Genomic DNA, 57,671 nt, shown 5'->3' with positions numbered 1-57,671 from the left:
ATGTAACAAAACATCAGTAGGTGTTAGCCTACTGATGTTTTGATTTACTTTATATAAGTTTATGCACAGCTTGTATAAAAATGTCTCCTCTTTCTTCAAATGTTTTAAATTGATCCCAGCTTGCACACGCTGGAGAAAGAAGAACAACATCGCCATCTTTAGAATGAGCATAAGCTTTCACCACTGCTTCATCTAAAGTATCGACACTTTCAATTATATCTAATCCCGCTTTTTCTGCCGCTCTTACTAGTTTAGGAGCTGTTTGTCCAAATGTTACAATCGCTTTTACATTTTTGAAATACGGAATTAAATCATCGAATTCATTTCCGCGATCAAGCCCACCTGCTAGTAACACAATCGGTTGTGTAAACGCAGATAGTGCTTTCTCAGTCGCTAACATATTCGTTGCTTTTGAATCATTATAAAACTTACGGTTGTTAATCGTTGTTACATATTCTAAACGATGTTTTACACCCGTAAAACGTTTTAACACGACCGTAATTGCTTCATTAGAAGTACCTAATAATTTCGCAATACTCATCGCAGCTAAAATATTTTCTAAATTATGTTGACCAGGTAAAACGATATCGCTTACTTCAACAACTTTTTCACCTTTGAAATAAAGAGCGTTATCTTTTATACACGCGCCATCTTCAATTTCTTTCGTTGTCGAAAACAGGATTTTTTGACCTTTAGAATACGCAGACAAAGCCATCACATCTGCATCATCCGCATTTATTACACTATAATCATTTTCTGTTTGGTTTTTAAAAATATTTGCTTTCGCTAAACCATATTCTTTCTTCGTCCCATGATAATCTAAGTGGGCCTCAAATAAATTTAAAAACGCAGCAATTTTAGGTTGGAACAATTCTACTCCCATCAATTGAAATGATGAAAGTTCTGTAACTACAACTTCATTTTCTTTTGCATCCTGTGCTACTTCACACGCTACAGTGCCAATGTTCCCTGCAATTACAGGATGCTTTTGTCCTTCTTTTAGCATTTCAAATGTCAGCATTGTCGTCGTCGTTTTACCGTTAGACCCCGTAATCCCAACAAATGGTGCTTCTGAAATACGATATGCTAATTCAACTTCCGTAACAATCGGAATTTGCTTTTCTTTCGCAGCAACTAATATTGGATTAGAATACGGGATTCCTGGATTTTTTACTACAAGAGAAATATTTCTCTCTAATAATTCTAAAGGATGACCACCGCATACAACGTCCATTCCTTTTGCTTGTAATTCTGCAGCAAGTACATTCTCTGCTAAAGGCTTTCCGTCATTTACAATAACATTTGCCCCTAACTTTTGTAACAATGTAGCTGCTGCATAACCACTTTTTGCAATGCCTAATACAAGAATATTCTTATTTTGAAATTCAGTTACAGTTTTCAATTACATCCACACCCCGATATAAATTCCTAACACAGCTAATAAAAATCCTGCAGACCAAAACGTCACAACAACACGCCACTCTGACCAACCACATAATTCATAATGATGGTGTAATGGACTCATTTTAAAGACACGTTTTCCTGTTGTTTTAAATGAAATGACCTGAATGATAACCGATAAAGTTTCCATTACGAATACTCCGCCGATAATTACAAGTAGCAATTCTTGTTTTAATAAAATCGCTACAGCTGCAATGGCTCCACCTAAAGCTAATGAACCTGTATCTCCCATAAACACTTTTGCTGGATTCGCATTGAATACTAAAAATCCAAGTACAGCTCCTACAACTGCCATACAGAATATCGCCACTCCAAATTGCTCTTGTGCCACAGCAATAATACTAAATGCTCCAAATGCAATAGCAGCTGTTCCTGATAATAAACCATCTAAACCGTCAGTTAAGTTAACTGCATTTGATCCACCAATAAGCATAAATAGTACAAGTACGAAATACGCCCAACCTAATTCAAACTTAACATCCGTTCCCGGAATCATGATGTATGTGTGGAACGCTTGCCCTTTTCCAATTAAAAAGAATGCAATAGCAATAACAAGCTGACCTACTAATTTTTGTTTTGATGTTAAACCAAGATTTCTCTTCTTAACTACCTTTATGTAGTCATCTAAAAATCCAATCAATCCGTAACCAAACGTCACTAATAGTAATAACGAAACCTCTGCACCTAAATAATTAAACTTAATCGCCATAATAAGTGAAGTTACCATCATAGATACGTATATGACGATACCACCCATTGTTGGTGTCCCTGATTTTTTTTGATGTGACTTTGGTCCTTCATCACGAATACTCTGTCCGAACTTTAATTTTCTTAAAAATGGAATAAACAATGGCGAAAGGGCAACAGAAATTAAGAATGCTACCCCAGCCGTTACTAATAAACCTTGCTCAAGCACATGTAGTCCTCCTCTCACGTTGTTACTCTTCGTTGCTTAAACGCCCTTTAATTGCTTCTTTAGCAACTTCACGATCATCAAAATGATGAACTTCTTTACCAATAATTTGATACGTTTCATGACCCTTACCAGCAATAATAATGATATCATCTGCTTTCGCTTTAGTGATTGCATGGTGTATCGCTTCTTTTCTATCAATAATCACTTCATAATTTTTCCCACTTGCACCATGTACCATATCATCTAAAATAGCCGCTGGATCTTCACTTCTTGGATTATCTGATGTGTAAATTGCATGAGTTGCATATTTTGTTGCAACACTTGCCATTATCGGTCTCTTCGTTCGGTCCCTATCGCCGCCACAACCAACGATACAATACACATCACCTTTTGCAAATTGTTTTGCAGTTTTTAATACATTTTCTAAACTATCCGGCGTATGTGCGTAATCAACAATAACTGTATAATTTTGTCCTCCATCAACAACTTCAAAACGCCCTGGAACCCCAGCTAGTTCTTTTATAACAGCAATGATTGTTTCTAATTTCACACCCGAAACAAGTCCTGCTGCTGTTGCTGCAAGTACGTTATATACATTAAATTTACCTATTAATTTCATCGTAACATTTACACTTTCATATGGTGTGACAAGCGTAAATGTAGTCCCGCCACTCGTCATAACGATATTTTTTGCCATAATGTCACTTGTTGTATCAATACCATATGTTACAACTGTTGCTGCAGTACTTCTCATATACTCTTCTGTTACATTATCATCGCTATTCAGCACAGCGTACTTTTCGCCATTATGATTATAACTATTGCCAAGCTGTGCAAATAGTAACCCTTTTGCATGTTTATATTCTTCCATCGTTTGATGATAGTCTAAATGATCTTGTGTTAAATTCGTAAACACCGCTACATCGTAATCACATCCGTGTACACGACCAAGATCTAACGCATGTGACGAAACTTCCATTACCGTGCTGTCCACACCTTGTTCAACCATTTTTGAAAACGTCTGTTGAAGTGTTAGTGCATCTGGTGTTGTATTTTTCACCTCAAATGTTTCATCACCGATTTTCATATTAATCGTTCCAATTAGCCCTGTTTTATGACCATGTGCTCGCATAATCTCATCCATAATATGCGATGTTGTTGTCTTTCCATTTGTACCTGTAATTCCGATTAAATGTAACTTGTGTGTCGGTTGACCATAAAAATAATCAGCTAAAACCGCTAACGAACGAAAAGTATTTTTCACAAGTACAACTGGAACGTCAACATCAATTGGTCTTTCCGCAACAATAGCAGCCGCTCCTTGTGCCGCTGCTTGCTTAGCAAAATCATGGCTATCAACCGTATATCCTTTCATACATACAAATAAGCTTCCCTCTTTCACTTTACGTGAATCAGCTTCTATAGATGTGATTTCTGGATTTTCTTTTGGAACAACTGGAAAATCATGCAAACATGATACAAGTGTATGCAACTTCATTTCACTAAACCCTCTCTACATTGTTTATTTATCTTTTTTTAGTAAGCAACACATTACCTCCTATATAAGGAGGTAAGTGCTACTGACCTATTTATGAATGAGACACTTACTGTCTCAAATTAAGCAACTGTTCTATAAAGAACTCACTTCCACCAATTGTACCATAAAACGTACTATGTTACCTTTAATTCCCGAAGTAAATTCTAATTTTTGAGCCTTCTTTTACTTTAGCTCCCGCTTCTGGTGATTGTTTAATTACTTTCTCTCCATCTCCACTTATATCAAGTTTCAAATCGACGAGTTGTGTTTGTAAGTCTTTCTTTTTCATTCCAATTAAATTCGGAACTTCCACAGTTGGTGTATCGCCCCATTTATATTCTTTCTCAACTTGTTCTTTTCTCGGTTTCACTCCCATAACAGGAAGCGCATCTCGAAGGATATTCCCGACAATTGGAGCTGCTACCACTCCACCAAACTGTGTAACCCCTTTTGGATTATCAACAGCTACATACACAACAATCTCTGGATCATCCGCTGGAGCAAATCCGATAAAAGATACTATATAATTATTCTCTAAATATTTACCATCCTTCACCTTTTGAGCAGTACCCGTTTTTCCACCTACGCGATATCCATCAATATAAGCACCTTTACCAGAACCTTTCGCTACAACATTCTCTAATGCATAACGAACTTTTTCTGAAGTTTCCTTGGAAATAACTTTTCTTTTCTCAACAGGTGTCTTTTTACTAACAACTTGATTATTTTTCGGATCAATAAACTCCTTAGCTATATACGGCTGATACAATGTTCCACCATTTACAGCCGCCGCTACAGCTGCTACTTGTTGAATCGGCGTAACAGAAACTCCTTGGCCGAATGAAGTTGTTGCTTGCTCTACTGGACCAACTTTATCTAAATTAAATAAAATCCCACTGCCTTCACCTTGCAAGTCAATTCCAGTCTTCTGCCCAAAACCAAAATTACGAATGTATTTAAATAATCGGTCTTTACCAAGGCGATCACCAAGTTCAATAAATCCCGGGTTACATGAGTTTTGAACGACTTCTAAAAACGTTTGACTGCCATGACCTCCTGCTTTCCAGCATTTCAATCTAGCTCCACCTACTTCAGCTGCTCCATCATCATAAAACGTATCCTTCTCTAAGTCTACTAAATTTTCATTCAATGCTGCAGCTAATGTAATGATCTTAAATGTTGAACCAGGCTCATACGTACTCCATACAGGTAGATTTCTGTTATACACTTCTGGAGAGACACTTTGAAAATCCGCTGGGTCAAAACTCGGTCGACTAGACATCCCTAAAACTTCACCATTTTTAGGGTTCATTGCAATCGCAATCATACCGTCAGGATTATAAGTTGACTCCGCAATATTCATTTCTCTTTCCATAATCCTTGTAATACGCGCATCGATTGTTAATCCTAAATTTAAACCGGCTTCTGGCTTTTTGAAATCATCACCAACATTAGGCATCCTTTGTCCTTTCGCATCTGCAAAAAAACGCACATGACCTTTGTCCCCATTTAGCTCTTTATCATAATATTTTTCTAGTCCCATAAGACCTTGGTTATCGCTACCTGCAAAACCTAATACATGTGATAAAAAGTTTCCAAATGGATAGTACCGGATAGAATCCTCTGCGATATACACGCCCTTCAGACTTAATCCTCGTACTTCTTTCGCTTTGTCATGTGATATTTTCCTTCCGCCTTTATCTAACCTTACAATCGATTCTTTTTTTGTAATCCTTTTATAAATCTCATCTTTTTCCACACCTAATACTGCAGCTAACTTCTCTGCAGTCTCCGCTGGTTTTTCAATTTGCCTCGGTACAACAAAGACAGTTGGAGCACTTTTATTCGTGGCAAGTTCCACACCATTTCGGTCTAAAATTTTCCCACGTTCGGGTTCAAAAGTAATATTACGACTCCATGAATCTTTCGCACGATCCGTTAACATATTCCCAAGAAAAAATTGCACATATCCAAGACGAATATCGATAATCGTGAAAATAAGTATACCTGATATAAGTATAAAAATAAGTCGTTTTCTAACTGTTACATTTGATACACGCATATTGGAACAAGCCTCCCTTACGCCTAGCTTGTTCCAATATATGCTTGTACTTATTTAATTAGAACTTATTCTCTTTTACCATTACGGCTTTTCTGCTTCTTGCTGTGGTTCGAGTGGCGGTACGAGTGTGACACCTAATTCTGTACCAGGTTGTAATAATGTTCCTTCCGCCACACTTTGTTCTGTTACGTATCCTGTACCAGAAGGTTTCAAGTTAAGCTGTAATGTCTTCGCTAAATTCATAACATCACGCAGTGCCCATCCTTGTATATTTGGCATTGTAGGCTTATCTCCTACCAAGAAGACTCGGTCGCCTTTTAATGTTTGTTCAGTCGCTTTTGGTACTTGTTGCTGTACTTTCCCTTCACCTAGTACGATTGGACGAAGTTTTGCTTTATCAATCGCTTTCCCCGCTTCAGCCATCGTTTTACCATTTACATCCGGAACAGTAGTTTGTTGTTCTTTCAGATGTTTTTTCGGATCTTTCACTTCATTTGGCTTAATCTTTAAATACTCTAAACTATTTTTTGTTACATATTTAAAAATATCAGCTAACGGTTGTGCACCGTTCTCATCATCTTTTAATTTAGGCTGTTTAACAGCTACATACACAACAAGTTGTGGATCGTCCATTGGTGCCATACCTAAGAATGAGAATATATAATTCTGTCTCCCTGTCATATAGCCGCCTTTTCCATCCGGAATTTGCGCTGTACCTGTTTTACCACCAACTGAATATCCATCAATTTTATAAGCTGTCCCTGTACCTTTCGGAGATGTCACAACACGTTCTAATAATTGTCTTACTTGCGCTGCTGTTTCCTTTGTAACAGGTTTTCCTACTTCTTCTGGCTTATGTTCTAATTTTACTTTGTCTGTTATCGGATCTACAATTTTATCAATTGCATAAGGTTTCATCATTTTCCCATCATTTGCAATGGCCGTTGCAGCTTGTACAAGCTGAATTGGTGTTACAGTGGAACCTTGTCCAAAAGCTGTTGTCACTTGTTGTATTTGCTGATCAAATAAAATTGTATTCGATCCTTCACCTGATAAATCAATGTTCGTTTTTTCATCTAATCCAAAACTATGAATATATTTTCGGAAACGTTCTGGACCAAGTTTTTGATCTCCTAAAATTGCAAACGCTACGTTTGAAGAACGCTCTACCCCTTCATCAAACGTGATAGAGCCCCAACCAGCACCACCGTTATGATCTTTTATTTTCCTATTTCCAACTTGATATGTCCCGGACTGATAATAATCTTGGCCTTTGTACACACCTTCATTAATAGCTGCCGCTAACGTGAAAATTTTCATTGTTGATCCAGGTTCAAATGCATTGGCAATCGCGTCATTGAAGAAATATTTAATTTGACGATCATTAGGGTCATAACTAGGTTTAGTAGACATCGCTAATATTTTCCCAGTTTTCGGATCTGCAACAATCCCTATTAAACTTTCTGGCTCATATTGCTTACTTGCTGCTTTCATCGCGTCTTCTAAATAACTTTGGACACGTTGATCGATTGTTAAATAAGCGTTATCTCCATTTTTAGGTGCCTTTACATTAACTTTTCCCCCATCAAGGGACACACCTTTACGATCACCTGTATATGCTACTTCTCCGTTCGAGGCACTTAAGTATTTATCCAAGCTTTTCTCTATGCCAAATTGACCTACCGAGGTTCCATTCTCATTTGGTTTTGCATGACCTATAACGTAAGATGCAAAATCACCGTTTGGATACACCCTTGCATTTTCTGTAATAAAAGATATCCCCGGCAACTTCAACGCTTCTATTTGTTCTTTCTTTTCTTTCGTCAAATCCTTGCCTAACGTTCCAAATTCGACTTGACTTCTACCTTCCTTATTTAAAGAAGCTAAAATATCCTCTTCGCCTTTTCCAAGTACTCCTGCAATTTTCTTTGCAGTATCTTCTTTATTCTCAACTGAGTTAGCACCTTTTAGTGCAGCTACCATTTTGTAAGAGTTTGCGTCTTGCGCTAACACATGACCGTTTTGATCATAAATGGTTCCTCGGTTCGCTTCAAGAACTCCTTTTTTACTATGCTTTTGTTTAGCAAGTGCATCTAAATCCTGATTATGAACTGTTCCTGTTGATTGTATGTAAAAAAATCGGGCTAATAACAGCAAAAAGAGCAGGAGGAAAAATATCATAAAATAACCTGCTCCCTTATTGGTATGAAATTTAGTCATATTCTTCTTCATCGTTCCTTCACACCTATTGCCTTATTTGAGGCCTTTCACATTATTCGCATTAATTTCTAGCCCGTGTTTTTTTGCAACTTCAGCGATTCGTTCATAGCGACTTAACTTCTCTACTTCAGCTTGTAATTCTTGATTTTCTTTTTGCTGCTGTACAATTTTTTCTTCTATCGTCGCTGCTTCTACATTAACTTGATAAAGGCCTGCTTTATTTCCAATAAACGCGACACAGGCATACAATAAAAAGCCAATAAACGCTACATACAACAGTTTTTCGATTCTTGTAATTTTCGCTTTAACCTTCGGCTTAGCCATCTGCTGTGGGGGCGTTTGAATTTGCACCTCTTCTTGCGCTTGTTGTTTGTACTTTACAGCTAAATTAGTCATACCTCTCTCTCCCTTTTATCGTTTTTCAGCGATTCTCAACTTCGCAGAACGCGCACGATTATTTTCTTCTAGCTCTATATCAGAAGGTAAAATCGGTTTTCTTGTAATAAGCTTTAATTTCGGCTTAAATTCATCAGGAATAATCGGTAATCCTGGCGGCAATTGTGGCGTTGTACTATTTCGCTTAAACGTTGTTTTACAAATACGATCTTCTAATGAATGGAATGTTATAACACTAACTCTTCCACCTGGCTTAACCATCTCAATAGCAGATTCCAATGCTTCTTCAAATACTTTTAATTCATCATTTACAGCTATACGAATTGCCTGAAACACTCGCTTAGCAGGATGCCCACCCGTTCTACGAGCTGGAGCCGGAATACCTTCTTTAATTAGCTCTACTAATTCTCCTGTCGTTTCAATAGCTTTATTCTCACGATAAGCTTCAATTTTTCTTGCAATTTGTTTTGAAAATTTCTCTTCACCGTATTGGAAGAAAATCCTTACAAGTTGTTCATATGACCAGCTATTTACAACATCATACGCTGTTAATGGGGCATCTTGATCCATCCGCATATCTAGCGGTGCATCATGATGATAACTAAAGCCTCGTTCTGGTGTATCTAATTGTGGGGATGAAACACCTAAATCAAATAAAATACCATCTACTTCTGTTATACCTATTTCCTGCAGTTTTTCAGCTAAATAACGGAAGTTACTCTTTACTGTTATAAACTGTTCACCGTATGAAGAGAACTTTTCTTTCGCGTTTTGAATCGCTATCTCATCTTGATCAAACGCTATTAATTTTCCACCTTCGGTTAATTGGGATAATAAATAAGAACTATGTCCTCCTCCCCCCAGTGTACAATCTACATATGTACCATCTGGCTTTATATCTAAGCCGTCTACTGTTTCCTTTAAAAGCACTGTTACGTGTTTAAACATTGTTGCACCTACTCTTTTTCCAATTAATTATGTTGAATGTATCCCTTCCTCTAAACACATATTTCACGCTTAGAGAATGAAATAATACGAAAGAACGACTCATTTAACTTACCAACAAAGGCAACATACTATACAAATCGCTATTTTCTTTTATTATATACTAAATTTTATCATCTTTTGCGGGAATTTAAATAAAAAACTGTCGAAAAAGCGAATAATACGTTTACATTTTGTGCTATTTTGTCATATATTTAAGTATCCAACACAATTGCCATATCTAACATTTTTTGATTGATAATTCAGAAAAAAATCACTTCACAGTAAATTCAACGGAATAAAAATAAAATCCTGCTCCAAAGAGCAAGATTTTATAGTTTTATAACATGATGTTTTCCATCCCAAGAAAAAGGGTTTTCCATTACACGATCAACGAAATCCAAACCAAACTGATTTAAATAATAACATACATTCCACACACGTTCTTGCGGTGCACCTAATGGACGAAGTGCGAATTGTATACGGCGGAATTTATTTAGCTGAACCTCATACTTTTTCTCAACATTTCTTTTCAACATTCTTTCCAACAGTTCAATTTGTTCATTAATTTTCAATTCGTTTTTCCCTGCAAACGCACCTAACCCTGGCTCTATTTTCTTTACAAATTGCTGTAAAGATGTATGAATATCGGCAATTTCTTTTTTCGCCTTTTCAAAATGATCATCAATCGGTTCCTCTATTTGATTAGACAACCAGTTTTCACGCAGTTTATCGACATCATTTAAAAACGGATCAATTTCTCTCAATTGCAGATCGAATAAATCTGTCGCTATATCTCTCTCCACATAAGTAATTGTAAGACGAGGAACGACAGGTGGCATTTGAAAACCGGCAGTATGGAATACTTGTTGTAATTCACTCCAATAAGCTAATTCCCCTGGACCTCCAATAAATGCGAGCGTAGGAAATACATACTCTTGCATAAGAGGACGTGTTACAACATTATTACTAAAACGTGCCGGATTTCTCTCCATCTCTTCAATCAACTCTTCGTATGAAAAGGAATGCGCCCCATCCTTTCCAACAAACTTACCTTGATGCTCTTCAAGCAATACTCGTTCATTATCTATTTCCATGAATATATGCACTGCATGAGACTTCGTTTCAATAATCGGTTTGTATCCTAGTTCTTTAATTACTTCCTGCTGATTACGAAGGCCCTCTTGTACCTCTTTATACTTACTTATAATTCGCTTGAAAAATGGAATTTCTAACTTTCTTAATTCAGGATGATGTGAATCAACAAGGATTAAACCAGAATTAGCAAAGATTTTCGTAATAAGATGAGCAAAGAAATCTACATACGTATTCGATTTTTTCAAAGCATCATCAACAAATTTTAATACATCTTTTGTAAAATTTGTTTCTGGGTATGTTTTAAAAATCTCTTCAATCCAATTTCTACAATCTTCAACAGAAAGTTCAGACTCAGAAGCACTTGCCTTTTTCGGATTACGGTCATAAAAAATAGTTTTTTTCATCTTTTTATTTTTCGCTACAAAAGTATGATTAATCTCATCCATATCATGGTCTTCACCCGCAATCCAGAAGACAGGGACAACTTTAACTCCTAAACTTTCTTCCTTTTCCTTTGCAAGCTGTAAAATTGAAATAACTTTATGAATTGTATAAAGCGGTCCAGTTAATAACCCCGCTTGTTGTCCAGCTATAACAACATATGTATTTTCATCTCCAAGCGCTTTTACATTTTGAAGTGTAGATTCTCCCGCTTGTAATTTTGTATTATATTCTAATAAATGCGCTACTAAATCTTGGCGGAAAAACTCCCTTTCACGCAAATCATGTAAACGTTGTTTAAAAGCATCTTCTGTTAACATATAATCAAAACATGACTGTATCTCTTTTTTACCGTTCATATAGTCCGCTACAATACCTTGTTGCGGAACAGAGATTTCTTTTATCTCCATATAATTCTTCCTTTCGTATCCAGTTCTCTCACCAATCCACATTGTAGTCAATGTTTCACGTAAAAGCAAAGAATAACACTTATACTCTTGTTTCTAAACCTTTTATTGCATCGAACAAAAATTGAAGTGTCGGAACTGGTCGTTGCTGTTTCTTAGCTTCTTCTAATACATATCCAACAATCGCATTAATTTCCGTCTGTCTACTCGCTCTTACATCCGCTAGCATAGAAGATGTATTACGAGACGTTCCTTCACACACATTTCGTACCATTTGCCATACCATTTCTTTTTCTCCTCTAATAAGAAATGCTGCCTCCTGAAACACTTGCTCCATCATTTGATAAAAAAAACGATTCGTGATTAATTCACCATTCTTAACTCCCAATAGTGCTGTCAACGGATTGATACATACATTTACTACTAATTTTTTATGCATAATCTCTTCCCAATCCGTTTCTATTTGAACTGGAAAATAAGCAAAAGGAAAATAATTGAATATTTTTTTCAAATGTATAGATTGACCACAAACCACTCCAAATTTTGTTATCCCTATCCCAGTATGATGAACGATATGCCCTCCCTCTTTTTTCGCACCATGTTCTACAATACCAACAGCTATATTTTTACTCCCTATGTTCAGCATCTTTTGAAGATGCGACATTCCGTTTTGCAAAAAGATTAATGATGATGCCCCTTCCACAAACGGTAGTACGTCATCTATATGATATTGCTTCACAGCAATAAATATATAATCTAAATTTTGCGCTACCATACTTTCTATCGGTAAAACAGATGGATATACTGTTTCACATCTTCCATCTCTAATACAAGTTACACCTGTTTCATTTAATTCTTCAGCTTGCTTAGCTGTTCTTGTAAACAACGTAACATCTTGGTTATTTTTTTGTAAATAAAATGTATACAATAGACCAATAGCACCTGGTCCGACAATTCCAATTTTCATTTTCACACAAGGAATTCACACTAAGTGCCCTTGCCTTCCCCCCCTTTATATCTTTTTAAAGCACCTGAGTACGCCCTATAATTCCGCTGTCCTCTGCCCAACAAATATACTCTCATTTTTCACTATGTATGTACCACCTATTAATACGCTTCTACTCTTAGTTTAGCAAATCCTCAAAAAAATAAAAAAAGAAATATACTATCTTCTTCATAAAAATAAAAAAATGAGTTATACTATTATTATAAATATTTTTACTTTTCTGCATTCAACGAGACAAGAAAAGGATGTGATGTAATGGGATTCCCAAAAGTTGAGCGCTTGCTCATCAATTATAAAACGTTAGATGAATTCAAAAAATTTAAAGGGTGCGGAGCCCAGGAACTATCTATGCTGGAAGAATTACAAGCAAACATTATTGAAAACGACAGTGAATCTCCATTTTACGGTATTTATTATGGCGGATCACTAATCGCACGTATGAGTCTATATATGAAAAGAAACGGTGGAGAACCATTCGAAATTACAGGTCCCTACCTAGAACTTTATAAACTTGAAGTATTACCAACTTTTCAAAAACAAGGATTCGGGCAAATGCTTGTAAATCATGCGAAACAAATGCAATTTCCTATTAAAACGATAGCACGTATTCATTCAGCTGGTTTTTGGGATAAATTAAATTTCAACCCCGTATCAGTAACTGATGGAGATTTTTATATTTGGCAGCCAGAAGCAAATTTGAATGCGGTTACAAACGAAGAATCGGCTTAAGAAATAAAAAAACAGCTGTATAACAGCTGTTTTTTATTTCTTAAGCTTCTCTAACTTCTCATTCGAGCGAGCATTGTTTCTTTCCGCTACCATTACACTTCTTTTTTGATCGATATAATCAAGTAGTGTTCTATACTCTTCTTCATATACTGATAATCGCTCTAGAAGACGCTCTCTTTCTGTTTGTAATGATTCAACTTGTTGTTGCAACACCGTTAAAGAGTTTTCATCTTTATAATTTTGCAAGAAATCAATAACATCATTCAACGTAATTGACGTAGGTTCTAACACCTTTGTCTCTTTCACTTCATAATTTTCTACTTTACGAAGTTGCTTTGCTTCCTCAATACGTTCTTTATATTGCTTTCTTACGTAAGAATTCCATCTAAACCCACATGCTGCTGGTGTACGAGATAAATTTTTCCCCACTTCCTTAAAGGCAGAAAGTTGTGTTCCACCTTCTCGAATATGCCGGAGTACTACTTCTGCCAGAAGCAAATCTTCATCATCAGTCCAAGCATCTTGTCTTGTTGTCGCCATCTCTCTAGTCCTCCCTATGCATTTTTTATTAAGCATATGCAGTTACTAGAAAAGATAGAATACAACAACTAAAGATTAAGACAAAAAAAAATAAACGCAGAAGATATCTTCTGCGTTTATTTTCCCGCAATTACTTGCTGATTACTTCTTTACCTTTGTAAGTACCGCATGCTTTACATACACGGTGAGCTAATTTCGCTTCACCACAGCTTGGGCACTCTACCATACCAGGTACTGATAATTTGAAATGCGTACGACGCTTTCTTTTTACTGTTTTAGAAGTTCTTCTAAAAGGTACAGCCATTCTTCCCACCTCCTTAAAAGAAATAGTTATTTTCATATGAAGGCCTGAACCAGTCTTCCGATTATTTGTCAAAAAACTTTGCAAGTCCTGCCAATCTTGGATCAACAGTCTTTTCTTTGTCTTCTTCCGAAATCACTTGCCAGTCTTGACCTTGCGTCGGTGCTCCACCAGAAACATCATCACTGAAAATTTGCATTGGAATCTCCAAAAGTATATTTTCCTTGATTACGGGCAGTAAGTCAAGTACTTCTCCTTCTAAAGAATGAATTTCAGCTTCAGTTTCAAATTCTTCTTGTGAAGTTTGGAACACCTCAGTTGTTTTAATGTCAAATGGTAATGTCACATCTACTAAAGAGCGAGAACATGGTAAAACCATGCTTCCAGTTATATGTAGATGAAACGTAAACTTACCGGAGCCAAAATCAACTCTTCCCGTTACATGAACAGGATTAATTTCACGAATATCTTTCTCGACCTCTTTTAGCTCACTTACATCTACCATCTCATCCAATGTCAATCCTTTATTTCTCAATTTATTCAATTGATGGATGGACCATTTCATATCATATCACCTCAAGGCAACAAACAAAATTATAGCTAGCCATTTTATATTTGTCAATGTTTTTTCTTTACACTATAATGAAGTCATCATAGTAAATAATATATAGAGTATCACGTTTTTCAAAAAGATGCTACATCGAAAGGAGAGATTACCATAAAAGCTGGTGGTATTGTTGTTGAATATAACCCTTTTCATAACGGTCATCTTTATCATGTGCAACAGACAAAAAAGTTAACACAATCTGATATAATAATTGCCGTTATGAGTGGTCCTTTTTTACAGCGTGGTGAGCCCGCACTCATTTCCAAATGGTATCGCACTAAAATGGCCTTAGCAAACGGCGTAGACCTTGTTGTAGAGCTTCCATACGTCTTTGCAACACAAAAGGCTGAAACCTTCGCAAATGGTGCTATTTCCATTTTAAATGCCCTACGTGTTTCTGAAATTTGTTTCGGTAGTGAGGATGGACAAATCGAAAATTTTTATAATACCATCTCCGTACAAAAAAACGAAGAAGAGACTTTTAACTACCTTGTAAAACAATTCATGGACGCTGGTAATAGTTATGCAAAAGCAACATCGGATGCTTTCTCACACATTTTAACATCTGAAAAAAACATAGATATGTCACAACCAAATAATATTTTAGGCTTCCAATATATGAAAGCAATTCTGTCACAAAATAGCTCTATACAAGCTCAAACTATAAAAAGATTTGCCTCTCATTATCATGATGAAACATTTAATGACCAACATATTGCAAGCGCAACAAGCATCCGAAAACAACTCTTTAGCGAAGAAGGATCATTTACAACAATTAAACCTTTTCTCCCACAGGCAACCACTTCGCTTTTAGCAAATTACAAACAAAACTACGGGATATTACATAATTGGGAACAATACTTTTCATTTTTTAAATATAGACTCATGACGATGTCTCCAGGGGACTTACGACATATATATGAAATAGAAGAAGGTTTAGAGCATCGTATTTTATCAAAAATACAAAATAGTTCCTCCTTCTATTCATTCATGGAAGCATTAAAAACAAAACGTTATACATGGACTAGATTACAAAGAGCTTGTACACACATTTTAACAAACACAACAAAAGAAGAAATACGTAGCGCAAATATAGAACAACACGCACCATATATTCGCCTGCTAGGCATGTCACAAAAAGGACAAACTTACCTTTCAAAAAACAAGAAAAAAATCGAACTTCCATTCCTTACTCATACAAAAACATTCGACCATGCCGCTTTAGATATAGAGAAAAAAGCAAACTCTGTATATTTCTCCATCATGCACGAACCGTTACGCACACAACTATTAAAACAGGATATAACACACCATCCTATTCGCTATGATGAAACAACTACAAAATTCCTATAAAAACCTCTCTATTTCAGAGAGGTTTTTTCCTTATCCATCTTTTCTAAATATGTTAACGCATCATCCAGCGTATCTACTGGTACAATTTTCATTTTTGTTTTAATATCCTTTGCAGTCTCAAGTGCATCTTTATAGTTCGATTTCTCCGCACCTTTTTCATTTGGCGCAAAGAACACTTCAGCCCCCGCATCGCTAGCAGCCACCACTTTTTGATTTATACCACCAATTGGGCCCACTTCTCCTTTTTCATTAATTGTACCTGTTCCAGCTATTTCATGTCCTTTCGTTAAGTCTTCTTCCACAAGTTGATTATATATTTCTAATGTGAACATTAAACCTGCGGATGGTCCACCAATTTCATGAGAATTAATTTTCACTTTCGGATCGACCACTAATTCTCTTTCCGTAACGATAGAAACACCTATACCGACACGTCCATTCCCATTAGGAATCGCCTTTACATTTAAATTCTCTTTCAATTGTTTTCCATTTCTCATGTACTCAATACTTACAGCATCGTTTTCTTTTTTCCCTGTCATATATTCAATAAATTGCTCCGTCTTTTCAAATGTTTTTCCGTCAACAGCTATAATAACATCACCAAGCTTAAGCTTTCCTTCTGACGGCATTCCTTTTGCCACACCAGCAACTAATACACCTTTATTTTCAAAAGATACTGAGCGATTTGCACGTTTATATGCATTATAAATTGCTGCATTTTGCGAATCTTTCATCGCATAATTTTGGCGAAATTGATATTCTTCATCACTCTCACCTTTTTGCAATATTTCTTCCGCTTTCGAAATATGTGTATATTTATTAAACTGTGCCGCTATTAAATTCACCACATTTGCTGGTCCCATTGAAACCGTAACAAGCATAAAATCACCAGATTCTTTCGTTCCACCCTCAACTTGAACATAAGGCTCTAATTTGGCAGCCATTCCTGGTTTTGTTACATAATACGGTAAACGTACGTAAACAAGTAACATCGCCAATATAACCCCTATTAAGATTGCATATATAAACCGAAAACGCTTAAACATTATGTTTCTCCTTCCACTGCTCAATTAATAAATAAATATTTGAAACATGTTTTTCTGCTTCTACTTCTCCAACTCGAATAATGTCTTCAATGTTTGTAAAAGCACGTGAACTAAATTGCTCTACAGCTGGTCGCATCATTAAATCCGATGCAATTTGCCGATTCATTACAAGCTCATGCTGCATAATTTCAATACTTTGCATGATTACGTCATAAATGGACGTAACATCGCCATTCACCTTAATTGGAGATACATCAACAGCGATAACAATATCGGCCCCTAACTCTTTCACAACCGATACTGGGATGCGATCAATGACTCCACCATCCACTAATAATCTTCCATCTATTTTTTCTGGTACAAACACTCCAGGAACAGATATGCTAGCCCTCACCGCATCTGCAACTGGCCCACTTGTAAAAACCACTTTTTCCCCCTTCAATATGTCAGTAGCCACAACAGCCGTCGGGATATCTAACTCTTCTAAATTTTTATTATATGTAAACATTTTAATCATATCTTTGACACGTTTTCCAGCAATAAATCCCATTTTCGGTACCGTGAAATCTAAATAATACTTCCGCTTAAAAACAGATGCCAATTTATACAATCTTTCAACGTTACTACTTGCCGCATAAAACGTACCTATTAGCGCCCCCATACTACTTCCTGCAATCATGTGAATAGGGATACCGGCTTCCCTTAAAACCTTTATTACACCAATATGAGCAAACCCTTTCGCTCCTCCAGACCCAAGTGCTAAACCAATCTTTGGTTCTTTCATTTTTCTCACCCTTTAATTTTTTTCATTCCTTTTTCATACTTATGGTCTAAATTCACTACGTATCCACGTATACTGAAATGAACGTTTTTTGGGACAAAGGGGGATTTACTTACATGTATGAAAAATGGAAAACCGCTTTCCTTACCATATCAACGCTATTTTTAACCTTTTCTCTTGTACTCCACCCCCAAGCCGCTTTGCAAGCTTCTATTCGCGGGTTAAATATATGGTGGGAAGTTGTATTCCCTTCACTACTACCGTTTTTCATCATTGCGGAACTTCTAATTAGTATCGGTGTTGTAAAATTTATTGGCGTTATATTAGAACCACTCATGCGCCCACTTTTTCGCGTTCCAGGGATAGGCGGATTTGTTTGGGCGATGGGAATGGCTTCTGGTTTCCCTGCAGGCGCCAAATTAAGCGCTAGACTACGAAAAAGCAATCTTTTAACTCAGATTGAAGCGGAGCGCCTCGTTTCTTTCACAAATTCTTCCAATCCACTTTTTATTTTCGGCGCTGTGTCTATCGGTTTTTTTAATAATCCGAAATTAGGAATTATATTAGCCGCTGCCCATTATTTCAGTAACTTTGCTGTCGGATTAATTATGCGTTTTTACGGCGATAATACCGCTTACAAAAATAATACACACACTACAAAAAAACGTCGCTTTCAAAACCCTTTTTTAATTCTTCACGAGACACGCTTACAAGAAAAAAGACCAATTGGTAAATTACTTGGGGATGCCATTGTTTCTTCTATTCAAACATTACTTATGATTGGCGGATTTATTATTTTATTCTCTGTGTTAAATAAAATGATTACTGTATTCCACATTACAGCAGCTCTTTCTTTTATTATGCAACATATTTTATCATTCTTCCAACTAAGTACAGATTTTAGTATACCTATATTATCAGGTATTTTCGAAATGACACTCGGAAGCCAAATGATTAGTCAAATAAATGAAACACCGCTCTTACAACAAGCTATGGTAACAAGCTTCATTTTAGCATTTAGCGGTCTTTCTATTCAGGCACAAGTTGCTAGCATATTAGCTGAAACAGATATCCGATTTAAACCCTATTTTTTCGCACGAATTATTCAAAGTATTCTTGCCCCTATTTTTACATTTGTATTTTGGACACCATTTTATGAGAAAGTGAGTTCTTTCTCACCTATGCCAAAAGATATTCCTGTATTTTTATCCGAGCATCCTTCTATACTACATGAAATTTGGACATCTTTTATACATTATGGACCAATTTTTACATTATTTTGTCTATACTTATATGTTATTTTATTATTTTTGCGCACGTATAAAGAAAAACCCCGTTCACTTTAACGGGGTTTGAAACTTTTCTTTTAAAGCACGCTCTACAATAGGAGGTACAAGATCCACTACACTTCCTCCATACCTCGCAACTTCTTTTACAATACTCGAGCTTAAAAATGAATATTGGTTGTTTGTCATAATAAAAAATGTTTCAATATTTTCATCTAATTTTCGATTCATAGAAGTAATTTGCATCTCATATTCAAAATCAGAAACTGCTCGTAAACCACGTAATATTGCATTTGCATTACGCATTTTTGCATACTCTACTAATAGCCCACTATGCGAATCTACCTTTACATTCGGGATATCCTTTGTCGCTTCTCGAATTAGTTCTAATCGCTCTTCAACTGAAAAGAATGGTTTTTTTGATGAATTGTTTAAAACGACTACGTACACCTCATCAAATACTTTTGCTCCCCTTTTAATAATATCCAGATGCCCAAGGGTAATTGGATCAAAACTTCCTGAAGAAATAGCTATACTTGTCATTCTGTCCCCTCACCTTCATACTTATAAATCGATATTGCAGTAATCCCATAATTCTCAGCTCGTACTTTTACAAGCCTTCCTATAGAATTAGGTAAAACTACATCATTACCATGCTCTGCCATAATTAATCCATCACTATGTAGCAATCCATGTTGATCCATTACACTAATTAAAGATACAATTTTTTGCTCTTTATATGGAGGATCTATTAATATAAGATCGAATGACATTTCACGTTTTATTAACGCCTTTACTGCACGTTCAGCATCATTTCGATATACTTCAGCTTGTTCCTGTACTCTACAACTTTCTAAATTTTGATGAATTACTTTTATTGCTTTACTATCCCGATCAACAAAAATTACTTTATCGATCCCTCTGCTCAAAGCCTCAATTCCAAGACCACCACTACCACCAAATAAATCAAGGGCGATACCACCATCAAAATAAGGACCTATCATATTAAAAATAGATTCTTTTACTTTATCTGTCGTTGGACGTGTTGTATTACCAGGAACCGCTTTAAGTGGGTGTCCTTTACATTTTCCTGAAACTACTCTCATCTGTTGTCACTACCTTTATTTCAATCTATCGAGCGATTATAGAAAGCCATTCCCACTTCGGTAACAGTTAACAAACCACATTCACCTAACTATAGAAAAACTCGGCCTCAAATAACCTCTCGTTATTTTTATGTATTCATCTCATCATTCACTAATATGAACCCAATATGTATATTAGTTCCACTTTATCTTTTTTATCCTATCACAAAATAAAAAAAAGAAAAATAAAAAGCCCAACATAAAATTTAATTTCATTATGTATATCTTCATTTAGATTGGACATAAATAATTATAACAACATCACCTTCGATGTTGTTGCCAACCGCGGAGAAGACTTACGTTTCCCCATAAGTTCTTCCTCCGGTTTCTCCTCTCCCTTTGCCTTCTTACTAGTACATGCTAGTATAAGAAGGGCCCTGCTATGCAGGGTTTTTTTCTTTGTGTGCTTTTCATTTAAAAAGTGAAATGGTACAGTAAAAGAAAGAGGAGGAAAAGATATGATTCAACGCTTTATAGAACTTGGAGAAGGCTACTCTGATTTATATGAATTACTTGAAATTGCCAAAACAAATCAAGAACGTATAGCACATATGTTACAATTTGAAACGATAAAAAACGATAAAAAAGTGTGTTCGCTTGTTGTAATATTAAAACCAACTACTACTGGTGATTTCCAACCATTATACATATGTCGTGAAGGCATTCCTGTATTTGAAAATAAAAAAAGTAAACGTGTCATTTTATTTGAAGAAACGGCAGAACAACTCGGGAAAAAAGTGGCTACCTTTACTGTAAAACCATCTACAACTTTCCCAGAAAAAGAACTATTTTTTAATCATTTAATTGGTATTTTACGAATGAACAATTTCATTCCTCCGATGAAATAACACGTTATTTCAAATGAAAAATCCCCGGCTAAATTTAGCAGGGGATTTTTTCTATTAGCTATAATCGTATTCTTTTGCTCGATCAGGACGGGAATTTTCAAATTCCGTTTTTAAATACGGGCGATACGACTGTTCTATCTTTTTCACAAAAGGAAGTTTGTTCAACTTATGCATCATATGCTCAATTTGTTCCATATCACAATATACTACAGCATATTTTAATCGTTTTGATATGTAATGTATGTTACCATATTTCCTTAAAATCTTGGCATGTTTCAATGAATGTAAATAAACAATCATACTTTGTCGTTGCCCGAACATAATCTTCTCCATCTTCTCCTTTTAAAAACATATATTTTATATTCTATGAAAACCAATCAGAAATTTATAACATTACAGGACAAACTCTGTATACGTTTTCTTCCAACTTCTAAAAAACGGGGCACATCACCCCGTTTTTTTACAACCACAACCTCCGCCAGTACCACAACCTCCACCACAGCCACCAGCATCAAAGAACGGATTTCCTGTTGGCACTTTAATGGAAGAAGACACTTCCGAACCGATTGCTACACTAACTTCGTCTAATAACTTCTGCAAAGCAGTTTCTGCTCTTTTAAAAGCTGCAACCTTATCATGTAAGTCCACAGAACGCTTTAATTCTCTCATTTTCATCGACACGGTAGTATAGTCAGGATGGTATTTTCCAAAACGCTGTACTTCCTCATACCTTTCTTTCATCGCTGTAAATTGCTGAATTAGCGTCTGAAGTTCCATATCTTCATGTAATTCTCTATAATACTTACGATAATCTTCTGCTATATCTGAACAGATAATCGCTTTTGCAAGCTGCTCTGCCTTATCTAATATTAATACGCTTTCTAGCGTCGCTACAATCATGAGAGACACCTCCGAGTATCCATCATACCACATTTAGATTAGAACTACTAATTGAAGTGACTTACTCAAAAGAAAGATATAACGTAACTATTTTTACACTATATCCGTACACACTTATACATTAATATGTTCCGCTATATTATATTTAAGAACATCCCATTTTCCACTATTTTGTTTCACATAACTAATACACGCATTTTTTAATGGTGTCTTAAATGTAATTTCATCTGGTTCAATGGCATGTAAAATCGCTTTTATCGCGTGTGAGTGAGCAACAATAATAATACGTTTGCCAAAATGAGTTGTCGCAACATCTTCTAAAGCAGCAAAGCAACGAGCTACAATCTCTTCATCTCGCTCCATACCTTCTACTTTTCCCTCAGCAATCAACTCTCTAACAGCCGCAACCGGCTTCCCTGAAGCTTCTCCAAAATTCCGTTCAACAAATCGCTCATCTAATAAAATCGATTGTAATCCAACTGCCGTTGCGATTTCATTAGCCGTTTCTTGCGCTCTAATTAACGGGCTACTTATAATGATATCCCACGTTTCTTCTTGTAAAGCAGCTGCACTTTGACTCGCTTGCTTCTTACCAACTTCATTAAGCGGAATATCTTCTCGCCCCTGAATAATTTCTTGAAAATTCCAATCAGTTTGTCCATGTCGTACTAAACAAATTTCCGTCATGCTGCAACTCCTTTTTAAATAATCAACTTCTATTGTAACAAAAGTTCTGCATGACGGACATATTTTTCACTTCCAATTAGGTTGCATTTTGTTGCTTCATATACTGAAACATATCAATCATGATCGAAGCAACGGCCAATTGATTTTGAAACTTTTCCACTTTATCTGGTATCGTTTTTTTGAAATGTTGCATCGCCGCTAACTCAAAAGCCTCTTTTTCTTCAGGATTTCGTGTTAATTTTCTATACCAGTACGGTTGCTCTCTAATATAGCGAGATAAATCCTCATCAGCCTTTATAAACTCCATAATTTCTGCTCTCATCATCTTTCCCCCTAATCCTTTTGAAAGAAAAACGGGTTATTTTCTGAAGTACTTTGCTCTTGCTGCGTACGGTTACCTTGAAATTGCTGAATAACTTGTTGCACGCTCCCAATTGCACTCGTCACATTGGCTAAATGGTTCTGCATTTGTTCCACGTCCAACTTTTTAAAAAAAGAAAGCATTTGCCCCATCACATCAGCAGTTTTTTCCTCTTCAGTTCGATTATCTTTTTCTTTTTTATTTTCTTTTACCGAAGAAAACGCAGGCGCTCCATCCGGTCTATAAGTTGCCCATATTGGATCTTCTTCACCGAGTAAGTACCATTCTTCATAAAATTGTTGCCATGTTTTATGACCACTTCTAACCTCATGAACCATTTTAGGGTGATGGTTTACAAATTCTTTAAACTGTTGAACCGATGGATGTAACGGTCCTTTTGTTGTTGGCATAATCCTCACCTCTCCATGTATATCTACTATATAGTAAGAAAAAAAAGGCGCATGGTTCGCCTATTTTTAGACGATTCATGCACCTTTTTTTCTGCTATTTGCATACGGTCAGATTCCCACCTACAATTCAGTGAATACGAAGTAACTAATTTGGTAATGTAACACCCCACCGCTTACAGTTTCGCTTTATTTTCGAATAAAGTTTTGTGTATAAAATTTATCGTATACACCAACACCTAATCCTGTAAATTGTTCATTTAATAAATTCTTTCTATGCCCCTCACTATTTAACCAACCTTGCACTGCCGCAATTCCATCACTATGTTGCGCCGCTATGTTCTCGCCAGCAAGTTGAAATCCTACTTTCCCGCGCTGCAAACGATCTCCTAGCGTACCTAATGTAGGTGAGTCATGAGAAAAATAATTATTGTCTTTCATATCTTTACTGTGACCAACAGCAACATCTGCTGTTTCCTGATCCCATGTTAATAACGGTAATTTATGACGACTTCGAATGATATTTGTTAAATCAAAAATTTGTTGCATATTCCCATTTTCTACTTGTTTTATTTTTTCTGGAGTCAATGGTTGTTCTGCTATTAATTCACCTGAATAAACGAGCTGATACGGTCTTTGGCGTAATAAAGTTTCATCATCCATATAACGAACACCAACAAGCTCATGTGTAAATTGATCAAAATACAATTGCGCCCATCCATCTTCTACAGGTATTAACGGTTGTTCCATGACTTCGGTATCAGATAGCTCAAATTGATAACTATTTTTCCCTCTTTTTAATGAAATTTCATGCGAAAGTGGACTTTTTTTATATACTTCTTCATATTTTTCATTTATATAATAAGGTGGAACCTTAACTTGTTCACCAGCTGCGTATGCTGTTACAACTTTACGTTCAGAAACTCCAAATTGAACATACTGAGTTAAATCCTGGTTGTATACCCACCATTCATATCCGTATGCAGATGGCTCTATTCGAGAGGGTTCTCCCCACTTCGCTAATAGGTTTTCAGAGTCTTCACCAATCATATTTAAAACAGTGTCTGAGGAGTCTTCCTTAATTTGCTTTTTCTTTTTCACAATTTTATTTTCTTGCTTTGATTGAGATGGGGTTAATATATATTGTGAAACGAGTAATTTCCCGTATAAATCAACAGCTAAAATTAAAAATGTAATCATTACGATACGCAATAATTTCTTCAAACGATATACCTCCTGAACAAAACATAAAATTGAGATATACACAAATCCTTTTCTTTCTTTTTGTGTGTACCGTACTCTTTTCACTATATCATATTTTTGTGAAAAAAGTCTGGATTATCCCTTTTCTCTCAATATGAATTGCACTTTCTTATTATTCATACTATTATAAAAATAATGGTGTAACATTAAAAAAGGAGGTATTATATGCAATTTACAAATACGAAATTTAATGGAGCCGTCGTTGAATTAACTCTTTTAACTGAAATCATGGAAAACAACCACTTCGTACTTGCCGGACAGTGGGATTATGAACGAGTTACATACGATTATAAATTTGAAATATTAAAGGATGTTTATTATTTACGAGTGCAAGGAGTTGCTGTTGAAGGTGACATTGGCAGTAGACACGCTGAAGTAAAACTACTCCCCCCCTTATTAGGAAAACATTATTATCCTCACGGCGTTGAATATGGTGATGATGAGACTTTCCCAACGAATGTACTTCAAAAAAGCGAACAACTCCTACAAAATGTCGAAAAAGAGTTAAAAGAATTTCAAATTATTGATTAACAAAAACAAGCGCATCAATATGATGCGCTTGTTTTATTTCCCTTCCCTAAGAATGAATCGTTTTTTTTACTGGATATCCATAAATAGATCCATCTTTTACTTTAATCTCATCTTCCCAAGGAACCTTATATTTACCTTCAGCTAAATCTTTTACAAACGTATATGGATTTTCTTTCACCCCACCAGGAGTTGCTACATATCCTCTTGAACCTAGATTATATATATTATTTTCCAATCCCCATCCTAATCTAGCTTGATCTGCTAGTTCTGGATATACTTCAGCAGTAACAATCTCCCACGGATTTCGATGACCCTGTACTAAAGTAGTCCCATCAAAGTTACATACTTGTCCTTCACCAAAGTAATAAAATACACCATCATAACCCGCTAAGTTTACCGACAATGTATACATTAAATTTTGCCATGCATTTGAGCGATTGGTTAGCATCCATTGTTCACTAACTTGTGTACTATATCCAGAAATACGAATTAAGACATTTGCACCTTTATAGGCTGCTTCACGAGCTACTTCAGGGAACATGCCATCATGACAAATACAAACAGCTAATTTACTTCCTCCAGGTCCATCACAAACAGGTAAGCCTAAATCTCCAGCTTTCCAAGGCTCGACTGGCACCCAAGGATTTAGCTTACGATACTTCAAAATCATTTCACCTTGTGAATCAATAATAACTGCTGTATTATATGGCTCTCCACCATCAGGATTTTTCTCCATTATTGAAAAAACACCATATACTTTAGATTCTTTACATGCCTCAGCAAATAAGTCTGTTTCTGGCCCAGGCACTGTGCATAAAAATTCTTCTGTAGTCCATTTTTTTGTATTGAGCCCTTGTGTACTATATTCAGGAAATACTATCAATTCTAAACCAGGGTAACCTGATTTGGTCGAATGAATTGTTTTTATGATTTGTTGAATTTGTTTATCAATGTCTGCACGCGATTCTACTACTGGTACTGGATATTGAATTAGTGCTGTCAAAAAACCACTAATCGGCTTTACCATACTTCCACTACTACCCATTTAAACTCCCCCTTAAAATAGTTCGTGTTTATTAAAGATAACAATATATATTTGTACCTCTCTAAAAAACTTGCACTACATATGGAATTATTACGCATGAAAGCTAGTAGTAAATTTTATCTCCACTTTTAGTACACGCCTACACTAACTTAACATAAAAAGTTAGAAAATTCAATCTTTTAAAGGTAACTAAAACTAAAAAGAAAAAGCGCATGGAATCCCATACACTTTTTTACTTAGTCTGTAAATACGGTGGCAATTGTTGCAACTGCTCCTTATCCTTTTCACGTTCTCTACGTGCCCATCTAAAGAATACATAGCCTATAATTGTACCGTACACTATTTCCTGGACAATTTTCATTATGATACCACCAGTTTGCTGGTCTTGTACGACTGGCATCCAGTGCAAAAATTCTGGTCCCGTTATATTTAAATCTGATAAAGTGCCCGCCGGTACACATAGTTCCATCGCTTTCATCCAAGCAGCCGGATCCGTATACGTTGCAAATAACGGCGCTGTCGCAAAAATGATTAACGCACAAGCAGGCGTTAATAATATGCCGTTAGCAAACATATAACCAAGTTTCTTTATATCACTTAACGTTTGATATTCTGGTAATGGATTTAACATCGGCCACCACATCATGATTGCTGTAAAAAACAATATAGCGAGACAAATAGGATGAGCTATTTGACTTTGTTTTACTGTATCAAAAACAACTGGTAAATGATAAAAAGAAAACAGGCCGTTAAATACAAACAACGCAATAAGTGGTTTAGCAAATGCCTTTAATATAATTTGAACGAACTTAAAAGAAGTAATGTAACGATATAACCAAATTGGTATACCAAGCAACAGTAACGGTGGAACTGCAATATACATGACTGCCATTTCAAACATATGAGCACTAAATATAATATGGCCAATTAAATCAATAGGCCCTCCCTTTACAAAATACAAAAGAACAATACCAGTCGTAAAATAAAAAATTTGCTTCTTACTTACCTTCGTCGCATTTTCAAATCGCATTCTATATGGCCCAATAATTAAGAAGTACCCAATAAGAATTGAAAGCATAAATAATAAAAAGATTGGACTCCATAAAGCCTGAAAACCAAATATCCACAAGTTACTCATTTTCACACCTACCTTCATAAGGTTATCTCATAATATGAAGAGGGAGCTGTGACAACACAAGCTCCCTTATTTTTCACTTTTCAAATCCACACGATTGTCATAAAAGCTAAAATTGTAATTAACCCTATTAGCAGACCAGAGTAAAGAAAGAAACTTGCTGCTTCATGTCCTTTATGACTCATATGCATAAAATAATACAATTGAAAAATTACTTGTACCACTGCTAATAGTAAAATAAACGGTACAGAGAAAATCGGACTAAAAGTTTTTGGATACGCCACTGCTACAAATGCAACTAATGTTAAAAAAATCATTAATGCAAACGTAATAACTTGATGCCTCATTTCCTCCGCACTTTTTCTCTTCCGATAAACAAGATCAACTTTAGGATTATTCGTTTGCTTTATCGCCATTGTTTATCCCACCATTCCCATTAAATATACTACAGTGAAAATAAACACCCAAACTACGTCAATAAAGTGCCAATAAATCGATGCAACATAAAACTTCGGTGCATTGTATAAATTTAGACCTCTCTTCGCATTTCTAAAGATTAATGTTAAAATCCAACATAACCCAAACAATACGTGGAGTCCATGTGTACCAACAAGAGCATAAAACGCAGAGCCAAACGCACTACTTCTCATAGTATGCTTAAATTCATGTGTATAATGATAAAACTCATATATCTCAAATCCTAAAAACCCTAAACCTAGCAATACTGTTACTAGTAACCAAAGCTGCATTTTCTTAAAGTTAAAGTTTTTCATGTGATACATCGCATATACACTCGTTAAGCTACTCGTTAATAAAAGCATCGTCATAATGAAAACGAGTGGCATTTGGAACATCTCTTGAGATGTTGGTCCACCATTTGTAGAATTCTTTAACGCTAAATATGTGCCGAATAAGGAAGCGAACAACACTGTTTCGCCTCCAAGAAATAACCAAAAACCGACAAACTTATTTTTCCCTTCAAGGGTTGCTTTTTCAGGCTCTGCTGGAAATGTTTCATTCGTTAACTTTTCATCTACATGCATTATGCCTTGCCCCCCTTATCCTCTAAATCTTCTTTATGAATATGATACCCATGATCATCAATTACTGAACGTAGGAACATTGCGCCAAATGTAATGATTAAACCAATAATTGCTACTAATAACCAGAACTTATCTTTTCCGCCCTGCATATACATCGCACCAAATGCCGCTATAAACAATCCGAAAGAAATAACAAATGGTGAAAACGAAGGATTTGGCATATGAATATCACCAACTGGTTCCGCTGCTGTCATCTCTTTATTACCTTCACGTTTTTCAATCCAAAACGGATCTAATCCGCGAACAAATGGTAATTGTTTAAAGTTATATTCTGGTGTCGGTGCTGGCATTGTCCATTCTAATGTACGTGCATCCCACGGATCACGACCAGCTTTTTCTTTTGATACTGTCGTTTTAATTACATTGAATAGAAGAACAATCGTTCCAAGAGCCATAAACACCGCTCCGATAGAACTAATCATATTCCCCATTTCCAACCCTTGCCCTTCAAGATATGTGTAGTAACGGCGTGGCATACCAATCAAGCCAAGGAAATGCTGAATAAAGAACGTTAAATGGAAGCCGATAAAGAATAGCCAAAACGTTATCTTTCCTAATGTTTCATTTAATACTTTATTAAACATCAGTGGCCAATAATAATGAGCTCCTGCAAGTAAACCAAATACAACACCGCCAACGATTACATAATGAAAATGCGCTACTACGAAATAGTTATCATGAAATTGATAATCAGCTGGTGCAGATGCTAGCATAACCCCTGTAACTCCACCCATTACGAATGATGGAATGAAAGCTACTGCCCACATCATTGGTGTCGTAAAACGAATACTTCCACCCCACATTGTAAAGAGCCAGTTGAATATTTTGATACCAGTCGGAACCGCAATCGCCATTGTTGCAACTGAGAAAATAGCATTAGCAACTGGACCAAGTCCAACAGTAAACATATGGTGCGCCCATACCATAAATCCTAAAAATCCAATTAATACAGTCGCAAACACCATCGATGAATAACCAAACAATCGTTTTTTCGAAAATGTTGCGAATATTTCTGAGAATATTCCGAAAGCTGGGAGTATAAGAATGTATACTTCTGGATGACCGAAAATCCAGAATAAATGCTCCCATATAATTGTATTCCCGCCCAATGCCGGATTAAAGAAACTTGTTCCAAATAAACGATCTAACATTAAAAGTCCTAATCCTACAGTTAACGGCGGAAAAGCGAATAATATAAGCGAAGATGTTACAAATGTTGTCCATGTAAACATCGGCATACGCATATACGTCATTCCTGGAGCGCGCATATTAATAATGGTTACAAGGAAGTTAATTCCTCCAATTAATGTACCAATACCTGAGATTTGCAAGCCGAGTACATAGAAATCAACACCATGACCTTTAGAGGCTAAAGCTAAAGATGCATAAGATGTCCATCCTGCATCAGGTGCTCCACCTAAAAACCAACTTAAATTTAAAAATACTCCACCAAAGAAAAATAACCAAAATCCGAGTGAATTCAAAAACGGGAACGCTACATCACGTGCACCAATTTGAAGTGGTACAGCGGCGTTCATAAATGCAAACACGAGTGGCATAGCTGCGAGGAAAATCATTGTTGTACCGTGCATCGTTAATACTTGATTATAAGCATCCCCAACAAGAAAAGCGTTGTTAGGAATCGCTAATTGAAGGCGAATAAATAGAGCTTCTATTCCGCCTATTACAAAAAACAATCCACCTGCAATTAAATAGAGAATGGCAATCTTTTTATGGTCTACTGTCGTTAAATAATCCCATATGACAGCACCCATCCCCTGTTTTTTTGCTACAGAACTCACGTTTTCAACCTCCCCTTCGCGAATAGTCCCTCTTTACTTTTCAACTTTTAACGTTTGTAAGTATGCATTTAATGCATCAATTTGATCATCCGTTAAGTTGCCATATTTGCCAGTCATTTTGTTTCCTGGCTTCATATTTTCAGGATCTTTTAGCCATTTTTTTAAGTTTTCTTCATTGTTTTCGGCAATACCGGCAACCATATCGCGATCCGCAAAGTTTGCTAAGTTTGGTGCGATACGAGCGGAAGGTGGTCTACTATCATTAGATCCAACTGCGTGACAACCAATACAGCTTTTATTAAATATTTCTTGGCCCTCTTGCGCCTTTGTTGAAGCTACTTCTTTCTTCCCATCAATCTTCTTCATATCAGCAAGCCATTTTTTGTACTCGCTTTCATCTAAAGCTTTCACTTTAAATTGCATTAAAGAATGTGATGGGCCGCAAAATTCTGTACAAAAACCATTATAAGTGCCCGACTTATCTGCCTTTAACCACATTTTGTTCACATTGTCTGTATTTGTATCCATTTTCCCTGCTAAAGATGGAACCCAAAATGAGTGTTTAATATCGGCACCCTTCAAATTTAAATACACTTTCTTACCTGTGGGGATGACCAAATCTTGCGAAGTTACTATCTTTTCTGATTTATAAGAAAATTCCCACCAATAAAGATTCGCTGTTACATCAACAACGATAGTATCTTTATCAATATTCTTTTTCTCCATCGCACTTACATCAGCAAGTTTGAATGTATATGTAACTGTTGGAACAGCTAAGATTAGTAAAAGAATAATCGGAATAACTGTCCATATAATTTCTAGCTTGTGATTCCCTTCAACTTGCTCTGGAATATAATCTTCCTGACCTCTCTTTTGTCGGAAACGCACAATTACATATAAGAAAATAATAGTAACTACTAGTACTACTCCTACCATGATTGCACTTGCCAGTAGAAGTAAATCATATTGCATTTTTGCTACTTCTCCTTGCGGAATTAAAGTAGATTGAAAGGCTTTACCGCATCCCCCTAACAGTAAAGCCAGCAGTGAAACGAACGAAAGCAGTCGCCACTGTTTCTTCATACAAACAACCCCCACTTTCCTTGTGAATTAGATTGTACTTTATAGTTAAGTAAAGTAAATCTCAACGTAAAGAAATCCAATTATGTCGTTGTCTTAGAAGAATGTAACTACAATCATTGATACAAATAAGATTGTTAAATAATTTAGGGAATAAACAAACATTTGCACGGACCATTTGATGTCATCTTTCTTACGGAAGCCATAAAATCCTAAAACGATCCATCCGATGTTAAGCAGTGTTGCAATTACCATAAATGTTATCCCTAGTCCACTCATATAAAATGGTAGTGGTAATAAACATACTGTCCAAATCATAATTTGGCGTTTCGTAATTTCAAATCCATGAACTACAGGAAGCATTGGAATTCCTGCATTTCGATATTCATCAACACGTTTCATTGCTAATGCAAGGAAATGTGGGATTTGCCAAATAAACATAATTAAAAATAACATCCAAGCAATTGGATGGCCTAAAGATGGATCGATTGCTGCCCATCCAATTAAAGGAGGAACTGCACCAGATATACTCCCTACAACAGTATTTAGTGTATACTTTCTCTTTGTCCATAAACTATATAGAACAACATATGTGAAAGCACCAATAAATCCCATTAAGACTGCCATTGGTGTTGTTAATAATAAAAATACAAAACCAAGAAGTAATATGACTAGTCCAAATGTAAGTGCAAATCCTGGTTTATACTTTCCAGTAACCGTTGGACGGGTCTTTGTTCTTTCCATTAATGGATCGATGTCTCGATCAATGTAGTTGTTTAAACAACATACCCCTGCCATAACTAATCCAGAACCAACGATTGTAAAGAATAACTTATCCAGATTGTCCATTACACTTAATCCATTAAAGTGTAATGCCAACCAAAATCCTGTAAATACAGTAAGTGTATTTGAGTTTACAATCCCCATTTTAACGAGTGCTTTTAAATCTTGTAACCGAGTTGTTTCCGGTACACTTGTAACAGCGGACTCATCATGCAGCTCACTTGTTGCATGGTTCATCACTCTAACCCCCTCTTAAAACTTTCATCTTTCTTTTTGCGCATATTTCAAATGAAATAATTCGCTTCTATATAGCAATATTATTACAGTAGAAACATTGTTAACCCATTCTACTACTAATCTACGCCCATACTCCAATATATTAAATCATATTTCCCGAACATTTTGTGAAGAAAACATGAACTTTTTGTGTCGAATATAAAAAACTTCATTCTGACTTGTCCTTATCATAACATGATGTTACCTTCTATAATAAACTATTTTGTCCTATTTAACACGTATTCTCCCCATTTCTTTTCAAAATAGCCTATTTTTCACCCAAAATTTCCCTTACGAACCCTGTTTTTACACCTATTTTCTCTCCCTTTCCTTCCCCCTCCATTTCTTTGCTATTTTATTATTTTTTATATATCATAGGAACTAGCGCGTTTTATTCTATACATAATGGAATGAAAATATTTCGCAATAACTTCATAGCAGAAAGATGGTGAAAGAGATTGCAACGCTTTATTAAATGGTTAGCAGTCATTACAAGCCTTGATTTATTAATAGTTTTATTAGGAGGCGCTTTAGTTACAAAAACAGGTTCTGGTCAAGGTTGTGGTAAATCATGGCCACTTTGTAACGGTGAATTTGTTCCATCTAATTTATCAATGGAAACTATTATTGAACTTAGCCACCGATTAACATCAGGATCAGCTGGAATTCTTGTCACTCTACTTTGTATTTTGTCCTGGAAATATTATAAACATGTGCGTGAAACAAAAACGTTAGCAATTTTATCCTTCGTATTTTTAGTTGCACAAGCATTAATGGGAGCAGCAGCAGTTGTTTGGGGACAAATGCCAGCTGTACTTGCTATCCATTTCGGTATTTCCTTAATTTCATTTGCTTCTGTCATCTTATTAACGTGTCTTATCTTTGAAATTGACCAAAAATTTGATGCACGTTCACTTATTATGGACAAAAAAATGAAATTTCATATTTATGGTGTAACAATTTACAGTTATATCGTCGTCTACACAGGTGCTTTAGTACGTCACGAACGAGCTAGCTTAGCCTGTCCAGACTTTCCTTTATGTAGCAAAAACAGACCTATGCCAACTCAACTACATGAATGGGTTCAAATGGGCCATAGAGTTGCAGCGATGTTAATTTTCGCCTGGATACTATACGCGATGATTCTCGCTATTCGCCATTACAAGCAGCAACCTGTAGTATATTGGGGATGGATTATTTCATTTATCCTTGTTACACTTCAAGCTGTAGTAGGAGTTTTAGTTGTATTTACAAACGCTAGTTTAGCGATGGCATTGTTACATTCTCTATTCATTTCTTGCTTGTTTGCCGTACTATGCTATTTAGTTATGCTAGGAACAAGAAGTAAAGTGAATGCAAAAGAAGCCAAATCAACTTCTAAACAAACAAAATAATTTAAAACTAAAATCCCTTGCCAATTCGGCAAGGGATTTTTTGCAATAAAAAAGAGCTGTATTTACACAGCTCTTTTCTTATTTTAGTGATCTAATTCAATAAGTAAATCACCCGTTTGAATTGCATCACCATCGTTAACATATACTTTCTTCACTTTACCATTGAACGGCGCTTGAACTGTCGTTTCCATTTTCATCGCTTCTGTAATTGCCATAGAATCGCCTTTTTTCACTTCGTCGCCTTCTTTTACAACTACTTTAATTACCGTTCCTGGCATCGTTGCACTAATATGATTTGGATTCTCACGGTTCCCTTTCACACGTTGTGCAACTGTTGCTTTTACACTCTCGTCTTTCACGATAATTTCACGTGGTTGACCGTTAAATTCCAAGTAAAGAACGCGGTTTCCATCCGGCTGAGGTTCTCCAATTGATACTAGTTTAACCATCAATGTTTTACCCTGTTCAATTTCTACATCAATTTCTTCACCTAGTCTCATACCATAGAAGAACGTCGGTGTATCAAGTACAGATACATTTCCATAAAGCTCAGCAACTTTTTCATAATCCATAAATACTTTTGGATATAAAGCATATGCCACTACATCAAAAATCGTTACTTCGCGTCCAAGTTTATGGAATAATTCTTCTTTTAACGCTTCGAAATCTACTGGCTCTAGTAATTCACCTGGTCTTACTGTTAATGGCTCTTTCCCTTTTAAAATAATCTTTTGTAATTCTTTCGGGAAACCACCGTACGGTTGACCTAAATCACCAGAGAACATTTCAACAACAGACCCTGGGAAGTCCATGGCATGTCCACGCTCTAAAACATCTTGTTCTGTCAGATGGTTTTGAACCATAAATAATGCCATATCACCAACAACTTTTGATGATGGCGTTACTTTTACAATATCTCCAAACATGTCATTCACACGGCGGTACATTACTTTCACTTCATCGAAGCGATCTCCTAAACCAACCGCCTTCGCTTGTTGCTGAAGATTACTATACTGCCCACCCGGCATTTCATGCATATACACCTCTGTATGAGGCGCATTCATACCACTTTCAAACGGTGCATAGTATTTGCGTACATCTTCCCAATAATGAGATAGTTTTTCTAAAGAATCTATATTAACATCTGGTTGTCTTTCGTTTCCGCCTAACGCATAGTATAGCGTGTTCGCACTTGGTTGTGACGTTTGACCAGCCATAGAACTCACTGCTACATCGACGATATCAACACCCGCTTCAATTGCCTTCGTATACGTTAATATACCATTTCCACTCGTATCGTGCGTGTGCAGATGAATTGGAATCGACACTGTCTCTTTTAATGCAGAAACTAAATCATATGCTGCATTTGGTTTTAGTAAGCCCGCCATATCTTTAATACCTAAAATGTGAGCTCCTGATGCTTCTAACTCTTTTGCTAAATTTTTATAGTAATTTAAATCATATTTACTACGCAGTGGATCATGAATATCCCCTGTGTAGCACATTGTTGCTTCTGCAATTTTACCAGTATCTCGTACAGCGTCAATTGCAACTCTCATGCCTTCCACCCAGTTTAAGCTATCAAAAATACGGAATACATCAATGCCTGCTTGAGCAGAACATTCCACAAATTTTTGAATTAAATTATCTGGATAGTTTTTGTATCCAACTGCGTTTGAAGAACGAAGTAACATTTGGAATAACACGTTCGGCATTTTTTCACGAAGATCTAGTAATCGTTCCCATGGATCTTCTTTTAAGAAACGATACGCAACATCAAACGTTGCACCGCCCCACATTTCCGCTGAGAATAGGTTCGGTAACATTCTCGCTGTTGGCTCCGCAATTTGATGTAAATCTTTTGTCCGAATACGAGTTGCAAGTAATGACTGGTGTGCATCACGGAATGTTGTATCCGTTAAAAGTACACGTTTTTGATCCTGTACCCATTTTACTAATCCGTCCGCTCCACGCTCGTCCAAAATTTGTTTCGTTCCATTTTGGATTGGCTCTGAATGTTTTAAACATGGAATACGAGCATCTGGGAATATTGGTTTTTCTTTTTTCCCTACTCCTGGGAAACCATTTACTGTTACTGTACCAATGTAATTTAACATTTTCGTTCCACGGTCTTTACGTTTCGGGAACAAGAACAATTCAGGTGACGCATCGATAAATGAAGTATCATATTCTCCTGATAAGAAGTTTTTATGCTTTACTACATTCTCTAGGAATGGAATATTTGTTTTAATACCACGAATACGGAATTCTTTTAAGTTACGTTCCATTTTTGCAGCAGCTTGCTCAAAAGTAAGTGCCCAAGTTGTAACTTTTACAAGTAAAGAATCGTAGTACGGTGTAATAACTGCACCTTGGAAGCTATTTCCTGTATCAAGACGTACACCAAAACCACCGCCTGATCGATACGCCATAATTTTTCCTGTATCCGGCATAAAATTATTTAGCGGATCTTCAGTTGTTACACGAGATTGAATTGCAAATCCATGTACAACTACTTCCTCTTGCTTCGGAACACCTACCATTTTGCTATGTAATGAATGTCCATCAGCTATTAAAATTTGTGATTGAACAATATCTACTCCCGTAATCATTTCTGTAATCGTATGTTCTACTTGAACACGTGGATTTACTTCAATAAAGTAAAACTCATCATCTTTTACAAGGAATTCTACTGTTCCTGCATTTAAATAGTTTACATTTTTCGTTAACTTCACAGCAGCATCACAAATACGCTGACGCAGATCATCTGAAAGTGATACACTCGGTGCAATTTCTACAACTTTTTGATGACGACGTTGTACAGAACAGTCACGCTCGTATAAATGAACAACATTGCCTTCTTCATCTGCTAAAATTTGTACTTCTATATGTTTAGGTTTTTCAACGAATTTTTCGACGTAAACTTCATCATTACCAAAAGCTGCTTTCGCTTCTGATTTCGCTCGATTATATGATTCTCCTAATTCCTCACTAGTACGCACAATACGCATACCACGACCGCCACCCCCAAGGGATGCTTTAATAATAATCGGGTAATCATACTTTTCAGCAAATTTTTTGACTTCTTCTAATGAATTTACTGGACCATCACTACCAGGTATAACTGGAATTTGTGCTAGCTGCGCTTGTGTTCTTGCTTTCACTTTATCTCCAAACATATCTAAATGCTTACTTTTCGGACCGATAAAGATAATTCCTTCTTCTTCACAACGTTTAGCGAATTGAATATTTTCTGACAAGAAACCATATCCAGGGTGGATTGCATCTACATGATTACTTTTTGCAATCTCAATAATGCCTTCAATATCTAGATAAGCATCAATTGGTTTTTTTCCTTCCCCAACTAAATAGGACTCATCGGCTTTATAGCGATGATAAGAACCACTATCCTCTTTAGAATAGATTGCAACTGTTTTTAATCCAAGTTCCGAACAAGCTCGAAACACACGAATTGCAATCTCTCCACGGTTAGCTACCAATACTTTTTGAATACGTTGCAGCTTTGTCATGATTTTCCCCCTCTACTTTCCTACCACTCTAGAGATAAAATATATACACACCTTAAAAAGCGTGAAGTTCTTCACTTTCCACATTATATTATACTTAGAAAGCTTCACTTTATTTTTATCCATCATACCTTATTTTCTAACAAATGATAAGTTTTCTGTGCAATTTGTTTCACAAAAATAGTATAGCATACCTCTTCCTTTTCTAACAACTTAATTGTATATCACATTTAACTTAATGTGATATATCTTTTGACTGAAAGAGAAATTAGTACATCATATTTAAAACTACTTAAAAATAAAAAACACATCATGCTCTAAAGCACAATGTGTTTTTATTTTACAACTACAAGATGTGGTCCATTTTGTTCTCTTTCTTTCATTACACCATTCTGTTGTTTCTCTTGTCGTTTCACGTGACTAGCAATATTGAGTAGTATTCCCATTGCAAGTAGATTAGCTAATAAAGAACTTCCGCCGTAACTAACAAACGGTAATGGTACTCCTGTAAGTGGTATTACTCCAGACATACCACCGACATTGATAAACGTTTGAACTCCAAACAAGCTTGCAATTCCGATAGCTATTAAACTTCCAAATGGATCTGTACACTTTTGCGCAACTCTAAATGACCGAATAATAATAAGTAATAAACAGATTAAAATGATAGCTACACCTATAAAACCAAGTTCTTCAGATATAATTGCCATTATAAAATCCGTTTGCGGTTCTGGTAAATAACCATATTTTTGTACACTATTCCCTAATCCTCTACCATTAAGCCCTCCAGAAGCGATTCCAATAAATGAATTCACTAATTGAAACCCATCCTTTTGAGGATCATTAAACGGATCAAGGAAAACAGAAAAACGTGCCTTTTGATATGGATTTAATGCATAATTACCAAGAAGATATAGTGCCGGAATCCATACTATAGAAGTTAAAGCAATTCGTTTAATCCATAAGTTAACCTGTACTCCCGAACAAAGAAACATAATTCCTACTGTTCCTGCAATTAACAAATCAGTACCTAAATCATTTTGCTTTAATATTAAAAACATGATTATTCCAACACCAATAAGTACTGGACCTGACCCTTTGAAAACAGGTGTATTCGTTTCTTGTCTTTTCGCAAAAAAATGAGCTAAGACGAGAATAACTGTTATCTTAACAAATTCTGCAGGCTGTATTCCAAATATCCACCCGTTTGCACCGTTTACTGACTTAGTGAAAAAGGCAGCTGCAGCTAATAAGGCAACACTAGCACCGTAACTCCCCAACAAAAAAATTCGTTTTCTCCAAACTTTATATGGGATAGTAGCAATAATTATTAATACCATTGTCCCAACAACTAAAGTAATTAATTGTCTTTTAAAAAAGAAATTTGCTGGTTTATCAAATCTCGAAATCGCAACAATGGAACTCGAACTATATACCATTATTACCCCCAGCACACATAAAATAACAAGAGGAAGTAACAATGAATAATCCATTGATTTCCATACTTTTTTCATTTCATTTCCTCTTTCTGTTTCAATTTAATTATTGTTGTATTCCATATGTACATTGATTCTTCCTGCTTTATTATACAAATAAAAAGCTCAAACTAATTTAGTTTGAGCCCCCTTATTTGAACCCGTTATTGTTGTTTGTTTGTAAATGCTTCATGAAGTGCAGATAACTCACGTTCGAGCTCACCTAACATTGCTTTCCCTTGTTCTTCTGCAATAAGACCAAGGCGAACCGCAAAATCGACCTCGCGGGATAGTCCAAACATTTGTGTGTCTAACACTTCTTCATATAATGGACATTGCGGCATTGTAAGATGGTCCATTTGCACCTTAATAAGTCTTAAAATCTTCTCTGCATCCGCTTGTAGAAGGGCTAGTGCCTTTTCCTGATGATTTGCTACTGTCTCAGACGCCAAATTGATTCCCTCCGTTTCCGTCCTACTCTCCTCTATCCTATCTATTAATATTAGCGATAGTTTTAATAAATTGCAATAGAAACATTTTTTGTGACAACAGTGTCTAATACTATTATACTGAAAAGTGGGAGTATAACACAAATGGGGGAACAACAATGAGCGAAATTTTATTTATTAACGGAAAAGTACGTTTTCCAATCACTATTGATCCAACTGTTTGGATCTTTGATGATCGAAAAGTAGATTTGACAACTTACTTTGATGAAGCTAGAGAAAACACGTCTGAACTAGAAACTTATTTAAAAAACACTTCAGAACATTGGGATCGCGAAATCCGTGATGGTGCCGCTTTTCCTCCAATACAACAAAGTGTGAAGAAATATAAAAAAGAACAGCTGATTACTGGAACATTTGGTATACCATTTCATCCATTCCTTGCTAACGCTGAAATTTTAGAAGACGCTACGCAAGTTGAAATTGAAACGGTAGATCATACAATGACACTTCCATTAGAAACTGTCAAAAATGCTATACTAGGCTTTTCAAAAGAAGGAAAACCATTAAAAGAAGACGGGCCTGTTCATCTCTATTTCAATGATGGATCTAATCAACAAAATCCAATCCGTAACATCCGTAAATTTACAATTATTTAAAGAAAAGGAGTGAGCTTAAGCTCACTCCTTTTTACAATAAATCTGCTGCTAGTTGAGCTAAATTAGATCGCTCCCCTTTAACAAACTTCACATGACCACTAATACGCTGTTCTTTAAACTTCTCTACAACATACGTTAAGCCATTATTATATTCATCTAAATATGGGTGATCAATTTGCTGAGGATCTCCCATCAATACAATCTTACTCTTTTCCCCTACCCTAGTTAATATCGTCTTCACTTCATGCTTTGTTAAATTTTGTGCTTCGTCAATGATAATGAACTGATCTGGAATACTTCTCCCGCGTATATAAGTAAGGGCCTCTACTTCAATCGAACCCATTCCAGCTAAAATAGCATCTAACTCTCCTGGCTTTTTCGTATTAAATAAATACTCTAGGTTATCAAAAATTGGCTGCATCCATGGTCTTAACTTTTCTTCTTTTTCTCCTGGTAAATAACCGATATCTTTTCCGACTGGAACAATTGGCCTTGCCACAAGTAATTTTTTATATAACCCTAAGTCTTCTGTTTGCATAAGTCCCGAAGCTAACGCAAGTAACGTTTTTCCTGTGCCGGCTTTCCCCGTTAACGTTACAAGCGGAATATCTTCACGAAGCAACAATTCTAATCCCATAATTTGCTGCACGTTTCGTGGTCGTATCCCCCACACTTGTTCATTGTGAAAAATAAGTTTCTTTACCTTCTTACCTAAGTGATCCACAATGCCAAGAGCAGAACTAGAGCCCCCTAATGCATCTTTCATCACTACAAATTGATTTGGATAAAAAGGATGATTCGCAATTTCAGATAGAGGCAATTCACCTTTCTCATAAAAATAATCCAATTGTTCTTTTGATATATATCCTTCTAAAAAACCAGAATATATATTTTCTACTTCAATTACGCGATCACTTAAATAATCTTCAGCCTTCAAACCAATTGCATCAGCTTTTACTCTTACTAGTACATCTTTACTTACTAAAATAACAGACTTCCCGTCCTCTTTTTCCTGTTCTTCTAAAGATAGATTTTTTGCTACAGCTAAAATTCGATTATCATTTGTTTTTTCTACAAAAATATCTTGTAGTTGCACAAATGAACGATGGTTCAATTCAATACGAAATGTTCCGCCGTTTTCTAGCGGGATACTTTCATGCAGCTTTCCTATTTCACGAAATTTATCTATTAACTTAGATACATAACGAGCGTTTCGTCCTACTTCATCCATATAACGTTTTTTCGAATCAACCTCTTCTAATACAACTGCTGGAATCACTACTTCATTGGTTTCAAATGAAAAAATAGATAAAGGATCCTGCAAAAGTACATTCGTATCTAACACATAAATTTTATCCAACCTGTTACCCCCTGACTCCACTTTTAAATTTGTAGAACAAGGGTTTCATCCATACAATATGGACGAACCATTGTTATAATTATATGTACCGTGTAAACGAGGTAGAATCGAAAATCATAGTCATTAAACCTTTTATTTATTCTTTATTTATTCTTTATTCATTTCTATTCAATATATTACTTTTTATTATAATTATTAACGTTAAATCACAATAACCGATTACAAAAGTGAATAAACGAATTTCCTATTTAGCATCTTTATAATTCTCTTATCCCTACTAACACTTCATTATCCAGCTTTTTCGCTGCCCGAAGATCATATGTTTTTTCATATGTTGGTTCAATTGCAAGTTTCGCTCCATAAAACATAACATCACGCACTTCTTGCACATTTACTTCTATTACAGTTAATTTTAGAGAAATACCTTCCATTCTATCTGTCAAAATTTCACCTGCACCACTTATAGAAAATACGGATTCATTCGCCATTATAGTCAATACCACACCTGTATTATGCCGTATATTTTCCACAATACGTGAACGTTGATCTACTGCAAATCGAATACTAGTTTTACTCACTGCATACACCCAAGAAATAGCACTTACGTTAGGAACTTGCTTTTCGAAATCTGTCGTTGCTATCATAACAATACACTCTTTACGCAACGTTTGTACTAAATCCTCTGTTAAGGTAGGCTCTACTACATTCGCCATATTTTCACCTCCAAACATACTTGGTATATCCTTATCATAACTTATTTTTTGAATTGCGAAAATATTATTTTTTCCCACTATTATTCAAAAACATTATACTTCCATGATATACTTATACTGATAGAATTCGTATTGAGGTGACGAAATGAGAGTCAAATGTATGATTTGTGATAAAAAAGATATGTTAGATGATGAAAATCCTATGGCAAAAAAACTGCGTAATCGCCCTATTCATACATATATGTGCATGGAATGTTCGGAACGAATTGCAGAGCGTACAATGGAACGTCATGCAAGTGGTAATTTCCGATTATATCGTGATAAAAAAATCGAAGATGATTGGTAAAATGTAAATAAGTCCTTACTCATATAGATAAGGACTTATTTATATTTTTCTGGTTCACGATTCATCTGATCCAAAAAACAATCAATGGCTTCTAACGGGAACCTTGCAGATTTCCGTTCTCCATTCATTTCATATGTAATTAAATACATTTCCTCGTTCTTTTCGACTTCCACATTTCTTAATTTATGTTCTTCATATATCATATTTTGAAATAACAAATATGTTTCTTTTGCAGCACTATCATCTGGGCGTGCTTCCGCAACTGTTTTAATTGTTAACCAATTATATAGTGCATCTTGTACTGAACGCATGAAAACTCCCCTTCCTCAGCCTGCTTTTTGTTGTTTCGCTTGACGCAAACGCACTCTATAAATTCCAAGTACAATTGCCGCTACAACAAGCCCTTCTCCAACAGGTAAAAACACAGCAAAAAAGGTTAATACTGTGCATCCAATTGCTAATGATATGTATATCACAATATTTTTTAGTACAGACAACTTTCTAGCAAATCCTAAATTATAAACGAGAGCACTTAATATAATAATCGTCCCATAAAGTAACCACATTCCTAACTCTGGATTTTCATCTACCTTACACAATTTTGCAAAAAAAGACATCCTTTCTAACACACTCTTCCCCCCTAGCAGTAAAATGCAATTTTCTTTATACACTTAATACAAGAGTAACTCGCAAAAAAAATACTGTCCACAAAAATAAGTAAATATTCTAAAAAATAAACAAAATAAAAAAACAACGCCCTTTATAAAGGGCGTTGTTTTTTTATTTTTACGCTTCAACAGATTTCTTTTTCTTAGCAGCTCTTTCGCGCTCACTCTTATCAAGAATCTTTTTACGTAGACGAATTGATTCTGGAGTTACTTCACAGAACTCGTCATCGTTTAAGTACTCTAATGATTCTTCTAAAGTCATTAGGCGTGGTTTCTTCATTGTTGAAGTTTGATCTTTCGTCGCAGAACGAATGTTAGTTTGTTGTTTCATTTTCACAACGTTAACTGTTAAGTCGTTCTCACGAGTGTGTTCTCCTACAATCATACCAGCATATACTTCTGTACCTGGTTCAACGAAGATTACACCACGGTCTTCAACTTGCATAATACCGTATTGTGATGCTTTTCCTGTTTCAAGTGAAACTAGAACACCTTGACGACGTCCACCAACTTGTCCAGCGTGTACTGGTTGGTAGCAATCGAATGTATGGTTTAAAATACCGTAACCACGAGTTAATGTTAAGAATTCTGTTGTGTAACCAATTAAACCACGTGCTGGAACCATGAAAGTAAGGCGAACTTGACCGTTTCCGTTATTCACCATATCTAACATTTCACCTTTACGTGCACCCATAGATTCCATAATAGAACCAGTGTATTCTTCAGGTACATCGATTTGTACACGCTCTACAGGCTCACATCTTACGCCATCAACTTCTTTAATGATTACTTCTGGCTTAGATACTTGTAATTCATAACCTTCACGACGCATGTTTTCAATTAAGATAGATAAATGTAGTTCCCCACGTCCAGATACGATCCACGCATCAGGAGAATCTGTATTATCTACACGTAAACTTACATCTGTTTCTAATTGTGAACGAAGACGCTCTTCAATTTTACGAGATGTAATGTATTTACCTTCACGACCTGCAAATGGGCTGTTATTTACAAGGAACGTCATTTGTAGTGTTGGCTCATCAATACGTAATAATGGTAACGCATCTTGATGTTCAACTGGACATACTGTTTCACCTACGTTAATGTCTTCCATACCAGAAACGGCTACTAAGTCCCCTGCTTTTGCTTCTTCAATTTCTTGACGTTTTAATCCCATGTAACCGAATAATTTCGTTACGCGGAATTGCTTCACGCTTCCGTCTACTTTCATTAAAGCAACTTGTTGTCCAACCTTCATTGTACCGCGGAATACGCGACCAACTCCAATACGTCCAACGTAGTCGTTGTAATCAAGAAGTGCTACTTGGAATTGAAGTGGCTCTTCGCTGTTATCAATTGGTGCTGGAATATGTTCGATAATTGTATCGAATAATGATTTCATATTCTCTTCTTGATTTGCTGGGTTTGAATCTAAGCTTGCTGTTCCGTTCATTGCTGATGCAAATACAACTGGGAACTCTAATTGATCTTCGTTTGCACCAAGCTCAATGAATAAGTCGATTACTTCATCAACTACTTCATCTGGACGAGCGAAGTCACGGTCAATTTTGTTTACAACTACGATTGGAGTTAAGTTTTGCTCAAGAGCTTTCTTTAAAACAAATCGTGTTTGTGGCATACAACCTTCATATGCATCAACAACAAGTAAAACACCATCAACCATTTTCATGATACGTTCTACTTCTCCACCGAAGTCAGCGTGACCAGGTGTATCTAAAATGTTAATTCTTTTATCTTCATAGTGAATCGCTGTATTTTTCGCTAAAATTGTAATACCGCGTTCTCTTTCTAGATCATTTGAATCCATTGCGCGTTCTTCAACGTGTTCGTTCGCACGGAAAGTCCCCGCTTGACGTAATAACTGGTCAACAAGTGTTGTTTTACCATGGTCAACGTGGGCAATAATTGCTATATTACGTAAATCTTGTCGTTTTTTCAACATGTCCAACTCCTAATGTCTTTTTAATCCTTCTCTATTATAAGAGCGAAGGGGATACAATAGCAATTAAAATAAAAGCAAGAATGAAAATATAGTTGTATTCTTACTTTTGTGAAAGTAAAATGAGATTGGAGGGTGAAGAAATGGAACACATTCAATATCGCTTTTTATTAACTGCAATTATCGGTGTTATTTTCTTAATCGGTATCGGCATTATGATTGCTGAAAATAGTCCAATCGGTATTATTATTTGCATTATCGGCACATTTGTTACAGTTGGATACGGTTTTGTAACAAAAAGAAAAATGCGCAAATCACAATAACGCTAAAAAGTAAGAAGCTTATACACAGCCTCTTACTTTTTTTGTTGCTCTCATATAAACGATAACACTTCTTCATACACTCCTGGTTTTGCAACTAACACACTGCTCTTCTCTATGATAGAAAGTGGCGCTCCAGAGAATGTCGTCACCTTACCTCCAACTTCTTCTACAATTATCTGTCCTCCGCCAAAATCCCATGGTGATAATCTCGGCGTTACATATGCATCTATTCTTCCTGTTGCAACGTATACCATCTCTAACGCTGCACAGCCATATGATCTTGTGCCTCTTGCTTTCTTAACAAGTGCCATCATACTTTCCATATTAAGCAATGGATTATCTGTAAGCCATATCGCATTTAAAGCTACAATACCTTGCTCTACAGTTCCTTTTTTCAGTGGAGGAATTGATATATCATTACAAAAAGCTCCAGATCCCTTGACTGCATGATATAGTTCATCATGCACTGGATCATATATAAGTCCAATCTTTCCGATACCGTTCTCATAAATCCCAATTGAAATCGCAAAATTTCTTTTTTGATGAACAAAGTTCATCGTGCCGTCAATTGGATCAATTAACCAAACAACCCCGTCAGAAGACGTTATCTCGTCTCCATAACCCTCTTCTCCTAAAATATTATGATTCGGGAATGTTTCTTTAATTTTCCCAATTAAAAACTGTTCTATCTCTCGGTCCATATTTGTAACTAAGTCAGCTGCATTTGATTTTGTTTCTATAATAAGTGCTTTTTTCATTGATGCCATTAAATGCTCTCCTGCATCCCGAATCCACCGTTTGGCGTGTGCATCAATGTCTTTCCATACTTCTTGCATGTTTAAACACTCCGATCTATACTGTTCACAGAAAAAACGAACCCTTTATAAGGTTCGCACCAACTAATTTTTTATACATATACTATTATTACGCTTCTAAACGAATCATTTCAAGTCTTAACACTTCTAACTTTTGTACACACTCTTCTTTTTTCTGTTTATCATCTTCCATCATCGCATCATATAAAGTTGCTAATTCATAATCTAGCTCCAAACGTAGCACCGGTATTCTCTTTTCAGCATCTGTTCTCTTTAACGCATTAATCACCTGTCTCATATTATTTGCCTCCTCCCAATATTCGTCTGCCCTCGGACTAGAATTAATTCAATTTTCTGATTTTTTGTTTTATACTATACTATGTTGGATAAATCATCTATGCAACAAAATTATATTTTTTTATTTAAATTTTTTTGTGCTGTTTTTTTTATGAATAGTACAAGCTATGCTAAAATAAAAGCAAAATAGGAGTTGGAGGAACAATCATGACAATACAAACATTCAAGTCAACTGATTTTGATGTCTTTACAGTTGATGGTCTCGAAGAACGAATGAGTGCAATTAAAACGAACATTCATCCTAAGCTAGAAGCTTTAGGGGAACAATTTGCAGAATACTTATCCAAACAAACTGATGAGAACTTTTTTTATCATGTTGCAAAACACGCACGCCGCAAAGTCAATCCACCAAACGATACTTGGGTTGCTTTTTCAACAAATAAACGAGGATATAAAATGCTACCGCATTTCCAAATCGGCTTATGGGGTACTCATGCCTTCATATACTTTGGTTTAATCTATGAGTGTCCACAAAAAGTTGAGACGGCTCATGCCTTCTTAGAACATTTAAATGATTTAAAAACAAATATTCCAAATGACTTCGTTTGGTCCATTGACCATACTAAACCAAGTGTGAAATTACATAAAACACTTGAAACCGAAGACTTACAAAAGATGATTGAACGATTAGCTACTGTAAAAAAAGCAGAATTATTAGTTGGTATTCATATATCACCAGAGGAGTTTTCAGCAATGACCAACGAACAATTCCTTGCTAAGATTGAATCTACGATGCAATCACTCCTTCCTTTATATGCACTTTGTAATCGATAGTAGAAAACGGACAATTTATATTGTCCGTTTTTAGTTGTTATCACATTATATCACTTCAGTTTTTATTTTTCAAAATATTTTTTACATTTTTACAAGCTTTTGTTCTTCGACTTCTTTTGCCCTTTGAATAGCACGATATATAGAGTATCCACTTACTTCTTCAAATTCTTTATCAATTTTCTTTTCTTCTGCTTTCGATGGAACAATCTCTTTAAAACGACGATATAAACCCATTAATTCTTCTCTTATAATCCCTTTTTCATAAGCTTTCTCAATCGCTTCATAAAACTTAACAATTGTAACCATTTCCTCATTTGACCAATCATAATCTAACGGATATTGATATTCCATTTCGCACCTCATTTATCATTTCTTCTTGTTTCATTATGCTATCTTAAAGAGAATATTTTATTCTTCATTATAGCCACTCTGCATTATACACTATTTATTCATTTTAATGGAATTGTCTTCCTCTATTCATTAATTGAGGCTAACTATTAAACATACTCACCTTAAAAACATTTTTTTCTATACATCTATAATTATTGGTGATATAATGCTTTTGTTTTATAGAAAGTAAAGTGAAGCTACCATCTCAAAAACGATTTTTTGAATGGCAGAAAAACAAGCCTTATTCTAAAAAGACTAAACTTTTTAGAGCAGGATTATATAAAACAAATTACACTAAATATTATGAAGAAGAAGGGGTGTATAGATTGTCCCAATACGAAACACCATTGTTTACCGCTTTAGTTGAGCACAGTAAGCGAAATCCAATTCAATTCCATATTCCTGGTCATAAAAAAGGACAGGGCATGGATCCTACATTTCGCGAATTTATTGGGCATAATGCATTAGCAATTGATTTAATTAATATTGCGCCACTCGATGATTTACATCATCCAAAAGGTATGATTAAAGAAGCACAGGATTTAGCAGCCGCTGCATTCGGTGCAGATCATACTTTCTTTTCTATTCAAGGTACAAGTGGTGCTATTATGACAATGGTGATGAGCGTTTGCGGTCCTGGTGACAAAATCCTAGTACCACGAAACGTGCATAAGTCAGTAATGTCAGCTATTATTTTCTCAGGCGCAAAACCGATTTTCATGCATCCTGAAATCGATCCGAAGCTCGGTATTTCTCATGGAATCACAATTCAATCTGTCAAAAAAGCACTTGAAGAGCACTCAGATGCAAAGGGCTTACTTGTTATTAACCCAACGTACTTTGGGTTTGCTGCAGACTTAGAACAGATTGTACAATTAGCACATTCTTATGACATCCCTGTACTAGTCGACGAGGCTCATGGTGTTCATATTCATTTTCACGATGAATTACCCATGTCAGCGATGCAAGCTGGTGCAGATATGGCAGCAACAAGTGTTCACAAATTAGGAGGCTCTTTAACTCAAAGTTCTATTCTTAATGTGAAAGAAGGCTTAGTGAATGTAAAGCATGTCCAATCTATTATTAGCATGCTTACGACTACATCAACTTCTTACATCTTGTTAGCATCCCTTGATGTTGCGAGAAAGCGTCTTGCTACAGAAGGAACAGCACTCATAGAACAAACAATACAATTAGCTGAACATGTTCGTGATGCTATAAATTCTATTGAGCATCTTTACTGTCCTGGAAAAGAAATGTTAGGTACAGATGCTACCTTTAACTATGATCCAACAAAGATAATTGTATCTGTAAAAGATTTAGGTATTACCGGCCACCAAGCTGAAGTATGGCTTAGAGAGCAATATAACATTGAAGTAGAACTCTCAGATCTATACAACATACTATGTCTTATCACTTTGGGAGATACAGAAAGTGATACAAATACACTTATTGCAGCTTTACACGATTTAGCAGCAACATTTAGAAATAGGGCAGATAAAGGTGTTCAAATACAAGTAGAGATTCCAGAAATTCCAGTGCTAGCACTTTCTCCTCGAGATGCTTTTTATTCGGAAACAGAAGTCATTCCATTTGAAAATGCAGCGGGTCGTATTATAGCTGATTTTGTTATGGTTTATCCGCCAGGGATTCCAATCTTTACTCCGGGGGAAATTATTACACAAGAAAACTTAGAGTATATTCGGAAAAACTTAGAAGCAGGTTTACCTGTACAAGGTCCTGAAGATATGACCTTACAAACATTACGTGTTATTAAAGAGTACAAGCCTATCAGTTGATAGGCTTTTTTTTTCACCTTTTTTCCTTTTCTTCATACGATACTTAAGAATGTAACGTATAGGTGGGGATACTATTATGATTGTAATAGGCCGTTCTATTGTACATCCTTATATTACAAATGAATATGAGCCATTTGCAGCAGAGAAACAACAAATTTTATCAATAATGGCAGGAAATCAAGAAGTTTATTCCTTCCGAACAGCTGATGAACTCAGCTTTGATCTCAATTTACGAGTTAATATTATTATCTCTGCACTAGAGCTTTTTCAAAGTGGATTTCAGTTTCGCACATTTCAACAATCCTTTTGCAACCCCCAGTATTGGAAAAGAACATCCCTTGGAGGATTCGAGCTTCTTCCAAACATACCATCTTCTATTGCCATACAAGATATTTTTAAAAATGGAAAACTATATGGAACTGAATGCGCAACCGCTATGATCATTATTTTTTATAAAGCTTTACTATCATTGTATGAGGAAGAAACTTTCAATCGTCTATTTGCAAATCTTTTACTTTATACATGGGACTACGATCAAGATCTAAGGCTCATAACAAAAAACGGTGGCGATCTTGTTCCAGGTGACCTCGTTTACTTTAAAAACCCACAAGTGAATCCAGCTACGATTGAGTGGCAAGGAGAAAACACAATCTATTTAGGAAATTTCTTTTTTTACGGACATGGCGTGGGTGTAAAAACAAAAGAAGAAATTATTTATTCATTAAATGAACGAAGAGTCCCTTACGCTTTTATTTCAGCTTTCTTGACTGATACTATTACCCGTATCGATAGCCGTATAATGAGCCAATATGCTTCTTCTAGTACACCACAGACATCCATAAGCTTTATTCCAATTAGAGATGATGCAATCGTTGCAACAGTTGGTCATACAACTACAATTTATTAAAAAAGCGCCTACACATGTAGGCGCTTTTTCTTATTATTAAGCTTTTGTATGTTCTTTATGGTCACATTCGCAATGAGATCCACATTTCCCGTATAGTACTGTTGATTTTTCATCTTCAAAATGTCCAATTGTTCCTTCACATACTTGGCATACGATTGTTCCCATTTTCATTTCCCCCTGAGTTTTAATAGTAATCTATTTATTTATCATTAAGCTTTCGCATTATCTTTTCTAGCACAGTCACAATTTGTTCCACATTTTCCGTAAAGTACCGTCGTTTTCTCATCTTCAAAATGTCCGATTGTTCCTTCACATACTTGGCATACGATTGTTCCCATTTTTCATTTCCCCCTAAGTTTATGGTCCTAAAAACTTTTAGCTGTCCATTTCCTATCAATTATTGGGCTTTTGTATGCTCTGTGTGATCACATCCGCAAGATCCACATTTCCCGTAAAGTACCGTTACTTTCTCATCTTCGAAGTGTGCAATTGTACCTTCACAATCTTGACATACGATTGTTCCCATTTTTCATTTCCCCCTAAGTTTATAATCCCAAAAACTTTTTTGTAACCGCTTAACTTTCTGTCTTTATTTTAATATGTTATACTTTTTACGTCAATAGGTTTTTAGTATAACACATTAAATATTTTTAATTTAAATTAGTATGCGATATTAAAATAAAAAACAGCCATATTTATAAGTACGACTGTTTCACATTAATTATTCTTCATATTCCGCATGTAAAGAAGTTGACGGAACTAGAAATTTGAAAAACTGAGCTAACTCCTTTGCTTCCTCTTCTGATCCTAATTTAAAAATCTCCTGTATATATTGAACATTCTCTACATCATCTCGTCCGAGTAAAGTAGACCTTCCTGTTTGCATACAAACAATGAGCGGCTTTCCAAAAAACATATTTGTATAAATAACACCAAAATCATAACGTGTATCATGTGTCATAAACCCTAAAAATCGTACCTTCACACTTTCATGCTCATCATACAATTTTTCAAACATTAGTTTCCACCTTTCTACATCACGTTTCATTAATAGTATATTAAACAAAACATGTAATACTCCTTTTAATTGTCAAAAAATTCAGTAGGATGTAGAATGATAGTATTCTACTAAGCTAGGGGGAACTTATATGCAACACGCCTTTATTACGCTTGTACCGAAATCCAACCAACAATCAGTTTCAATAGATGATATAAAACAACTTTTTCATTATTATAAAACAGTTACTTCTAAAACTGGTGCCCAAATTAATTACACGTATACAAATACCGCTTTTCCTTATGAAATTTTAGATACATCTACAACAACATTAAAACTTCAATCCACTCACGACCGGTATGACTCAATTTATATTGGTGTTGGTATAGAAAATGAACAATCTTTCATCCAAGTTTCTTTACCACCTAATGCAACATTTGGTGACAAAGGGAAAGCAAATGAATTTTGCCGTTTTTTAGCGAAGAAATTAGAAGGAGAGTTACAATTATTTAATGGAAGAACAATGTATTTTTATAAACGCTAATTTAAAAAATAGATAATATGATTAAAAATAATATACAATTCGAACATGTAAGAAATAAAGCTTGCTTTCTTACGTGCAATACAAAATATGCTATTACATAGGCTAAATATAGAAATACGAAAAAAAGAATAACTTTATAATGAAACTTATCACCATTCGATAATGTTAATACAGTGGAAAAGCCACTCCATAGTAGTAAATGATAAAATATAACATGTAATATTTTCATGGAACCTTCTCCTTTGACATGCTCTATTTTATTAATATATGGGGTTAAGTTTGAATCAATTACATATTATAGGATGATATATATTACCTTTGAAGTAAGTTAAGCCTGAATCATTTGTTAAAGTATTATATATTCATTCGACAAGTACGTTTAAAGACCTTGCAAGTCATTTGATGAAAATAAAAATAGCCCCTCTCTTACAATAAGAGAAGGGCTATTTACATTACTTAAATTATTTTACAATGTGAATTGGCATTCCAAGAGCAACTTCAGCTGCCTCCATTGTGATTTCACCTAATGTTGGGTGAGCATGGATTGTTTGAGCGATATCTTCAGCTGTCATTCCAGCTTCGATAGCTAAACCAATCTCAGAAATAATATCAGAAGCACCTGCACCTGCAACTTGAGCACCTACAAGAAGACCATCTTCTTTACGTGTTACAAGTTGTAGGAAACCGTCAGTGCTGTTTAATGATAATGCACGACCGTTAGCAGCGAATGGGAACTTAGATACAGTTACAGTCATTCCAGCTTCTTCAGCTTGTTTTTTAGTGTAACCAACAGATGCTAGTTCTGGATCAGTGAAGCATACTGCAGGAATTCCGATGTAATCGATAGCTGATGCATGGCCACTAATTGCTTCTACAGCTACTTTACCTTCGTAAGAAGCTTTGTGAGCTAATGGTGGTCCAGGAACGATATCACCGATTGCATAGATGTTTGGTACATTTGTACGACATTGCTCATCGATTTCGATGATGCCGCGGTCAGTCATTTTAACTCCAACTTGCTCAAGACCGATTTCTTGAGTGTTTGGACGACGACCTACAGTTACTAATACGTAGTCTGCTTCTACAGTTTGGATTTCACCTTTAACTTCAAAGCTAACTTTTACGCCAGTTTCTGTTTCTTCAACGCCTTTAGCCATAGCTTTTGTATGGATATTTACGTTACCTTTTTTCTGTAGAGCACGTTTAACAACAGAGCTCATAGCTTTTTCGAAACCAGCTAAGATTTCGTCGCCAGCTTCTACTACAGTAACTTCTGTACCGAAGTTAGCATATGCAGTACCTAATTCCATACCGATGTAACCGCCGCCGATTACAACAAGTTTTTTAGGAATTTCAGGTAAGCTTAAAGCACCTGTAGAGTTGATAACACGTTTAGAGTATTTGAATCCTGGAATTTCGATTGGTGTAGAACCAGTTGCAAGAACAGCATTTTTAAACGTATAAGTTTGAGCTGCATCTTCAGTCATAACGCGTAATGTATTAGCATCTACGAAGTAAGCTTCACCGCGAATGATTTCAACTTTGTTACCTTTAAGAAGGCCTTCAACACCGCCAGTTAATTTCTTAACTACGCCGTTTTTCCATTCTTGAACTTTTGTAAAGTCAACTTTTACGTTTTCTGCAGTAATACCCATGTCATCAGAATGCATTGCATTCTCATAACGATGACCTGCATTGATTAACGCTTTTGAAGGAATACATCCAACGTTTAAGCATACGCCACCAAGGTTAGCTTTTTCAATGATTGCTACCTTTTGACCTAATTGTGCTGCACGAATTGCCGCAACGTATCCACCAGGACCTGCACCAACAACGACTGTATCTAATTCAATTGGGAAATCTCCTACTACCATTGTTATTACGCCTCCATTACTAATAATTGTGGGTCATTCAATAGACGTTTAATTTGGTTTAACGCTTTTTGAGCAGTTGCACCGTCAATTAAACGATGGTCAAAGCTTAGAGATAATGCTAATACTGGAGCTGCAACGATCTCACCGTTTTTCACAACTGGTTTTTCAGCGATACGGCCGATACCAAGGATTGCTACTTCTGGGTGGTTGATAACTGGAGTGAACCATTGTCCACCTGCAGAACCAATGTTTGTAATTGTGCAAGAAGCACCTTTCATTTCAGCTGGAGCTAGACGACCTTCACGTGCTTTACCAGCAAGATCATTGATCTCGTTAGAGATTGTGAAGATAGACTTACGATCTGTATCTTTAACAACTGGTACTAATAGACCTTTGTCTGTATCAGCTGCGATACCGATGTTGAAGTAATGTTTATGAACTACTTCTTGAGATGCATCGTCTAAAGAAGTGTTTAACATTGGGTATTCACGTAATGCAGATGTTAAAGCTTTAACAACGTACGGAAGGTAAGTTAATTTAATACCTTTGTCAGCTGCTACTGCTTTGAACTTCTTACGGTGAGCAACAAGTTCTGTTACATCTACTTCATCCATTAATGTTACGTGAGGAGCTGTGTGTTTAGAGTTAACCATTGCTTTCGCAATCGCTTTACGGATACCACTCATTTTCTCACGAGTTTCTGGATATTCACCAGCTGGGATTGGTTGTGCTTTTGGTGCTTCTTCTTTCGCTGCTGCTGGAGTAGCTTCTACTGCTGCTGGAGCCTCAGTTGCTGCTACAGTTTGTCCACCATTTGCAAATGCATCGATGTCAGCTTTTACGATACGGCCATTCTTACCAGTACCAGCTACTTTATGAATGTCTACACCTTTTTCACGAGCGTATTTACGAACAGATGGCATAGCAATTACGCGCTCATTTACTACTTCTGCAGTTGCTGCTGGAGTAGCTTCCGCTGCTGGAGCTTCTACTGCTGCTTCTTCAGCTTTTGGAGCTTCATCATGATCGTCACCTTTAAATTTAAGGTTTTCGTATCCAGGAGCATCAAATTTAATTAATGTATCTCCTACGATTGCAACTGTTCCTTCTTCTACAAGTACTTCAAGTACTTTACCTTTAACAGGAGAAGGGATTTCTACTACTGCTTTATCATTTTGTACTTCAAGAAGTACATCGTCTTCGTTTACTTCATCGCCTGGTTTAATAAACCATTTTACGATTTCACCTTCGTGGATACCTTCACCGATATCTGGTAGTTTAAATTCAAATGCCACGGAATTCAGCCCCCTGATTCATTTCATTATTATGGAATATGTACAAAAGAAACCAGCATGTGCTGATTTCTTTTGCACATGAAAAGCTAAAAATTAGAAGTTCATTACTTTGTTTACAGCTTCAACAATATCTTTGTGGTTTGGTAACCATACGCTCTCTGCTTGAGAGAATGGGAATACTGTATCAGCAGCTGCAACACGTACAACTGGAGCTTCTAAGTTTAAGATTGCACGGTCGTTAATTTCCGCTACAACGTTAGCTGCAATACCAGCTTGTTTTTGAGCTTCTTGAACTACAACTACGCGACCTGTTTTTTCAACAGAAGCGATGATTGTTTCGATATCTAATGGTTGAACTGTACGTAAGTCAACAACCTCTAAAGAGATACCTTCTTTTTCAAGTTCTTCAGCAGCTTTTAATGCAGCGTGAACCATAGCACCGTAAGCGATAACAGATACATCTGTACCTTCACGTTTGATATCAGCTTTACCTAAATCAATTGTGTAATCACCTTCTGGTACCTCTTGACGGAATGAACGGTACAATTTCATATGCTCTAAGTAGATAACTGGATCGTTGTCACGAATCGCAGAGATTAAAAGACCTTTAGCATCGTATGGAGTAGATGGAATAACAACTTTTAGACCAGGTTGTTGAGCCACTAATCCTTCTAAGCTATCAGCATGTAGTTCAGGAGTATGAACACCACCACCGAATGGAGAACGAACTGTTACTGGAGCAGTCCAACGTCCACCAGAACGGTAACGCATACGAGCTAATTGACCAGAAATTGAATCCATTACTTCATAAACGAAACCGAAGAATTGGATTTCTGGAACTGGACGGAATCCTTCAAGTGCAAGACCAACTGCAAGTCCACCAATACCAGACTCTGCAAGTGGAGTATCCATTACACGATCTTCACCAAATTCAGCTTGTAAACCTTCAGTAGCACGGAATACACCGCCGTTTACACCAACGTCTTCACCAAATACAAGTACGTTAGGGTCATTTTTCATTTCAACGCGTAAAGCATCAGTGATTGCTTGAATCATTGTCATTTGAGCCATGGCTTACTTCGACTCCTTTTCTTTGTAGATTTCATATTGTTCAGCTAAGTTGTAAGGCATTTTTTCGTACATGATTTCCATTAAATCAGTTACTTTTTGTTTTGGAGCTTGGTCAGCCTTAGCAATTGCTTGTTTGATATCTTCTTTTGCTTCTTCGATTACTGTCTCTTCAACTTCTTGAGACCATAGGCCTTTAGCTTCTAAGAACTTACGGAAGCGTACGATTGGGTCTTTTTGTTCCCATTCGTTTTCGATATCTTTTGTACGGTAACGAGTTGGGTCATCACCAGCCATTGTATGTGGACCGTAACGGAATGTTAAAGTCTCGATTAAAGTAGGGCCTTCGCCATTTACTGCGCGCTCACGAGCAAAAGCAGTTGCTGCGTATACAGCTAATGGATCCATACCGTCTACTTGAATTCCGTAAATACCTGCTGCTACTGCTTTTTGTGCTACAGTTTTAGCTGCAGATTGCTTTTCTACTGGAGTAGAGATTGCATAACGGTTGTTTTGAACAACGAAGATTGCTGGAGCTTTGAATGCACCTGCAAAGTTCATACCTTCGTAGAAGTCACCTTGTGAAGCACCACCGTCACCAGTATAAGTAATTGCAACAGATTTTTTACCACGTAGTTTCATACCTAACGCAACACCAGCAGTTTGGATGATTTGCGCACCGATAATGATCTGTGGAGCTAATGCATTTACATTCTCAGGCATTTGGTTACCCATGAAGTGTCCACGAGAGAATAAGAATGCTTGGTATAATGGTAATCCGTGCCATACTAATTGTGGTACATCACGGTATCCTGGTAAGATGAAGTCTTCTGCTTCAAGTGCGAAATGACTTGCTAATTGAGAAGCTTCTTGTCCAGCTGTAGGTGCGTAGAAACCTAAACGTCCTTGACGGTTTAAAGAAATAGAACGTTGATCTAATACGCGAGTATACACCATACGACGCATTAATTCTTTTAATTGATCATCAGATAATTCAGGCATAGCTGCTTCATTCACAACTTCACCGTTTTCATTTAAAATTTGTAATGTTTCAAATTGAGCTGCGATAGCTTTCATTTGCTCATCAACATTAAATAGGGTCTTTTTTGTTTTAGTACCCATTCCGTTCACCTCTTCCTCTCTTGAACCATATTCTGAAACGCTTTCACTGGCTATTTTCCAGTTTAAAAAGCGCAACGATGTAAACCAACATGTTTGTATGTCGGTTGAGAATAATTTTGTGTACCTAACAATCTGTACTAATGTTTTTTCAGAAACATATTAATACAATCTTGATCACGTTTTTTAGTTTACAACTATTCTAATTACGATGTCAATTACTTTGAATACGTTTTTTTATAAATAATATGCAGGTTTCTACTACACAAACGTGTTTTTATTTTTTACATCTGTATTAGTAAGCATTGACCTACTGTTATATTA

62 protein-coding genes are annotated in these 57,671 nt (G+C 36.0%); 13 read left to right on the top strand and 49 right to left on the bottom strand.

Annotation, left to right across the window (positions count from 1 at the left end; translation table 11 throughout):
* Positions 1–49 precede the first annotated feature (49 nt).
* The 9 genes from murD to panE all read right to left on the bottom strand — a co-directional run bounded on the left by murD (position 50) and on the right by panE (position 12,489).
* The gene (gene murD, locus GBN78_RS02075; RefSeq protein WP_000860116.1) at positions 50–1,402 is read right to left on the bottom strand and encodes a UDP-N-acetylmuramoyl-L-alanine--D-glutamate ligase; all 1,353 of its coding nucleotides are present in this window, start codon (positions 1,400–1,402) and stop codon (positions 50–52) included.
* Positions 1,403–2,377: a phospho-N-acetylmuramoyl-pentapeptide-transferase gene (mraY, locus tag GBN78_RS02070; protein WP_000893060.1), complete on the bottom strand. Its 975-nt coding sequence runs from the start codon at positions 2,375–2,377 to the stop codon at positions 1,403–1,405.
* Positions 2,378–2,399: 22 nt separating this feature from the next.
* Positions 2,400–3,875: a UDP-N-acetylmuramoyl-L-alanyl-D-glutamate--2,6-diaminopimelate ligase gene (murE, locus tag GBN78_RS02065; protein ID WP_000766319.1), complete on the bottom strand. Its 1,476-nt coding sequence runs from the start codon at positions 3,873–3,875 to the stop codon at positions 2,400–2,402.
* A gap of 184 nt (positions 3,876–4,059) precedes the next feature.
* Positions 4,060–5,976 carry a stage V sporulation protein D gene (locus GBN78_RS02060; RefSeq protein ID WP_001266237.1) on the bottom strand — a complete coding sequence of 639 codons (1,917 nt, stop codon included), beginning with the start codon at positions 5,974–5,976 and terminating at the stop codon, positions 4,060–4,062.
* Between the two features lie 81 nt (positions 5,977–6,057).
* Positions 6,058–8,208, bottom strand: a complete 2,151-nt coding sequence (locus tag GBN78_RS02055; protein ID WP_000739958.1) for a penicillin-binding protein — start codon at positions 8,206–8,208, stop codon at positions 6,058–6,060.
* A 21-nt stretch (positions 8,209–8,229) separates the two neighbouring features.
* Positions 8,230–8,592 carry a cell division protein FtsL gene (gene ftsL / locus GBN78_RS02050; protein WP_000182804.1) on the bottom strand — a complete coding sequence of 121 codons (363 nt, stop codon included), beginning with the start codon at positions 8,590–8,592 and terminating at the stop codon, positions 8,230–8,232.
* 15 nt (positions 8,593–8,607) lie between these two features.
* On the bottom strand, positions 8,608–9,540 hold the full coding sequence (gene rsmH, locus GBN78_RS02045) for a 16S rRNA (cytosine(1402)-N(4))-methyltransferase RsmH (protein ID WP_000472508.1): 933 nt from the start codon (positions 9,538–9,540) through the stop codon (positions 8,608–8,610).
* A gap of 368 nt (positions 9,541–9,908) precedes the next feature.
* Positions 9,909–11,525 carry a bacillithiol biosynthesis cysteine-adding enzyme BshC gene (bshC, locus tag GBN78_RS02040; protein ID WP_098481108.1) on the bottom strand — a complete coding sequence of 539 codons (1,617 nt, stop codon included), beginning with the start codon at positions 11,523–11,525 and terminating at the stop codon, positions 9,909–9,911.
* Between the two features lie 79 nt (positions 11,526–11,604).
* Positions 11,605–12,489 carry a 2-dehydropantoate 2-reductase gene (panE, locus tag GBN78_RS02035; protein WP_000690047.1) on the bottom strand — a complete coding sequence of 295 codons (885 nt, stop codon included), beginning with the start codon at positions 12,487–12,489 and terminating at the stop codon, positions 11,605–11,607.
* 294 nt (positions 12,490–12,783) lie between these two features.
* Here panE and GBN78_RS02030 point away from each other — a divergent pair, with 294 nt between their 5' ends.
* The gene (locus GBN78_RS02030; RefSeq protein WP_000506695.1) at positions 12,784–13,257 is read left to right on the top strand and encodes an N-acetyltransferase; all 474 of its coding nucleotides are present in this window, start codon (positions 12,784–12,786) and stop codon (positions 13,255–13,257) included.
* 33 nt (positions 13,258–13,290) lie between these two features.
* On the opposite strand, the gene GBN78_RS02025 is transcribed toward GBN78_RS02030, so the two are convergent.
* From GBN78_RS02025 to GBN78_RS02015, 3 genes are all read right to left on the bottom strand, one after another.
* Entirely contained in the window at positions 13,291–13,797 is a 507-nt protein-coding gene (locus tag GBN78_RS02025) for an RsfA family transcriptional regulator (protein WP_000246468.1), read from the bottom strand.
* Positions 13,798–13,927: 130 nt separating this feature from the next.
* Entirely contained in the window at positions 13,928–14,101 is a 174-nt protein-coding gene (gene rpmF / locus GBN78_RS02020) for a 50S ribosomal protein L32 (protein WP_001984764.1), read from the bottom strand.
* Positions 14,102–14,162: 61 nt separating this feature from the next.
* The gene (locus GBN78_RS02015) at positions 14,163–14,663 is read right to left on the bottom strand and encodes a YceD family protein (RefSeq protein WP_000872149.1); all 501 of its coding nucleotides are present in this window, start codon (positions 14,661–14,663) and stop codon (positions 14,163–14,165) included.
* Positions 14,664–14,876: 213 nt separating this feature from the next.
* Here GBN78_RS02015 and GBN78_RS02010 point away from each other — a divergent pair, with 213 nt between their 5' ends.
* Complete coding sequence (locus GBN78_RS02010; protein ID WP_242305197.1) at positions 14,877–16,058, top strand: nucleotidyltransferase; 1,182 nt, start codon at positions 14,877–14,879, stop codon at positions 16,056–16,058.
* 8 nt (positions 16,059–16,066) lie between these two features.
* Here the strand turns inward: GBN78_RS02010 and GBN78_RS02005 are convergent, their stop codons facing one another.
* Both GBN78_RS02005 and GBN78_RS02000 read right to left on the bottom strand, forming a co-directional pair.
* Positions 16,067–17,104: a SepM family pheromone-processing serine protease gene (locus GBN78_RS02005; RefSeq protein WP_152126892.1), complete on the bottom strand. Its 1,038-nt coding sequence runs from the start codon at positions 17,102–17,104 to the stop codon at positions 16,067–16,069.
* Positions 17,097–17,888: a patatin-like phospholipase family protein gene (locus tag GBN78_RS02000; RefSeq protein WP_000662590.1), complete on the bottom strand. Its 792-nt coding sequence runs from the start codon at positions 17,886–17,888 to the stop codon at positions 17,097–17,099. The genes GBN78_RS02005 and GBN78_RS02000 overlap by 8 nt, the downstream gene beginning before the upstream one ends.
* 113 nt (positions 17,889–18,001) lie before the next feature.
* On the opposite strand from GBN78_RS02000, the gene ylbJ reads away from it, so the two are divergent.
* On the top strand, positions 18,002–19,231 hold the full coding sequence (gene ylbJ / locus GBN78_RS01995; RefSeq protein ID WP_000273083.1) for a sporulation integral membrane protein YlbJ: 1,230 nt from the start codon (positions 18,002–18,004) through the stop codon (positions 19,229–19,231).
* On the opposite strand, the gene coaD is transcribed toward ylbJ, so the two are convergent.
* Complete coding sequence (coaD, locus tag GBN78_RS01990; protein ID WP_000200601.1) at positions 19,223–19,714, bottom strand: pantetheine-phosphate adenylyltransferase; 492 nt, start codon at positions 19,712–19,714, stop codon at positions 19,223–19,225. The genes ylbJ and coaD overlap by 9 nt on opposite strands.
* On the bottom strand, positions 19,711–20,277 hold the full coding sequence (gene rsmD / locus GBN78_RS01985; RefSeq protein WP_001266981.1) for a 16S rRNA (guanine(966)-N(2))-methyltransferase RsmD: 567 nt from the start codon (positions 20,275–20,277) through the stop codon (positions 19,711–19,713). Before rsmD ends, coaD begins: the two co-directional genes overlap by 4 nt.
* A gap of 497 nt (positions 20,278–20,774) precedes the next feature.
* Between rsmD and GBN78_RS01980 the strand changes: the two genes are divergently transcribed.
* Entirely contained in the window at positions 20,775–21,164 is a 390-nt protein-coding gene (locus GBN78_RS01980) for a DUF7147 family protein (protein WP_000616017.1), read from the top strand.
* Between the two features lie 54 nt (positions 21,165–21,218).
* On the opposite strand, the gene GBN78_RS01975 is transcribed toward GBN78_RS01980, so the two are convergent.
* From GBN78_RS01975 to GBN78_RS01950, 6 genes are all read right to left on the bottom strand, one after another.
* Entirely contained in the window at positions 21,219–21,485 is a 267-nt protein-coding gene (locus GBN78_RS01975) for a YlbG family protein (RefSeq protein WP_002082261.1), read from the bottom strand.
* A 126-nt stretch (positions 21,486–21,611) separates the two neighbouring features.
* Complete coding sequence (locus GBN78_RS01970) at positions 21,612–22,064, bottom strand: YlbF/YmcA family competence regulator (RefSeq protein ID WP_000634366.1); 453 nt, start codon at positions 22,062–22,064, stop codon at positions 21,612–21,614.
* 114 nt (positions 22,065–22,178) lie between these two features.
* Entirely contained in the window at positions 22,179–22,751 is a 573-nt protein-coding gene (locus GBN78_RS01965) for a histidine phosphatase family protein (RefSeq protein WP_000134947.1), read from the bottom strand.
* Between the two features lie 76 nt (positions 22,752–22,827).
* Complete coding sequence (locus GBN78_RS01960; protein ID WP_001200990.1) at positions 22,828–23,073, bottom strand: YlbE-like family protein; 246 nt, start codon at positions 23,071–23,073, stop codon at positions 22,828–22,830.
* A gap of 11 nt (positions 23,074–23,084) precedes the next feature.
* On the bottom strand, positions 23,085–23,522 hold the full coding sequence (locus GBN78_RS01955) for a YlbD family protein (protein ID WP_001143346.1): 438 nt from the start codon (positions 23,520–23,522) through the stop codon (positions 23,085–23,087).
* 186 nt (positions 23,523–23,708) lie between these two features.
* The gene (locus tag GBN78_RS01950) at positions 23,709–24,743 is read right to left on the bottom strand and encodes a CAP domain-containing protein (protein WP_000735378.1); all 1,035 of its coding nucleotides are present in this window, start codon (positions 24,741–24,743) and stop codon (positions 23,709–23,711) included.
* Between the two features lie 204 nt (positions 24,744–24,947).
* On the opposite strand from GBN78_RS01950, the gene GBN78_RS01945 reads away from it, so the two are divergent.
* Positions 24,948–25,313: a YugN family protein gene (locus GBN78_RS01945; RefSeq protein ID WP_001160947.1), complete on the top strand. Its 366-nt coding sequence runs from the start codon at positions 24,948–24,950 to the stop codon at positions 25,311–25,313.
* A gap of 46 nt (positions 25,314–25,359) precedes the next feature.
* Here the strand turns inward: GBN78_RS01945 and GBN78_RS01940 are convergent, their stop codons facing one another.
* The 7 genes from GBN78_RS01940 to ctaB form a co-directional block, all read right to left on the bottom strand.
* Positions 25,360–26,358, bottom strand: coding sequence for a formamidase (locus GBN78_RS01940; RefSeq protein WP_000535807.1), 999 nt, complete (start codon positions 26,356–26,358; stop codon positions 25,360–25,362).
* 232 nt (positions 26,359–26,590) lie between these two features.
* Entirely contained in the window at positions 26,591–27,496 is a 906-nt protein-coding gene (ctaG, locus tag GBN78_RS01935; RefSeq protein ID WP_000069023.1) for a cytochrome c oxidase assembly factor CtaG, read from the bottom strand.
* 80 nt (positions 27,497–27,576) lie between these two features.
* Positions 27,577–27,909: a cytochrome c oxidase subunit IVB gene (gene ctaF / locus GBN78_RS01930; RefSeq protein WP_000985706.1), complete on the bottom strand. Its 333-nt coding sequence runs from the start codon at positions 27,907–27,909 to the stop codon at positions 27,577–27,579.
* A 3-nt stretch (positions 27,910–27,912) separates the two neighbouring features.
* Positions 27,913–28,536, bottom strand: a complete 624-nt coding sequence (gene ctaE, locus GBN78_RS01925; protein ID WP_000557861.1) for a cytochrome c oxidase subunit III — start codon at positions 28,534–28,536, stop codon at positions 27,913–27,915.
* Positions 28,536–30,371 (bottom strand): cytochrome c oxidase subunit I, encoded by a 1,836-nt coding sequence (gene ctaD, locus GBN78_RS01920; RefSeq protein WP_153579316.1) that lies wholly within the window; start codon positions 30,369–30,371, stop codon positions 28,536–28,538. The genes ctaE and ctaD overlap by 1 nt, the downstream gene beginning before the upstream one ends.
* Before the next feature lie 60 nt (positions 30,372–30,431).
* A complete protein-coding gene (gene coxB, locus GBN78_RS01915; protein WP_000745276.1) occupies positions 30,432–31,481 on the bottom strand; it encodes a cytochrome c oxidase subunit II in 1,050 nt (349 codons plus the stop codon).
* A gap of 93 nt (positions 31,482–31,574) precedes the next feature.
* The gene (gene ctaB, locus GBN78_RS01910; RefSeq protein ID WP_001015058.1) at positions 31,575–32,498 is read right to left on the bottom strand and encodes a protoheme IX farnesyltransferase; all 924 of its coding nucleotides are present in this window, start codon (positions 32,496–32,498) and stop codon (positions 31,575–31,577) included.
* A gap of 497 nt (positions 32,499–32,995) precedes the next feature.
* Between ctaB and ctaA the strand changes: the two genes are divergently transcribed.
* On the top strand, positions 32,996–33,931 hold the full coding sequence (gene ctaA / locus GBN78_RS01905) for a heme A synthase (RefSeq protein WP_001188746.1): 936 nt from the start codon (positions 32,996–32,998) through the stop codon (positions 33,929–33,931).
* Between the two features lie 83 nt (positions 33,932–34,014).
* Here ctaA and pyc read toward each other — a convergent pair whose 3' ends face one another.
* From pyc to GBN78_RS01885, 3 genes are all read right to left on the bottom strand, one after another.
* Entirely contained in the window at positions 34,015–37,461 is a 3,447-nt protein-coding gene (gene pyc / locus GBN78_RS01900) for a pyruvate carboxylase (RefSeq protein ID WP_000164093.1), read from the bottom strand.
* Between the two features lie 332 nt (positions 37,462–37,793).
* Complete coding sequence (locus GBN78_RS01890) at positions 37,794–38,972, bottom strand: FtsW/RodA/SpoVE family cell cycle protein (protein ID WP_098283086.1); 1,179 nt, start codon at positions 38,970–38,972, stop codon at positions 37,794–37,796.
* A gap of 125 nt (positions 38,973–39,097) precedes the next feature.
* Positions 39,098–39,385, bottom strand: a complete 288-nt coding sequence (locus tag GBN78_RS01885) for an Fpa/YlaN family protein (RefSeq protein WP_000135694.1) — start codon at positions 39,383–39,385, stop codon at positions 39,098–39,100.
* A gap of 155 nt (positions 39,386–39,540) precedes the next feature.
* Here GBN78_RS01885 and GBN78_RS01880 point away from each other — a divergent pair, with 155 nt between their 5' ends.
* The gene (locus tag GBN78_RS01880) at positions 39,541–40,038 is read left to right on the top strand and encodes a molybdopterin-binding protein (RefSeq protein ID WP_070184356.1); all 498 of its coding nucleotides are present in this window, start codon (positions 39,541–39,543) and stop codon (positions 40,036–40,038) included.
* A 31-nt stretch (positions 40,039–40,069) separates the two neighbouring features.
* On the opposite strand, the gene GBN78_RS01875 is transcribed toward GBN78_RS01880, so the two are convergent.
* A complete protein-coding gene (locus GBN78_RS01875; RefSeq protein WP_000358083.1) occupies positions 40,070–41,398 on the bottom strand; it encodes a PhoH family protein in 1,329 nt (442 codons plus the stop codon).
* A 257-nt stretch (positions 41,399–41,655) separates the two neighbouring features.
* Positions 41,656–42,111, bottom strand: a complete 456-nt coding sequence (locus GBN78_RS01870) for a pyridoxamine 5'-phosphate oxidase family protein (protein WP_000024597.1) — start codon at positions 42,109–42,111, stop codon at positions 41,656–41,658.
* A 145-nt stretch (positions 42,112–42,256) separates the two neighbouring features.
* Between GBN78_RS01870 and GBN78_RS01865 the strand changes: the two genes are divergently transcribed.
* Positions 42,257–42,457, top strand: a complete 201-nt coding sequence (locus tag GBN78_RS01865; RefSeq protein ID WP_002082250.1) for a YlaI family protein — start codon at positions 42,257–42,259, stop codon at positions 42,455–42,457.
* A gap of 35 nt (positions 42,458–42,492) precedes the next feature.
* On the opposite strand, the gene GBN78_RS01860 is transcribed toward GBN78_RS01865, so the two are convergent.
* The 3 genes from GBN78_RS01860 to typA all read right to left on the bottom strand — a co-directional run bounded on the left by GBN78_RS01860 (position 42,493) and on the right by typA (position 45,088).
* Complete coding sequence (locus GBN78_RS01860) at positions 42,493–42,768, bottom strand: hypothetical protein (RefSeq protein ID WP_001258147.1); 276 nt, start codon at positions 42,766–42,768, stop codon at positions 42,493–42,495.
* A gap of 15 nt (positions 42,769–42,783) precedes the next feature.
* The gene (locus GBN78_RS01855; RefSeq protein WP_000893664.1) at positions 42,784–43,086 is read right to left on the bottom strand and encodes a YlaH-like family protein; all 303 of its coding nucleotides are present in this window, start codon (positions 43,084–43,086) and stop codon (positions 42,784–42,786) included.
* Positions 43,087–43,243: 157 nt separating this feature from the next.
* Positions 43,244–45,088, bottom strand: coding sequence for a translational GTPase TypA (gene typA / locus GBN78_RS01850; RefSeq protein ID WP_000914762.1), 1,845 nt, complete (start codon positions 45,086–45,088; stop codon positions 43,244–43,246).
* A 140-nt stretch (positions 45,089–45,228) separates the two neighbouring features.
* Between typA and GBN78_RS01845 the strand changes: the two genes are divergently transcribed.
* The gene (locus tag GBN78_RS01845; RefSeq protein ID WP_000400127.1) at positions 45,229–45,408 is read left to right on the top strand and encodes a DUF5325 family protein; all 180 of its coding nucleotides are present in this window, start codon (positions 45,229–45,231) and stop codon (positions 45,406–45,408) included.
* A 50-nt stretch (positions 45,409–45,458) separates the two neighbouring features.
* Here the strand turns inward: GBN78_RS01845 and GBN78_RS01840 are convergent, their stop codons facing one another.
* Together GBN78_RS01840 and GBN78_RS01835 are read right to left on the bottom strand one after the other, a co-directional pair.
* Positions 45,459–46,244 (bottom strand): inositol monophosphatase family protein, encoded by a 786-nt coding sequence (locus tag GBN78_RS01840; RefSeq protein WP_001158703.1) that lies wholly within the window; start codon positions 46,242–46,244, stop codon positions 45,459–45,461.
* Between the two features lie 88 nt (positions 46,245–46,332).
* Entirely contained in the window at positions 46,333–46,521 is a 189-nt protein-coding gene (locus GBN78_RS01835) for a hypothetical protein (RefSeq protein WP_001250164.1), read from the bottom strand.
* A gap of 206 nt (positions 46,522–46,727) precedes the next feature.
* Between GBN78_RS01835 and GBN78_RS01830 the strand changes: the two genes are divergently transcribed.
* Positions 46,728–47,354 carry a YktB family protein gene (locus tag GBN78_RS01830; RefSeq protein ID WP_000155317.1) on the top strand — a complete coding sequence of 209 codons (627 nt, stop codon included), beginning with the start codon at positions 46,728–46,730 and terminating at the stop codon, positions 47,352–47,354.
* 81 nt (positions 47,355–47,435) lie between these two features.
* Here GBN78_RS01830 and GBN78_RS01825 read toward each other — a convergent pair whose 3' ends face one another.
* Positions 47,436–47,705 (bottom strand): UPF0223 family protein, encoded by a 270-nt coding sequence (locus GBN78_RS01825; protein WP_000456549.1) that lies wholly within the window; start codon positions 47,703–47,705, stop codon positions 47,436–47,438.
* Between the two features lie 365 nt (positions 47,706–48,070).
* Between GBN78_RS01825 and speA the strand changes: the two genes are divergently transcribed.
* Together speA and GBN78_RS01815 are read left to right on the top strand one after the other, a co-directional pair.
* Positions 48,071–49,543, top strand: coding sequence for an arginine decarboxylase (gene speA / locus GBN78_RS01820; RefSeq protein WP_000084897.1), 1,473 nt, complete (start codon positions 48,071–48,073; stop codon positions 49,541–49,543).
* A 76-nt stretch (positions 49,544–49,619) separates the two neighbouring features.
* A complete protein-coding gene (locus GBN78_RS01815; RefSeq protein WP_000635342.1) occupies positions 49,620–50,450 on the top strand; it encodes a protein-glutamine gamma-glutamyltransferase in 831 nt (276 codons plus the stop codon).
* A gap of 36 nt (positions 50,451–50,486) precedes the next feature.
* Here the strand turns inward: GBN78_RS01815 and GBN78_RS01810 are convergent, their stop codons facing one another.
* The 4 genes from GBN78_RS01810 to GBN78_RS01795 all read right to left on the bottom strand — a co-directional run bounded on the left by GBN78_RS01810 (position 50,487) and on the right by GBN78_RS01795 (position 51,468).
* Positions 50,487–50,615, bottom strand: coding sequence for a GapA-binding peptide SR1P (locus GBN78_RS01810; RefSeq protein WP_000536796.1), 129 nt, complete (start codon positions 50,613–50,615; stop codon positions 50,487–50,489).
* Between the two features lie 44 nt (positions 50,616–50,659).
* Positions 50,660–50,788: a GapA-binding peptide SR1P gene (locus GBN78_RS01805; RefSeq protein WP_000536803.1), complete on the bottom strand. Its 129-nt coding sequence runs from the start codon at positions 50,786–50,788 to the stop codon at positions 50,660–50,662.
* A gap of 59 nt (positions 50,789–50,847) precedes the next feature.
* The gene (locus GBN78_RS01800) at positions 50,848–50,976 is read right to left on the bottom strand and encodes a GapA-binding peptide SR1P (protein WP_000536778.1); all 129 of its coding nucleotides are present in this window, start codon (positions 50,974–50,976) and stop codon (positions 50,848–50,850) included.
* Positions 50,977–51,171: 195 nt separating this feature from the next.
* Positions 51,172–51,468: a DUF3055 domain-containing protein gene (locus GBN78_RS01795; RefSeq protein WP_000462038.1), complete on the bottom strand. Its 297-nt coding sequence runs from the start codon at positions 51,466–51,468 to the stop codon at positions 51,172–51,174.
* Between the two features lie 130 nt (positions 51,469–51,598).
* On the opposite strand from GBN78_RS01795, the gene GBN78_RS01790 reads away from it, so the two are divergent.
* The gene (locus tag GBN78_RS01790) at positions 51,599–51,991 is read left to right on the top strand and encodes a DUF1885 family protein (RefSeq protein WP_001163302.1); all 393 of its coding nucleotides are present in this window, start codon (positions 51,599–51,601) and stop codon (positions 51,989–51,991) included.
* Between the two features lies 1 nt (position 51,992).
* On the opposite strand, the gene GBN78_RS01785 is transcribed toward GBN78_RS01790, so the two are convergent.
* From GBN78_RS01785 to pdhA, 5 genes are all read right to left on the bottom strand, one after another.
* On the bottom strand, positions 51,993–52,220 hold the full coding sequence (locus GBN78_RS01785) for a hypothetical protein (RefSeq protein WP_000697469.1): 228 nt from the start codon (positions 52,218–52,220) through the stop codon (positions 51,993–51,995).
* 232 nt (positions 52,221–52,452) lie between these two features.
* On the bottom strand, positions 52,453–53,865 hold the full coding sequence (gene lpdA / locus GBN78_RS01780; RefSeq protein ID WP_000260104.1) for a dihydrolipoyl dehydrogenase: 1,413 nt from the start codon (positions 53,863–53,865) through the stop codon (positions 52,453–52,455).
* 5 nt (positions 53,866–53,870) lie between these two features.
* Entirely contained in the window at positions 53,871–55,160 is a 1,290-nt protein-coding gene (gene pdhC, locus GBN78_RS01775; protein WP_000863419.1) for a pyruvate dehydrogenase complex dihydrolipoyllysine-residue acetyltransferase, read from the bottom strand.
* A gap of 93 nt (positions 55,161–55,253) precedes the next feature.
* Positions 55,254–56,231, bottom strand: a complete 978-nt coding sequence (pdhB, locus tag GBN78_RS01770; RefSeq protein ID WP_000068168.1) for a pyruvate dehydrogenase complex E1 component subunit beta — start codon at positions 56,229–56,231, stop codon at positions 55,254–55,256.
* A 3-nt stretch (positions 56,232–56,234) separates the two neighbouring features.
* Positions 56,235–57,350 carry a pyruvate dehydrogenase E1 component subunit alpha gene (pdhA, locus tag GBN78_RS01765; protein WP_000536895.1) on the bottom strand — a complete coding sequence of 372 codons (1,116 nt, stop codon included), beginning with the start codon at positions 57,348–57,350 and terminating at the stop codon, positions 56,235–56,237.
* Positions 57,351–57,671: the final 321 nt, after the last annotated feature.

Source organism: Bacillus sp. B2-WWTP-C-10-Post-4 (assembly GCF_009183805.1).
GTDB lineage: Bacteria > Bacillota > Bacilli > Bacillales > Bacillaceae_G > Bacillus_A > Bacillus_A cereus.
This window is presented reverse-complemented; position numbering and strand designations above follow the sequence as displayed.

What these genes read in the sequence shown, in the direction of transcription:
- murE (WP_000766319.1), bottom strand. Translation starts at nt 3,875, where the DNA reads ATGAAGTTGCATACACTTGTATCATGTTTGCATGATTTTCCAGTTGTT.
- GBN78_RS02060 (WP_001266237.1), bottom strand. Translation starts at nt 5,976, where the DNA reads ATGCGTGTATCAAATGTAACAGTTAGAAAACGACTTATTTTTATACTT.
- GBN78_RS02055 (WP_000739958.1), bottom strand. Translation starts at nt 8,208, where the DNA reads ATGAAGAAGAATATGACTAAATTTCATACCAATAAGGGAGCAGGTTAT.
- ftsL (WP_000182804.1), bottom strand. Translation starts at nt 8,592, where the DNA reads ATGACTAATTTAGCTGTAAAGTACAAACAACAAGCGCAAGAAGAGGTG.
- rsmH (WP_000472508.1), bottom strand. Translation starts at nt 9,540, where the DNA reads ATGTTTAAACACGTAACAGTGCTTTTAAAGGAAACAGTAGACGGCTTA.
- bshC (WP_098481108.1), bottom strand. Translation starts at nt 11,525, where the DNA reads ATGGAGATAAAAGAAATCTCTGTTCCGCAACAAGGTATTGTAGCGGAC.
- panE (WP_000690047.1), bottom strand. Translation starts at nt 12,489, where the DNA reads ATGAAAATTGGAATTGTCGGACCAGGTGCTATTGGTCTATTGTATACA.
- GBN78_RS02030 (WP_000506695.1), top strand. Translation starts at nt 12,784, where the DNA reads ATGGGATTCCCAAAAGTTGAGCGCTTGCTCATCAATTATAAAACGTTA.
- GBN78_RS02025 (WP_000246468.1), bottom strand. Translation starts at nt 13,797, where the DNA reads ATGGCGACAACAAGACAAGATGCTTGGACTGATGATGAAGATTTGCTT.
- rpmF (WP_001984764.1), bottom strand. Translation starts at nt 14,101, where the DNA reads ATGGCTGTACCTTTTAGAAGAACTTCTAAAACAGTAAAAAGAAAGCGT.
- GBN78_RS02015 (WP_000872149.1), bottom strand. Translation starts at nt 14,663, where the DNA reads ATGAAATGGTCCATCCATCAATTGAATAAATTGAGAAATAAAGGATTG.
- GBN78_RS02005 (WP_152126892.1), bottom strand. Translation starts at nt 17,104, where the DNA reads ATGTTTAAGCGTTTTCGGTTTATATATGCAATCTTAATAGGGGTTATA.
- GBN78_RS02000 (WP_000662590.1), bottom strand. Translation starts at nt 17,888, where the DNA reads ATGAAAGAACCAAAGATTGGTTTAGCACTTGGGTCTGGAGGAGCGAAA.
- ylbJ (WP_000273083.1), top strand. Translation starts at nt 18,002, where the DNA reads ATGTATGAAAAATGGAAAACCGCTTTCCTTACCATATCAACGCTATTT.
- coaD (WP_000200601.1), bottom strand. Translation starts at nt 19,714, where the DNA reads ATGACAAGTATAGCTATTTCTTCAGGAAGTTTTGATCCAATTACCCTT.
- rsmD (WP_001266981.1), bottom strand. Translation starts at nt 20,277, where the DNA reads ATGAGAGTAGTTTCAGGAAAATGTAAAGGACACCCACTTAAAGCGGTT.
- GBN78_RS01980 (WP_000616017.1), top strand. Translation starts at nt 20,775, where the DNA reads ATGATTCAACGCTTTATAGAACTTGGAGAAGGCTACTCTGATTTATAT.
- GBN78_RS01975 (WP_002082261.1), bottom strand. Translation starts at nt 21,485, where the DNA reads ATGTTCGGGCAACGACAAAGTATGATTGTTTATTTACATTCATTGAAA.
- GBN78_RS01970 (WP_000634366.1), bottom strand. Translation starts at nt 22,064, where the DNA reads ATGATTGTAGCGACGCTAGAAAGCGTATTAATATTAGATAAGGCAGAG.
- GBN78_RS01965 (WP_000134947.1), bottom strand. Translation starts at nt 22,751, where the DNA reads ATGACGGAAATTTGTTTAGTACGACATGGACAAACTGATTGGAATTTT.
- GBN78_RS01960 (WP_001200990.1), bottom strand. Translation starts at nt 23,073, where the DNA reads ATGAGAGCAGAAATTATGGAGTTTATAAAGGCTGATGAGGATTTATCT.
- GBN78_RS01955 (WP_001143346.1), bottom strand. Translation starts at nt 23,522, where the DNA reads ATGCCAACAACAAAAGGACCGTTACATCCATCGGTTCAACAGTTTAAA.
- GBN78_RS01945 (WP_001160947.1), top strand. Translation starts at nt 24,948, where the DNA reads ATGCAATTTACAAATACGAAATTTAATGGAGCCGTCGTTGAATTAACT.
- GBN78_RS01940 (WP_000535807.1), bottom strand. Translation starts at nt 26,358, where the DNA reads ATGGGTAGTAGTGGAAGTATGGTAAAGCCGATTAGTGGTTTTTTGACA.
- ctaG (WP_000069023.1), bottom strand. Translation starts at nt 27,496, where the DNA reads ATGAGTAACTTGTGGATATTTGGTTTTCAGGCTTTATGGAGTCCAATC.
- ctaF (WP_000985706.1), bottom strand. Translation starts at nt 27,909, where the DNA reads ATGGCGATAAAGCAAACGAATAATCCTAAAGTTGATCTTGTTTATCGG.
- ctaE (WP_000557861.1), bottom strand. Translation starts at nt 28,536, where the DNA reads ATGCATGTAGATGAAAAGTTAACGAATGAAACATTTCCAGCAGAGCCT.
- ctaD (WP_153579316.1), bottom strand. Translation starts at nt 30,371, where the DNA reads ATGGGTGCTGTCATATGGGATTATTTAACGACAGTAGACCATAAAAAG.
- coxB (WP_000745276.1), bottom strand. Translation starts at nt 31,481, where the DNA reads ATGAAGAAACAGTGGCGACTGCTTTCGTTCGTTTCACTGCTGGCTTTA.
- ctaB (WP_001015058.1), bottom strand. Translation starts at nt 32,498, where the DNA reads ATGAACCATGCAACAAGTGAGCTGCATGATGAGTCCGCTGTTACAAGT.
- pyc (WP_000164093.1), bottom strand. Translation starts at nt 37,461, where the DNA reads ATGACAAAGCTGCAACGTATTCAAAAAGTATTGGTAGCTAACCGTGGA.
- GBN78_RS01890 (WP_098283086.1), bottom strand. Translation starts at nt 38,972, where the DNA reads ATGAAAAAAGTATGGAAATCAATGGATTATTCATTGTTACTTCCTCTT.
- GBN78_RS01880 (WP_070184356.1), top strand. Translation starts at nt 39,541, where the DNA reads ATGAGCGAAATTTTATTTATTAACGGAAAAGTACGTTTTCCAATCACT.
- GBN78_RS01870 (WP_000024597.1), bottom strand. Translation starts at nt 42,111, where the DNA reads ATGGCGAATGTAGTAGAGCCTACCTTAACAGAGGATTTAGTACAAACG.
- GBN78_RS01865 (WP_002082250.1), top strand. Translation starts at nt 42,257, where the DNA reads ATGAGAGTCAAATGTATGATTTGTGATAAAAAAGATATGTTAGATGAT.
- GBN78_RS01860 (WP_001258147.1), bottom strand. Translation starts at nt 42,768, where the DNA reads ATGCGTTCAGTACAAGATGCACTATATAATTGGTTAACAATTAAAACA.
- typA (WP_000914762.1), bottom strand. Translation starts at nt 45,088, where the DNA reads ATGTTGAAAAAACGACAAGATTTACGTAATATAGCAATTATTGCCCAC.
- GBN78_RS01845 (WP_000400127.1), top strand. Translation starts at nt 45,229, where the DNA reads ATGGAACACATTCAATATCGCTTTTTATTAACTGCAATTATCGGTGTT.
- GBN78_RS01840 (WP_001158703.1), bottom strand. Translation starts at nt 46,244, where the DNA reads ATGCAAGAAGTATGGAAAGACATTGATGCACACGCCAAACGGTGGATT.
- GBN78_RS01835 (WP_001250164.1), bottom strand. Translation starts at nt 46,521, where the DNA reads ATGAGACAGGTGATTAATGCGTTAAAGAGAACAGATGCTGAAAAGAGA.
- GBN78_RS01830 (WP_000155317.1), top strand. Translation starts at nt 46,728, where the DNA reads ATGACAATACAAACATTCAAGTCAACTGATTTTGATGTCTTTACAGTT.
- GBN78_RS01825 (WP_000456549.1), bottom strand. Translation starts at nt 47,705, where the DNA reads ATGGAATATCAATATCCGTTAGATTATGATTGGTCAAATGAGGAAATG.
- GBN78_RS01815 (WP_000635342.1), top strand. Translation starts at nt 49,620, where the DNA reads ATGATTGTAATAGGCCGTTCTATTGTACATCCTTATATTACAAATGAA.
- GBN78_RS01810 (WP_000536796.1), bottom strand. Translation starts at nt 50,615, where the DNA reads ATGGGAACAATCGTATGCCAAGTATGTGAAGGAACAATTGGACATTTT.
- GBN78_RS01805 (WP_000536803.1), bottom strand. Translation starts at nt 50,788, where the DNA reads ATGGGAACAATCGTATGCCAAGTATGTGAAGGAACAATCGGACATTTT.
- GBN78_RS01800 (WP_000536778.1), bottom strand. Translation starts at nt 50,976, where the DNA reads ATGGGAACAATCGTATGTCAAGATTGTGAAGGTACAATTGCACACTTC.
- GBN78_RS01795 (WP_000462038.1), bottom strand. Translation starts at nt 51,468, where the DNA reads ATGTTTGAAAAATTGTATGATGAGCATGAAAGTGTGAAGGTACGATTT.
- GBN78_RS01790 (WP_001163302.1), top strand. Translation starts at nt 51,599, where the DNA reads ATGCAACACGCCTTTATTACGCTTGTACCGAAATCCAACCAACAATCA.
- GBN78_RS01785 (WP_000697469.1), bottom strand. Translation starts at nt 52,220, where the DNA reads ATGAAAATATTACATGTTATATTTTATCATTTACTACTATGGAGTGGC.
- lpdA (WP_000260104.1), bottom strand. Translation starts at nt 53,865, where the DNA reads ATGGTAGTAGGAGATTTCCCAATTGAATTAGATACAGTCGTTGTTGGT.
- pdhB (WP_000068168.1), bottom strand. Translation starts at nt 56,231, where the DNA reads ATGGCTCAAATGACAATGATTCAAGCAATCACTGATGCTTTACGCGTT.
- pdhA (WP_000536895.1), bottom strand. Translation starts at nt 57,350, where the DNA reads ATGGGTACTAAAACAAAAAAGACCCTATTTAATGTTGATGAGCAAATG.